Here is a 56121-nt window from a genome sequence, read left to right as displayed (position 1 = left end):
GCCACGCGCTCCGGGGTGCCGAACAGGTTGCCCAGCACCGGAATGTCGTAACCGGTAGGGTTCTCGAACAGCAACGCCGGGCCCTTGGCACGCAGGGTGCGGTCGCAGACCTCGGTCATTTCCAGGATCGGGGAGATGGGGACCTGAATGCGCTTGAGTTCGCCGCGCTGTTCCAGGCCGCGGATAAAGTCGCGCAAATCGCGATACTGCATGCGGGAGCCTCGTGTTCGCCGTAGCGGTCGGGGTGCAAAGTGTAGCGCCGAACCCCGCCCGCCAGAATAGACAATGTACAGATAGCAAAAAGCCGGGTTTCCCCGGCTCTTGCGTACCGCCCGTGTTACTTGCGCTTCATCGACAGGAAGAACTCGTCGTTGGTCTTGGTCTGCTTGAGCTTGTCGACCAGGAACTCGATGGCAGCGATCTCGTCCATCGGGTGCAGCAGCTTGCGCAGGATCCACATGCGCTGCAGCTCGTCGTCGGCGGTCAGCAGCTCTTCGCGACGGGTACCCGAACGGTTGATGTTGATGGCCGGGAACACGCGCTTCTCGGCAATGCGACGGTCCAGGGGCAGTTCCATGTTGCCGGTACCCTTGAACTCTTCGTAGATCACTTCGTCCATCTTCGAGCCGGTCTCGACCAGCGCGGTGGCGATGATGGTCAGCGAACCGCCTTCCTCGATGTTACGTGCAGCACCGAAGAAACGCTTCGGCTTCTCCAGGGCGTGGGCGTCGACACCACCGGTCAGCACCTTGCCGGAGCTCGGGATCACGGTGTTGTAGGCACGGGCCAGACGAGTGATCGAGTCGAGCAGGATGACCACGTCCTTCTTGTGCTCGACCAGGCGCTTGGCCTTCTCGATGACCATCTCGGCCACTTGCACGTGACGGGTTGGCGGCTCGTCGAAGGTGGAGGCGACCACTTCGCCGCGCACGGTGCGCTGCATCTCGGTCACTTCTTCCGGGCGCTCGTCGATCAGCAGCACGATCAGGTGGCACTCGGGGTTGTTGCGGGTGATGTTGGCCGCGATGTTCTGCAGCATGATGGTCTTGCCCGCTTTCGGCGGGGCGACGATCAGGCCGCGCTGGCCCTTGCCGATCGGCGCGCACAGGTCGATGACGCGACCGGTGAGGTCTTCGGTGGAACCGTTGCCGGCTTCCATCTTCAGGCGCTTGTTCGGGAACAACGGCGTCAGGTTTTCGAAGAGGATCTTGTTCTTCGCGTTTTCCGGACGGTCGTAGTTGATGGTGTCGACCTTGAGCAGCGCGAAGTAGCGCTCGCCTTCTTTGGGCGGGCGGATCTTGCCGACGATGGTGTCACCGGTACGCAGGTTGAAGCGACGAATCTGGCTGGGCGAGACATAGATGTCGTCCGGGCCGGCCAGGTACGAAGCGTCAGCCGAACGCAGGAAGCCGAAACCGTCCTGGAGAATCTCCAGCACGCCGTCACCGGAGATTTCCTCGCCGCTTTTCGCGTGCTTTTTCAACAGGGAGAAAATCACGTCCTGCTTGCGCGAACGGGCCATATTTTCTATGCCCATCTGTTCGGCCAATTCGAGCAGATCGGTAATCGGCTTTTGCTTGAGTTCAGTCAGATTCATAAGGGGAATGACGTAATCATGTAAGAAGGGGGAATTAAGCTTCTGGCTTAATGAAGCCGCGCCGCAGAGAAGGCGACAGGATCGCGTACTAATTCGAATTGAGGTGCGTCGGCGACGGCGTGCAGGGGGCACTGAAAGAAACAGTGCGAGGCCGAATGTATCACTTGCATTTTCTGGCGTCTAGTCACCAGACAGAGAAAAGCCCCGACGAATGCGGGGCTTTTTTCGACTCAGATATTGGCGTCGAGGAACGCCTGCAGCTGAGACTTGGACAATGCGCCGACCTTGGTCGCCTCGACATTGCCGTTCTTGAACAGCATCAGCGTCGGGATGCCACGCACGCCGTGCTTGGCTGGGGTTTCCTGGTTTTCGTCGATGTTCAGCTTGGCGACGGTCAGTTTGCCCTCGTAGGTAGCGGCGATGTCGTCCAGAACCGGAGCGATCATTTTGCATGGGCCGCACCATTCAGCCCAGTAGTCGACCAGCACCGGACCTTCAGCCTTGAGCACGTCGGCTTCGAAGGTGGCGTCGGTGACGTGTTTGATAAGATCGCTGCTCATGGAAGTCTCCAAGGTCGTAAGCAAAAAAACGTGGCCCATCATAGCCGCCATCGCCGTAGACAGGAAGCCACGCGCGATTGACTGTAACTATAGTTGTGCGAGACGTTGCATATCGACTGTCACACAAAAGTCATAAAAAAGACTCGCAACTGCGTCAGGTCAAGCCTTGCCACACTGCGCGTTGGCGTCGGCGGCGGATCGTGGCACGATTGCCGGGTTATCGACCGAGAACCCATCACCATGCCGCAAAACCCAGCCAAGAATCTGTCCCTGATAGCCGCCATCGACCTGGGCTCCAACAGTTTTCACATGGTCGTGGCCAAGGCCCACCACAACGACATTCGCATCCTGGAGCGGTTGGGGGAAAAGGTTCAGCTGGCCGCCGGCATCGACGAAGAGCGCCAGCTCAGCGAAGAGTCCATGCAACGCGGGCTCGACTGTCTCAAGCGCTTCGCCCAGCTGATCAACGGCATGCCTGACGGCGCGGTGCGCATCGTCGGCACCAACGCCTTGCGCGAAGCGCGCAACCGCGGCGAATTCATCCGCCGCGCCGAAGCCATTCTCGGACACCCGGTGGAGGTGATTTCCGGCCGTGAAGAAGCACGCCTGATCTACCTGGGCGTCTCCCACACCCTGGCCGACACCCCCGGCAAGCGCCTGGTGGCCGACATCGGCGGCGGCAGTACCGAATTCATCATCGGCCAGCGCTTCGAGCCCCTGCTACGCGAAAGCCTGCAGATGGGCTGCGTGAGCTTCACCCAGCGTTACTTTCGCGACGGCAAGATCACCCCGGCGCGCTATGCCCAGGCCTACACCGCCGCGCGCCTGGAGCTGATGAGCATCGAGAACGCCCTGCACCGCCTGACCTGGGATGAAGCCATCGGCTCCTCGGGCACCATCCGCGCCATCGGCCTGGCCCTGAAGGCCGGCGGCATGGGCAACGGTGAGGTCAACGCCGAAGGTCTGGCCTGGCTCAAGCGCAAACTGTTCAAGCTGGGCGATACCGACAAGATCGACTTCGAAGGGGTCAAGCCCGACCGGCGCACCATCTTCCCGGCGGGCCTGGCGATCCTGGAGGCGATCTTCGACGCGCTGGAACTGCAACGCATGGACCACTGCGAAGGTGCCCTGCGCGAAGGCGTGCTGTACGACCTGCTGGGCCGCCACCACCACGAAGACGTGCGCGAACGCACCCTGACCTCGCTGATGGAGCGCTACCACGTCGACCAGGGGCAGGCGGCACGGGTCGAGCGCAAGGCGCTGCATGCCTTCGACCAGGTGGCCAAGGCGTGGGATCTTGAAGACGGGATCTGGCGCGAACTGCTGGGCTGGGCGGCCAAGGTGCACGAAGTGGGGCTGGACATCGCCCACTATCATTACCACAAGCACGGCGCCTACCTGATCGAGCACTCCGACCTGGCCGGCTTCTCCCGTGAAGACCAGCAGATGCTGGCACTGCTGGTGCGCGGGCACCGGCGCAACATCCCCAAGGACAAGTTCGCCGAATTCGGCGACGACGGCGTGAAGCTGATTCGTCTGTGCGTGCTGCTGCGCTTCGCGATCCTGTTCCACCACATCCGCGGCACCCAGCAGATGCCGACGGTCAAGCTGCATGCCGCCGGCCAGAGCCTGGATGTGGAGTTCCCGGCCGGCTGGCTGGAACAGAACCAGCTGACCCAGGCCGATTTCGGCCTGGAAGCCGAATGGCTGGCCCGGGTCGGCTTTACCCTCAGCGTACGATAAGCACCGGGTTGCTCAGGCGCTCGAGCAGAGTGGCCTGGGCACTGCGCGGGTTCTGGTTGCCGGTCGGCGTGCTGCGCACATAGCGGCCGTCCGACTGCAGCAGCCACGCGTGGGTGTTGTCGGTCAGGTACCCCTCCAGCTCCTTCTTCACCCGCAGGATCAGCTTCTTGCCCTCCACCGGGAAGCAGGTCTCGACACGCTTGTCGAGGTTGCGCTCCATCCAGTCGGCACTGGAAAGGAACATCTGCTCTTCCCCGCCATTGAGGAAGTAGAACGCCCGGGTGTGTTCCAGGAAGCGCCCGATGATCGAGCGCACGTGGATGTTGTGCGAAACGCCCGGAATGCCCGGACGCAGGCAGCACATGCCACGCACCACCAGGTCGATGCGCACGCCCGACTGGCTGGCCTTGTACAACGCCTTGATGATCTTGGGGTCGGTCAGCGAGTTGAACTTGGCGATGATGTGCGCCGGCTTGCCTTCCAGGGCGAACTGGGTCTCGCGCGCGATCATGTCGAGCATGCCCTTCTTGAGGGTGAACGGCGCGTGCAGCAGCTTCTTCATGCGCAGGGTCTTGCCCATGCCGATCAGCTGGCTGAACAGCTTGCCGACGTCCTCGCACAAGGCGTCGTCGGAGGTCAGCAGGCTGTAGTCGGTGTACAGGCGGGCGTTGCCGGCGTGGTAGTTGCCGGTACCCAGGTGCGCATAACGCACGATCTCGCCGGCCTCGCGCCGCAGAATCAGCATCATCTTGGCGTGGGTCTTGAACCCGACCACGCCATAGATCACCACTGCACCCGCCGCTTGCAGGCGGCTGGCCATCTGCAGGTTGGACTCTTCGTCGAAACGCGCGCGCAATTCGATCACCGCGGTGACCTCCTTGCCGTTACGCGCCGCGTCCACCAGCGCGTCGACGATCTCGGAGTTGGCGCCGCTGCGGTACAGGGTCTGGCGCACGGCCAGCACGTGCGGGTCTTTCGCCGCCTGACGCAGCAGGTCGACCACCGGGGTGAACGACTCGAAGGGGTGCATCAGCAGGATGTCCTGCTTGCTGATGACACTGAAAATGTTCTCGCTGTTCTGCAACAGCTTGGGAATTGCCGGGGTGAACGGCGTGTACTGCAGCTCCGGGTGGCTGTCCAGGCTGGTGATGCTGAACAGGCGCGTGAGGTTGACCGGGCCATTGACCTGGTACACCTCGTGCTCGCTCAGGCTGAACTGCTTGAGCAGGTAGTCGGACAGGTGCTTGGGACAGGTATCGGCCACTTCCAGGCGCACCGCATCGCCATAGCGACGCGAGAACAGCTCGCCACGCAGGGCGCGGGCCAGGTCTTCGACGTCCTCGGAGTCCAGCGCCAGGTCGGCGTTGCGGGTCAGACGGAACTGGTAGCAGCCCTTGACCTTCATGCCCTGGAACAGGTCGTCGGCGTGCGCATGGATCATCGACGACAGGAACACGTAGTTGTCGCCGGGGCCACCGACGTCTTCCGGCACCTTGATCACCCGCGGTAGCAGACGCGGCGCCGGAATGATCGCCAGGCCCGAATCACGGCCGAACGCATCGATGCCTTCGAGCTCGACGATGAAGTTCAGGCTCTTGTTCACCAGCAGCGGGAACGGGTGGGTCGGGTCCAGGCCGATCGGGGTAATGATCGGCGCGATCTCGTCGCGGAAGTAGCGGCGCACCCAGGTCTTGAGCTTGGTGGTCCAGTGACGCCGGCGGATGAAGCGAATCTGGTGCTTTTCCAGCTCCGGCAGCAGCACGTCGTTGAGGATCGCGTACTGGCGGTCCACTTCGCTGTGCACCAGCTCGCTGATGCGCGCCAGCGCCTGGTGCGGCTGCAGGCCGTCGGCGCCGGCCTGCTCGCGAGCGAAGGTGATCTGCTTCTTCAGGCCCGCTACACGAATTTCGAAGAACTCATCCAGGTTGCTGGAAAAGATCAGCAGGAACTTCAGTCGCTCCAGCAGCGGGTAGGACTCGTCCAGCGCCTGCTCCAGCACGCGGATGTTGAACTGCAGCTGGGACAATTCGCGATGGATGTACAGGCTGCTGTCGTCCAGGCCCGGCACGGCAATCGCCGGCACCGCCGGGGCCGGAGCCACCACGGGCGCCTCGGCTTCGACCACCGGCGCGGGCTCGAGGTCCGGCGGGGTTTCGACCAGTTGCTCGGGCACCGGCTGGGCATCCTTCACTTCGACTTCGGTAAGTGCTTCGTTATTCATCTAGCGTTCCTGAAGGGCGTTACTGCCCTCTCATCAATTGTGCGGCGCGAACAGCGAAATAGGTCAGGATGCCGTCGGCGCCCGCCCGTTTGAAAGCGGTGAGGGATTCGAGGATAACCCCTTCCGAGAGCCAGCCGTTCTGGATCGCGGCCATGTGCATCGCGTACTCGCCACTGACCTGGTAGACGAAGGTCGGCACCTTGAACTCGTCCTTGACCCGCGCAAGGATATCCAGATACGGCATGCCTGGCTTGACCATTACCATGTCGGCGCCTTCGGACAGGTCGGCGGCCACTTCGTGCAGGGCCTCGTTGGTGTTGGCCGGGTCCATCTGGTACGAGGCCTTGTTGGCCTTGCCCAGGTTCAGCGCCGAGCCGACCGCGTCGCGGAACGGGCCGTAGTAGGCGCTGGCATACTTGGCCGAGTAGGCCATGATGCGCACGTTGACATGACCGGCCAGCTCCAGGGCTTCACGGATCGCCTGGATCCGCCCGTCCATCATGTCCGACGGGGCCACCACCTGGGCGCCGGCCTCGGCATGCGACAGCGCCTGGCGCACCAGGGCGTCGACGGTGATGTCGTTCTGGACGTAGCCTTCCTCGTCGAGGATACCGTCCTGGCCGTGGGTGGTGAACGGGTCCAGTGCCACGTCGGTGATCACCCCCAGCTCCGGGAAGCGGTCGCGCAGGGCGCGGGTGGCGCGCTGGGCAATACCGTCCGGGTTGTAGGCTTCGGCGCCATCCAGCGACTTCCTGTCCAGCGGGGTCACCGGGAACAGGGCCAGCGCCGGAATACCCAGCTTCACCCACTCCTCGGCGGCCTGCAGCAGCAGGTCGATGCTCAGGCGCTCCACGCCCGGCATCGAGGCGACTTCCTCGCGACGGTTTTCGCCGTCCAGCACGAACACCGGCAGGATCAGGTCGTCAACAGTCAGTGTGGTTTCGCGCACCAGGCGACGGGAAAAGTCGTCACGGCGGTTGCGACGCAGGCGAGTGGCAGGAAACAAACGGTTAGCGGGGGTAAAGCTCACGGCAGACTCCTGAGCCCGCGCAGGCGGGCGAGCGCGACAGTTATAAGCAGCCATTATGACGCCCGTATGACGACCTGAGGCAACCCTGCGACTTATGGACGCATTCATTCTCCTTGTAGGAAATGTTCACGTCGAGACACATTTGGACACTTTCCCTAAAGCCTCCCAGGGGGTAGGCTGCGCGTTCATTTCGCCAGCACCCAGAAAATGCTTGAACAATTCCTGCAGGATTTCGGCTATTTTGCCCTTTTTCTAGGCACCTTTTTTGAAGGTGAGACCATACTGGTTCTCGCCGGATTTCTTGCGTTCCGTGGCTACATGGATATCAACATGGTGGTGCTGGTTGCCTTCTTCGGCAGCTATGCCGGCGACCAGCTGTGGTACTTCATGGGGCGTCGTCACGGGCGCAAGCTGCTGGCGCGCAAGCCGCGCTGGCAGATGATGGGGGACCGTGCGCTGGAGCACATCCGCCGCCACCCCGACATCTGGGTGCTGAGTTTCCGTTTCGTCTACGGCCTGCGCACGGTGATGCCCGTGGCCATCGGCCTGTCCGGCTACCCGCCGCGCCGCTACCTGCTGCTCAACGGCATCGGTGCCGCAGTATGGGCACTGGCCCTGGGCGCGGCCGCCTACCACTTCGGCGCCATCCTCGAAGGGCTGCTGGGCAACGTGAAGAAGTACGAGCTGTGGGTACTCGGTGCCCTGGTGGTACTGGGCGCCCTGCTGTGGCTGCGCCGGCGCTTCAAGGCCGCGCGCATTGCCCGCCAGGAAGCCGCCGAGGCCCAGGCCGAACAGGCGCGGGCCCAGGCCCGGGAGCAGCACCCTGGCGAAGGTGGCGACCGGCCATAGGCCTGGCTGCTCGCTCTCACGACTGAACACTCCCCCTGCATTGCGATCTATGTAGAGAGCCTGGCGAGAATGGCCAAATCAGGGGACATTTAGCGCCTTGAACGGGAGTAGTGAGCATGACCAAGAAAAAAGTTGCGGTGATCCTTTCCGGTTGCGGTGTGTACGACGGTGCCGAAATTCACGAGAGCGTCATCACCCTGCTGCGCCTTGACCAGCGTGGCGCCCAGGTGCAGTGCTTTGCGCCGAACATCGCGCAGATGCATGTGATCAACCACCTTACCGGCGAAGAGATGCCCGAAACGCGCAACGTGCTGGTGGAGTCGGCGCGCATTGCGCGCGGCGAGGTCAAGGACCTGCGTGAAGCGAATGCGGACGACTTCGACGCACTGATCGTGCCCGGTGGCTTCGGCGCTGCGAAAAACCTCTCCAACTTCGCCGTGGAAGGCGACAAATGCTCGGTCAACCCCGATGTGCTCGCACTGGCCGAAGCCTTCGCCGAAGCGGGCAAGCCGGTGGGCCTGATCTGCATTTCGCCGGCCCTGGCGGCCAAGATCTACGGGCCAGGCGTGGTCTGCACCATCGGCAACGATGCCGACACCAGCGCGGCCGTGGTCAAGATGGGCGGCACCCATGAAGAATGCGATGTGCACGACATCGTCGAAGACACTCAGCGCAAGCTGGTCAGCACCCCCGCCTACATGCTGGCGCAGAGCATCGGCGAGGCGGCGGGCGGGATCTACAAGCTGGTCGACCGGGTGCTGGAACTGACCCACGAGGCCGACTGAGGCATCACTGCGGGTAGGCGCGTGCCAACCGCGTGAGAATGCGGTCCAGCGCATTGGCGAAGGCCTGTTTCTCACGCTCGCCGTAGGGCGCCTGCCCACCACCGACCTGGCCCTGCTCGCGCAGGTCGGTGAACAGGTTGCGCACCGCCAGCCGCTCGCCCATGTTGCGCTCGTCGAATTCGCGACCACGCGGATCGAGCGCGGCCACCCCCTTCTTGACCAGCCGATCGGCCAGCGGCACATCGCTGCAGATCACCAACTCGCCGGGCACGGCGTGTTCCACCAGGTAGTCGTCGGCAGCATCCGGCCCACTGGGCACCACGATGAGCCTGACGCAGGCAAAGGCCGGCTTGATCTGGCCCTGACCGGCGACCAGCACCACCTCGAATTGGCGCTTGAGGGCAAATTTGACCAGTTGGTCCTTGGCCGCCTTGGGGCAGGCATCGGCGTCGATCCAGACACGCATGGTTGGGTTATCCACCGCAAAGAGAACAAGGGGCACAGTATCCCTGCATTGGCGCGGCGTTGCAGCATTCGCCGACAAGCCAGCGCAGGGGCCCTCGATCAGTGCACCGAAACCCGCCGCCCTGCCAGCCAGCTGCGCCCGTACAACACCGCAATGGCCACCAGCGCCAATGCCTGCGCGGCCAGCGAATACGCATCGGCATGAATCCCCAGCCAGTCGAAGTCGAAGAACGGCACTGGCCGCGTACCGAACACCCCCGCCTCCTGCAACGCCTTCACCCCATGCCCGGCGAACACCACCGACAACGCGCACAGCAGCGCCGCGTTGATGCTGAAGAACAACGACAGCGGCAATTTCGCCGACCCGCGCAGAATCACCCACGCCAGCCCCACCAGCAGCACCAGCGCCGTCGCCCCGCCGGCCAGCACCGCATCGTGCGCCGCAGGCCCGGCCTGCAGCCACAGGGTTTCGTAGAAAAGGATCACCTCGAACAGTTCGCGGTAAACCGAAAAGAACGCCAGCACGGCAAAGCCGAAGCGGCCGCCGCCCCCCACCAGGCTGCTTTTGATGTAGTCCTGCCAGGCCGCCGCATGGCGCCGGTCGTGCATCCACACCCCCAGCCACAGCACCATCACGCAGGCGAACAGGGCGGTGCAGCCCTCCAGCAGTTCACGCTGTGCGCCCCCCACGTCGATCACGTAGGCAGCCAGCGCCCAGGTGGCAAAGCCCGCCACCAGGGCCAGCGCCCACCCCACGTTGACGCTGCGCACTGCCGACTGCTGCCCGGTATTGCGCAGGAAGGCCAGAATCGCCGCCAGCACCAGGATTGCCTCCAGCCCCTCGCGCAGCAGAATCAGCAGGCCGGAGATGAAGCTCAGCGACCAGCTCAGGCCATCGCCACCCAGCAGCTTGGCCGATGCTTCGAGCTTGGCCTTGGCCGCCGCCAGGCGTTGCGTCACCTGCTCCACCGGCAAGCCGTCCTGCAACCCCTGGCGGTAGGCCATCAGGGCCTTTTCGGTGTTCTTGCGCAGGTTGGCATCGACGTTGTCCAGGGCGCTTTCCACCAGCTCGAAGCCCTCCAGGTACGCCGCCACCGACAGGTCGTAGGCCTGCTCGTGGTCGCCGGCACGATAGGCGGCCAGGCTCTGTTCGAGGGTGGTGGCGGTGTAGTCGATCAGTTGGCCAGGGCCGCGTTGCGCTGCTGGCGGCTTGGCGCGCTGGGCACGAAAGGCGGCCGCCGCCTCGCCACCCTGGGTGTCACGCACCTGCGCCGGGGTGAGCTGCGCCAGCTCGGCCAGGCTGAAGCGCCGGTCGGCCTGCACAGCACCAGGCTCGGCGCTGAAGCCGGCAATGTAGCTGGCCACATCCCAGCGCTGGCGCTCGTCGAGCTGGTCGGCGAACGCCGGCATGTCGCTGCCCTCGATGCCCTGCTCCATCACCCGGTACAGCTCGGCCAGGCTCAGGGTGTCGAGCCGCGCCGCCTGGCGCAGATCGCCCGGAGGTGGTTCCAGCCCCAACCCCGCCGGCCCATCGCCGGCGCCGCCGTCACCGTGGCACACCGAACAGTGCTGGGCGTACAGCGGTGCACCGCGGGCCGGGTCCGGGGTAATCAGCGGCGCTTGCGGCGCGGCACTGCTCAAGGCACTGCCCAGGGCCAGCAGCGGCCCTAGCAGCCAGGCGAACACACGGAGGCGGGGCATCATGGGAGCCAATCTCGAACAGGAATGAGGAGGATTGCATTGTTCACTTCCACTTGCGCCGGCTCAAGCACCACCCGGAAGTTTCATGAAAAATTTTGAAACAAGTTTATCTCCTACCCCGGGAATCGACTTATTCCTACACCACACGGGAAATGTGACTACTGGCACATCCAAGAAAAAATGAAGCACAAGGCCATTAATTAGCCAGTCATTGCGTCTATAATGCCGCGCCTTTCGTTATAGCGAATGGAAATACAGGCTCCTCTGCTAAGAGGATTTGGAACTAGCGTCCAAAGGGATCACCGCCACTCGCCGGCGCCTAACGTCACTTTTTCAGGGAAGAGATTCAAGATGGCCTCCCGTGTCCTCACCGTCGCCACGCTGTGCGCGATCGTCCAACTGACGGGCTGCGCAGCGTTTCGCAGCTACGACAGCGAACTCCAGGAAACCAACCAGCAGCTGGCCAGCGGCAACGTCGACGCGGCCCTGGCCCTGCTGGAAAAGAACAACAAGGGTGAGGACAAGGACCTTCTCTACTACTTCGAGAAAGGCGAACTGCTGCGCTCCAAGGGCGACCTGAGCGGCAGCCAGGATGCCTGGCGCGAAGCCGATAGCGTGGTGTTCAAGTGGGAAGAGTCGGTGAAGCTGGACACCGCCAAGTACCTGAGCCAGTTCGGCAGCTACCTGGTCAACGACAAGGTGCGCCGCTACGAAGGCTACGACTACGAAAAAGTCATGCTGACCACCCAGATGGCCCTGAACCTGCTGGCACAGAATGATTTCGACGGTGCCCGCACCGAAATCAAGAAAACCCACGAACGTGAGGCCGTGATCGCCGAGCTGCGTGACAAGGAATACCTCAAGCGCGAAGAAGAGGCCGAGAAGGAAGGCGTCAAGACCGAGTACAAGGACCTGCAGGGCTACCCGGTGGCCGCCCTGGACGCGCCTGAAGTGGTCGGTCTGAAGAACAGCTACCAGAGTGCGTTCAGCCACTACCTGTCCGGCTACGTATACGAAGCACTGGGCGAAAAAGGCCTGGCTGCACCGGGCTACCGCAAGGCGGCCGAACTGCGCCCGAACACCGCGCTGCTCGAGCGTGCGCTGCTCGACCTCGACAAGCCTGCCGCCAAGGGCGCCGACAGCGACGTGCTGATCGTGGTGCAGAGCGGCCTGGCGCCGGCCCGCGACTCGGTGCGCATCCCCCTGCCCCTGCCAATCAGCGGCAATCTGGTGATCACCCCGCTGTCGTTCCCGATCATCAAGGAAGACACCTCCACCGCGCACTTCAGCGAGATCTACCTGAACGACAAGACGCTCTCGCTGACCGCGCTCAACAGCACCACCGCCATGTCGCGCCGCGCGCTGCGTGACGACATGCCAGGCATCATCCTGCGCACCAGCGTGCGCGCCATCACCCGTGGCGTGGCGCAAAAGCAGCTCAACGACGTCAACCCGCTGGCTGGTCTGGCCGTGGGCATCGCCTCGGCCGTCACCGAAGGCGCCGACACCCGCACCTGGCGCACCCTGCCGGACGACACCCTGGTTGCCCGCGTGCGCCTGGCCCAGGGCGAGCACCAACTGAGCCTGCCGTCGAACCTGGGCGGCAGCAAGATCGCCGTGAAGATCGATCGCCCCTATCAGGTCGTGGCCCTGCGCGTCGTGGGCAACCGCGTCTACGCCGGTGGCCCGGCCCTGCAAGTCACCCAGCCTGCGCCGGCCGCCGCCGTCGCCAGCCTCAAGTAAGCCAAGGAATCGCCATGCGCCTCAAGCTTCTCGCCGCGCTCGCCACCGCCACCCTGCTGGCCGGCTGCGCCACCCCACCACCGCCCGCACCGGGCAGCGCCGCCAGCAAGGTGGTCGTGATGGGCAAACTGAGCAACATCGATATCGGCCCGATGCGGGTTGCCCGCGAAAACGGCTTCATGACCGTCAAGGTCTCGCTGACCAACACCAGCCGCAGCAACAAGACGATGTTCTATCGCTTTGCCTGGCTGGGCAACGACGGCTTCCCGGTCGCCAGCGAAGAAAGCTGGAAGACCCTGAGCCTGTACGGCTCGCAGTCCACCGTACTGCCAGCGATTGCCCCGGTCCCCCAGGCCACTGACTTCCGCATTGAAGTCCAGGCCCAGTAATTTTCAATTTTCAGGAGATGCTCAACATGATGTTCGCTCGTTTTTCCCTGCTGGCCGTAGTGGTCGCGCTGGCCAGCGGCTGCGCCAACAACTCCCCTGTACTGGGCGGCAAGAACATTGGCTACGGCGACAGCAAGGCCGTTGAACTGGTCACCAACGAGTTCGGTTCCACCGACCTGCAGATGATCGCCGAAAGCATGACCCGCTCGCTGGCCCAGTCCGGCATCCTGCAGGGCCGTCCGGTGGTTCAGGTCTACGACGTGAAGAACAAGACCAGCGAGTACATCGATACCCGCGAGATCACCACCTCGATCAAGACCCAGCTGATGAAGACCGGCACCGCCCGCTTCGCCAGCGACAACAACCAGATGCAGAGCCAGGTCGACCAGCTCAAGCTGCAGAACCAGAGCGGCCTGTACAAGAAGAACACCGTGGCCAAGACCGGCAACATGATCGCTGCCAAATACCGCCTGGAAGGGTCGATCAGCTCGATCGTCAAGCGCAGCAGCGACTACAAGGACGTGTTCTACAAGTTCAGCCTGCAGCTGATCGACGTGGAAAGCGGCCTGGCCGAGTGGATGGACGAAAAAGAAATCCGCAAGACCACGGAGCGCTAAGCAATGCGTGCATGGATGGGCATCATCGGCCTGGCTTGCGCGTTCGGCGTGCAAGCGGCCCCCAAGGTAGCGGTCACCGACCTGGCTTATCAGGAGCGCGTGGAGCAGTACATCCACATGGTCTCGGCGAGCAGCAACTCGAATGCGAGCATGTACCACGCCAACGCGTCGTCCAGCTACAGCGAGTTCGAAAGCAGCCAGAGCTACATCGAGCAGACCGAGCTGCGCAAGTTCAGCGGTGACATCAAGGGCGAGATCCTCAAGTCCGGCATGTTCCAGCTGGTGCAGGGCACGCCGTACACGGCCAAGGCCAAGCAGGACGTGTATGACGTGATCGCGCGGATCAAGGCGGGCAACTACAAGGGCGCCGACTACGTACTGTTCGGCACCCTGTCGGATATCGACTTCCAGCGCGATATCACCTCGATCGACAACACCAACAGCTACTCGGCGATCCTGGGCCTGACCCTGGTGGCCGATTTCAGCCTGATCAACACCCGTACCTACGAGATCACCTCGGCGTTCACCGCCATGGGTGAAGGCCAGGACACCAAGCTGGTGAACAGCCAGGACGTGCGGGTCAGCCTGAACCGTCCGCGGGTGGTGCGTGAAGTGTCCAAGGAACTGGGCATGGATGTGGCCAGACAGCTCAAGGAGCAGCTGGTGGGTGTGATGCCGGATCAGGAACGTGCGCCGATGCGCAACAACCTGCCGCCGGATGAACCGGCGCAGATCTTGCGCTGAGCATGCAAAAGGCGACCTTCGGGTCGCCTTTTTTATTGGGTGTCTGTGCTGGCCTCTTCGCCGGCAACGCCGGCTCCCACAAGAACAGTGGTGACCCGCGATGGAAGGCGCAGCCTTCCGGTCTTAGACCGGCGCCCGGCGAATGGTCGCCAGCAATGTCGCCGCACCCAGGAACAACCCGGCAAACGTGCGGTTCATGCGCCGCTGCTGCCGGGGCGTGCGCAACAGGCGCAGCACCCGCGCCGCCAACCCGGTATAACCCGCCATCACCAGCAGGTCCACCGCCACCATGGTGCCGGCGATCGTCAGGTACTGCGGCAGCAGCTCGGCATGCGGATTGATGAACTGCGGCAGCACCGCAAGCATGAAGATCAGCGCCTTGGGGTTGCTGACGTTGACCAGAAAACCACGGAACACCAGGCTCAGCGGCTTGCCGATGGGGCGTACCGTCGAGTCGTCGGCCAGGTCTGCCGGCAGCGCTCGCCACTGTTTCACGGCCAGGTAGATCAGGTAGGCAACGCCAAACCATTTGATGACCTGGAACGCGGTAGCCGAGGCAGTGAGTACCGCGCCCACGCCGGCGGCAATGATCGCGATCTGCATCACCAGCCCCAGCTGCAGGCCCAGCGCGTTCCAGTAGCCGCGCCAGAAGCCGTACTGCAGACCGCAGGACATGGACGCAATGGCCCCCGCCCCCGGCGAAAGACTGATTACCCAACAGGCAGCAAAAAAAGCCAACCACGTTTCCAGCGACATCACACACCTCGGCCCGGACCCTTGTTCAAGGGTTCCACGCTAATGCGCCGCTGAAAAAATCACCACATTTTTTTGCAGCCGGTGTTCAGGCCCCGGGTTTCGGGCTTTCGCTTACCACGGCCAGGCCGTCCGAACCGCGCCAGCGGCGCACGCTCTTCTGGAAGAACTGGCTGTTGGGCACCTGCACCAGTGCGCCGCCCGCCTCGGGCAGTTCGACCAGGGTGGTGAACAGCAGGTTGATCGCGGTCACGCGGCCCTTGACCCCCGGCTTGTCGAGGGTCTCGACCAGCTCGACAACGTCGCCGATGCGAAACGGCCCCACGGTGAAGATCAGCACCGCGCAGAGCAGGTTGGACAGTACGCTCCACATCGCGAAGAAGGCCACCGCCGCCACCGCGACAAAGCCCGACAGGGCCGTCCACAGCACCGTGGCCGAAACACCCAGGCGCTCCAGCACGAAGATCAGCGCGCTGCCCATGATCAGCCAGCGCAAGCCGCCGCGCAGCGGCACCATCAGCTCCGGCGGCAACGGGTAACGCTCGCTCAGGCGAGTCAGGCAGCGCGCCACCAGGCGTTGCAGCAGGTACGCCGCGACCAGGATCAGCAGTATCTGCAGGCCCATCCAGAAGGGGCCGATCCACTCGACCGGCAGCAATCCCTGCATCGACTCCATCAGGACAACGCCTCCAGCTCGGCCTGCATGCTTTCAAGCACTTCGAGCGCTTGCATCCAGGCTTCTTCCAGCTCGCCTTCGCGCACCTTCAGCTTGGCCTGGCGGGCCAGCAGCTCGCGCAGCTCGTCCTTGCGCGCCGCTTCATACAGCGCGCTGTCGCTCAGGCTGGCATCGACCCCGGCCAGCTCTTCATGCAACTTGGCCAGCTCGGCTTCGAGCTTGTCGGCCTGGCGCTTGTGCGGGGCCAGTTGCTGGCGCAACGCCGCCGCAGCCTGGCGCTGGGCCTTCTTGTCGGTCTTGTCGGGGTTGACCGGTGTGGTGCTGACCGGGGCATTGCGCTGACGATACTCGACCAGCCAGCGGGTGTAGTCGTCGAGGTCGCCATCGAAGGTCTCGACCTTGCCGTCTGCCACCAGCAGGAAGTCGTCGGTGGTGCTCTTGAGCAGGTGACGGTCGTGGGACACCACCAGTACCGCGCCACTGAACTCCTGCAGGGCCATGGTCAGTGCCAGGCGCATCTCCAGGTCCAGGTGGTTGGTCGGTTCGTCGAGCAGCAGCAGGTTGGGCCGCTCCCAGGCAATCAGCGCCAGGGCCAGGCGGGCCTTTTCGCCGCCGGAGAAGTTCAGCACCGGCTCGTCGATGCGCGCACCGCGAAAATCGAAACCGCCGAGGAAGTCGCGCAGGGTCTGCTCGCGCTCGGTGGGGGCCAGGCGCTGCAGGTGCAGCAGGGGGCTGGCCTTGCTGTCCAGCGAATCGAGCTGGTGCTGGGCAAAGTAGCCCACCACCAGGTTCTCGCCGCGCACCAGGCGTCCGGCCAGCGGCTCCAGCTCGCCGGCCAGGTTCTTGATCAGGGTCGACTTGCCGGCGCCGTTGGGGCCCAGCAGGCCGATGCGCGCACCCGGGGTGAGCTGCAGCTTGACCTTCTCCAGCACGGTCTTTTCGCCATAGCCCAGGCGGGCTTCGGCAAGGTCGAGCAGCGGGCTGGAGATCTTCTCGGACTCGCGGAAGGTGAAGTCGAACGGCGAGTCGACATGCGCCGCCGAAAGCTCCTCCATGCGCTCCAGTGCCTTGATGCGGCTTTGTGCCTGGCGCGCCTTGGTGGCCTGGGCCTTGAACCGGGCGATGTACTTTTCCATGTGGGCGCGTTGCGCCTGCTGCTTCTCGTACGCCTGCTGCTGTTGCGCCAGGCGTTCGGCACGGGCGCGCTCGAAGGCGCTGTAGCCGCCGCGGTAGAGGGTCAGCTTGCACTGTTCCACGTGTGCCACGTGGTCGACCACGGCATCCAGGAAATCGCGGTCGTGGGAAATCAGCAGCAGCGTGCCGGGGTAGCTCTTGAGCCAGTCTTCAAGCCACAGGATCGCATCCAGGTCCAGGTGGTTGGTGGGCTCGTCGAGCAGCAGCAGGTCGCTGGGGCACATCAGTGCCTGGGCCAGGTTCAGGCGCATGCGCCAGCCGCCGGAGAAGTCGCCGACGCGCCGGTCCATCTGTTCGTTGCTGAAGCCCAGGCCGGCCAGCAGCTTGCGGGCACGGGCGTCGGCGGTATAACCGTCGGCGCTGTCGAGCTCCACATGCAGGCGGGCCAGGGCATTGTTGTCGTGCGCGGCCTCGGCGGCTGCGAGCGCAGCCTGTACCTCGCGCAGGCGCACGTCGCCATCGAGCACGTAGTCCACCGCCAGGCGATCGAGGGTATCGACCTCCTGGCGCATGTGCGCGATGCGCCAGTCGCCGGGCAGCTGGCATTCGCCCGAATCGGGCGTGAGCTCACCGCGCAGCAAGGCGAACAGGCTGGATTTGCCGGCGCCGTTGGCACCGATCAGGCCGGCTTTCTGGCCGGCGTGCAGGGTCAACTCGGCGCCTTCTAGCAGGCGCTGGGGACCACGCTGTAAAGTGAGGTTCGAAAGTCTGATCATAATGGCCGCGGAGTCTACCAGCTTCGATGGCAACTGGCGCGAGTAGGACCATGCACACCGACCTGTGGAATTTCGCTCTGCACCTGTACGCCCGGCCGGGCGTGGAGGCTGCCTGCCTGGCCTTGCAGGACGAAGGGGCCGATGTGTGCCTTCTACTGTGCGGGGCGTGGCTTGAAGCCGGCAGGGCCGGGGTGACCCCCGAGCGCGTACAGCACCTGCAACAGCTGGCCGCTGCCTGGCAGCAGCATGTGGTGACACCGCTGCGTCAACTGCGCCGGCAATGGCGTGCAGACGCGCAGCACGACCCGCAGCTGGCGCACTTGCGCGGGCAGGTCAAGGCACTGGAACTGGAGGCGGAGCGAACATTGCTGGCGCGTCTGCAACAGGCTAGCGAAGGCTGGATGAATCAGGGTGTGGCAGGTGACTGGCTGGCCGTGCTGGCCCCCCAGGGCACCCGGCACCACGACGCGCTGCAGGTGCTGCGCGTCGTGGCGGTGGCGGTGGCGGATCAGGAAGCAGTCGAGGGCGACTGAGTCACTGGGGTCGTCACGGGTGCAGCGGCAGGCGAAGCAGCCGGTGCGGCCGTGGTGGCCGCAGCAGGTGCCGAAGTCGCCGGTTTGGCAGCTGCGGGTTTGGCGGCCGGCTTGGCGGGTGCGCGGGTAGCGGCGGGCTTGGCAGGGGCCTTGGCAGCAGCAGGCTTGGCAGCTGGCTTGGCCGGAGCCTTGGCAGCGGCGGGTTTGGCAGCTGGCTTGGCGGCTGCAGGTTTGGCAGGCGCCTTGGCCGCAGCAGGTTTGGCAGCTGGCTTGGCGGGCGCCTTGGCAGCGGCAGGTTTGGCAGCTGGCTTGGCGGGGGCCTTGGCGGCTGCGGGTTTGGCAGCAGACCTTGCCGGAGCCTTGGCGGCTGCAGGTTTGGCAGCTGGCTTGGCCGGAGCCTTGGCAGCGGCTGGCTTGGCCGCGGCAGTTTTGGCCGCTGGCTTGGCGGCGGCTTTGGTAGCGGCTGGCTTGGCTGCAGCCTTGCGGGCCGGGGCCTTGGTGGCCGACTTGGACGCTACCGGAGCAGCCTTGGCCGAACGCGAGGTCAGGGCCTTGGACGCTGCTTCCTGCACCTTGCCGACGCCTTGGGCGAGCTTCAGGCTTTCCTGCGCATCACGCTTGAGCTGCACGATGTACAGGCGGGTTTGCGACTGGCGATCCTTGAGCGAATCGAGCAGGGTTTCCAGTTCGCCTACGGCGCCCTTGGCCTTGTTCTGCGCCTTGTTCTTGCCGGCGACCGCAGCGTCCTGAAGTTTGAGACGCGACTTGTGAAGTTTTTCCTGCGCCTTGCCCCGTTGTTTTTCCAACTTGGCCAACAGTTTTTCAGCATCAGCCAGTGCTTGCGAGCAGGCACTTTCCAGATGCTCGAGCAAACTGCCCGAGAGTTGATGTAGCAGGTGTAATGGCGTACTGACTGGCTTCTTACTGGCCGACATGGCTTACCTCCTGGCTGACGAGAATGCGGCTCATACTAGACCTTCTGCTGCTACCGCCGCTAGGGCATGTTGACAGTAAGTAGGACGCCGCGTTGCATGCCTGGGCAAAGTTGTTATGGCTGCAGCTGCGCACAAGTGTAGATGCTGTTAAAAAGGCTGTCGGAATTTGCTCTATGCAAAGATTCATCCGACCCTCACCATGCACTCAAACCACCTGGAGTGAGCCTGTGCCACGCTACCTGTTATTGCCCTTGCTGCTCGCCCTGCCCTGCGCATTCGCAGACACCACCGAGCCACCGGCAAGTGCTCACGACCTGTCCTATAGCGTCGGCGCCAGCCTGGGTGAACGGTTGCGCAACGAGATGCCCGAGCTGGAGCTCGATGCCTTGATCCAGGGGTTGCAACAGGCCTACGCGAACAAGCCCCTGGCAATCAGCCAGGCACGGCGCGAAGCGATTCTCAGCCAGCACGAGGCCCAGGCCAGCGAGGCCGCCGAGCAGTCGCAGGTGGAAATGCTGATGGCGGTGGAAACCCGTTTCATGGCCACCGAACGCGCCCGTGCCGGAGTACGAGAACTACCCGAAGGCGTACTGGTGACCGAACTGGTCAAGGGCAATGGTGCCTCACCCAGGGCCGATGGCCGGGTGCAGGTACGCTACGTCGGCAAGCTGCCCGATGGCAGCGTGTTCGACCAGAGCGAACAACCGCAGTGGTTCAGCCTCAAGAGTGTGATCGAGGGCTGGCAGGTGGCGTTGCCACAGATGGCTGTCGGGGCGAAATGGCGTGTGGTGATTCCGTCGGCCAAGTCCTACGGAGCCGATGGCGCAGGCGATCTGATTCCGCCATTCACGCCACTGATCTTCGAGATCGAACTACTGGGGGTTGCCGACTGAATGTCGGCAACGGAGGAGACAGGAATCAGGCCTGAACGGCCTCTTCTTCCTTGTGCGCGTTGTGCAGCACTTCGATCAGGCAATCCTCAAGCTCGAAGCGCTCGTGGAGCAGGCTGCCCAGCTCGCTGAGCTTCTTGGCGAAGCGCTCCTGGTCGGTACAGTTGCCCTTGTCGCAGTGATCGTTGAAAGCCGACGCGATATCGGTAATGGCACTGATACGAGGGCTGATCTGCTTCGCCAGTTCCAGGCCCTTGTCATCTCCGAACGCCTTGGCTTCAGCCACCAACTGCTCACTGACCTCGAAGTGCCAGGCGGAGACGTAATCGACCAGTATCGCGCAGAAGCCGAGGTTCTTGTCCTTGTCCGCAAAGGCCGGTTTGGCATCGCGCAATGCGCGAAAGGCCGTGACCAGTTCGGCCCGCTCGTCCAGCCAGCGGTCAATCAGCTTGTGAACCCCACCCCAGCGTTCCTGAGCATTCTGACAACTATCTAACATGGCGGTGTCTTCCCTTCTGGGTCATGCCGCTGCGCCCCGTCGTGCGAGGTATGCACAACAAAGGGAGAAAGCAGCAGAACGGCATCGAGCAGCAGTGTTTTGGGTATGCGTGCAAGGGAGATTATTCCCGCGCGCCCTTGCCTTCAAGGTACGCAGGCGACAAGTTTCATACAAGTGTTTAATCGCCGCACCCGCGGCCATCGGTCGATTGCCTGGCCCCCGCCGGCAAGCGTCAGGGTTTCAATGACTTGCCCGTGGCCGCTGGCTGCACGTACAGCAGCCGCGCCAACGCCAGCGCCGCCAGCAGCAGGAAGGCCAGGAGGCTCCACTCCGGCAGGCTCAGGTCCAGAAAGCTCCAGGTGATCGAAGCGCAATCGGCCGAACCGAGCAGCATGGCGTGCAGCACGTCGGCAAGGCTGCCTTGCTCGATGAGCGCACCGAGGGGCATCGAGCAGGCCTCACCCGCCGCCACCCCGCTGCCCTGCAACCAGATCTGGCGCACCGCCAGCAAGCCGCCCCCCAGCGCCAGGCCCAACGCCGCAGCCGCATAGCGACGCGCACCCGGCTGACCCGGTGCATGCAGGCGCGCGGCCAGGCAGACACCGGCAAACACAACCAGCAATACACGCTGGCTCTGGCACAGCGGGCAAGGCACCAGCCCTTTGGTGAATTCGAGGTAAAACGCACCGGCGAGAATCAGTAACGACGCGACGAAAGCCAGGGAGAACAATGAGCGCAAACAGGCCAATGGCATGGCAAGTCCAGGTGCGGGAAAGACATGTAACAACGGTAGAGGAAAATCGAGCCTTGTTTCAAGGCACGACAGGCGCGATAAATCGCTGAAACATAAGGGAAGTGTCGAAGAGTTGAGGTGGATATTTCCTCTGTAACTCAGCGAAAAGTTACCCACCCCCGCAACCAGCCAAACAGTACGGGTTTAACCTGGGGCTAAACCCGTACGACGTCAGGCCCGGACGGCTTCAGGCAGAGGCAAGGCCAGCAGGCGCTCATCCAACAGGCCCAGGCCCTCCTGAAACAGCTGGTTGCTGCGCTCGGTGTCGCCCAGGCCGGCCAGCAGACGGGCCAGCTCGGCGCAGGCCTCAGGGTTGCGCTGCCGGCGCAGGCTGTCTTCGAAGTAGTCGCGCGCCTTGCCCCACAGACGATTCTGCAGGCTCAGACGACCCAGGGTCAGCAACAGGCTGGGATCGTCCGGGTGCTGCTTGAGCCAGCCCTCGGCCGTCTGCAACTGACGCGCCGGGTCGCCGCCTCGCACCAGCCCGTACAGCCGGGCCAGGTGGCTTTCGTATTCGCGCTGCAGGGCCGTACGCAGGACCTTCTCGGCGTCGCTTTCGGCGCCCAGCTGGCGCAGTTGCTCGGCATACGCCAGCACCAGTTGCGGCTCCTGGCGTTGTGCCGAGGTCAGTTGCTGCCAGGCACGTTCAAGGGACTGCTGTGCGGTCTGGTCGTCCTGCTCGCGGCGTGCGGCCAGGCTCAGGTTTTCGCCCCAGGCCCGCCGCTCCAGCTCGGCCAGTTCCGCGGCAGACAACACCTTGTCCTTGCGCAGCTCCGGCAGCAGGCGGATCACCGCGCTCCAGTCGCCACGCTGCTGGTACAGACGCTGCAACTGGCGCAGCACCTGCACGTTGTGCGGGTGGCGCTCGTGCATCGCCTGCAGGGTCACCAACGCTGCCTCGGTGTCACCGCGGTCGACCTGCAACTGCGCGTGGGTCAGGGCGATGGCCAGCTCGGCTTGCGGCTGGCGTTCCAGGGCACGTTCCAGCAGGTTGTCGCTGTCCTCGGTGCGCCCCAGTTCGTTGGCAGCGCGGGCCGCCCCGAGGTAATAGAGCAGCGGCTGGCGTTCGGCCTCGGCAGCGCGATGCAGATGGCGCTGGGCACTGGCCCAGCGGCCCTCGGCCAGGTCCAGTTGCCCCTGCTCGATGGCCAGGCGTGTACGCCGGCTGCGGTTGCGCCGCGACCATGGGTTGACCACCCCGCCCGAGGTGAACACCAGGCCCAGCACGAAGCGCACCATCAGCACCACGAGCACCACGGCCAGCAGCAGGGCCAGGGTCGCCCACAGGCTCGACTCGTAGCGGAAGCTGTCGTAGGCGATCAGCACGTATCCGCTATGCCGGGCCACGGCGATACCCAGCAGGGTCGCGGCGACGATCGCCACCACCACCCACAGGTAGGCACGTTTCATGGGGTGCCCTCCTCATGACCTTGTGCCGCCGGCTGGCGCGTGATCGATTCTTCGGCGGGCAGGTGGCGACGCTCGAGGTAGGCCTGGACCGCACCGAGGCTGTCGGCCAGGTCCGGCGTCACTACCGACACCGGCTCGTTCGCCACCGCGTTGAGCTGTTCGAGCATCGACTGGCTCTGCTCGTTGTCGTGGTTGAAGTTGGCCAGCAGCACGCTGCGCGCTTCATCCAGCGCCTGGGCATAGACCTTCGGCTCGCCGTTGAGCGCGGCCCACTGCGCCTGCTCCAGGGTCAGGCTCAGGGCCAGGCGCACCTGGTTCAGGGCCTGGCCGGCCAGCAACGGCTTGACGTTCTTGTCGGCATTGAAATCGATACGGAAGTAGCGCGACAGCTGCGCCCACCACTGTGACCAGCGGCTGGCACCGTCGCCGTCGGCAGCCAGGCCGAACAGCGGTTCGCCGCCTTCTTCGAATTCGGGGGCCATGGCGGTGAGCTGCACTACCTGCTCGCGCAGCGCGGCCAGCTTGAGGAACAGCCCGGTGCGGTCTGGTTGCTTGACGCTGTTCAGGGTGGCCAGGCTGCGTGCCAGCTGTTCGCGGGCAGCGAACGAGGCCGGGTCGCTCTGCTCGCGCAGGATCTGGTCGGCGCCTTCGACCAGCGCCCGAGCGCTGGTGATGTCCTGCAATGCCGACAGGCGCAGGCTGGCCAGGCGCAGCAGGTGCTCGGCCTCGGCCAGGCGCCAGTCCTTGCGGCTGGCACCGAGCACGGTCTCCAGACGCTGGCTCAGACGTTGCTGGTCGCCCTGCAATTGCGCCACCAGGCGCCGGCGCTCTTCGAGCTCGGCGGCCGGTGGCAGGTCGGCCAGGCGTGACGACAGTCGCTGCTCGCCCTGCTGCAAGGCCTGGGCCTGGGCATTCAAGGCCTGCAATTGTTCGCTCTGGAGCTGGTTGGCGCCCTGCAGGTGGCGCACCTGCCAGACACCCCAGCCACCGATTGCGACACCTGCCGCACCCAGCAGCAGGGCGAACAGTGCCAGACCGGTGCCGGCCCGCTTGGCAGGGGCGGCGGGCGTTTGCGCGGGCGCTTCTGGCGCCGGCTGCAGATCATCGTTGGGCAAGGCAGTTTCGCTCACGTATCCATCCTTTGCATTGGGGCACCTCGCCAGACAGCTTAGCGCCTTAGGAGGCGGGCGCAGGGGTTTCCTGCAACGCCGCCAGCAAAGCCGTGGCACTGGCACCACGGCAATCCACTACATTCTGTGCGCCAGCGGCGCGGGCCTGCTCGGCAACACGCGGGCTCGGCACGAACAGCGGCCACGCGGCCAGTCGCGACCAGTCGCTGCCAGCCAGCTGGCGCAGGTGTTCAAGACCCTGCCCACTGCTGACCACCACGCCGTTCAGGCGTTCCGCATCGATGCGTCGCATCAGCGTGCCGACCGGGTACTCGGGCAGGCAGCGGCGGTACAGGGGCAGATAATCGACACTAGCACCCTGCGCGGTCAATCGCTCGGCCAACAGCTCGCGACCGTCTTCGCCGCGCATGATCAGAAAGCGCGGCTGGGGCTGTGCGAAAACTTCCTGCAGCCGGGTCAGTTGCAGCAGGGCTTCGCTGTCATCCCCCAGTGGCGGGAAGTGCACTTCGCAGCCATGGGCCTGCAGGATCGCGGCGGTAGCCGCCCCCACCGTGAACCACGGCAGGGCCGGCGTGCGGGGCCAGTACTGGTCGAGCAGGGCCAGGCCGAGCCGGGCTGCCGGCTTGCTGACCACGATGACCGCAGCATAGTCGGCCAGGCCGAGCACGGTGCTGCGCTGCGCATCGGTCACCGGCAGCGCTTCGATCTCGAGCAGCGGCAGGCTGCTGCCGAACACCCCGGCCTGGGCCAGGGTCGCGGCCAGTGCCGCGCAGTCGTCGGCCGGCCGGGTCAGCAGCAGGCGCCAGCCGTTCACGGGTGGCCGGCCTCGCCATACACCGCCTTGAGAATGTCTTCGGCGCCCTGGTTCAGCAGGTCTTCGGCGACGCGTACACCCAGTGCATCCGCGTCTGCGCGCGGTGCACGTGCCTCGGCGCTGAGCAACAGGCCGCCGGCCGGTTCGCCCACCAGGCCGCGCAACCACAGCTGCTCGCCCTCGAGCACGGCGTAACAGGCGATCGGTACCTGGCAGCCGCCGTTGAGGTGCTTGTTCATGGCTCGTTCGGCCACCACGCGGTCAGCCGTATCGGCGTGGTGCAGCGGCGCGAGCAAGGCATGGATTTCGGCGTCGGTGGTGCGGCACTCGATGCCTACCGCGCCCTGGCCACCGGCTGGCAGGCTGTCGTCGACGCTGATGCTGGCGGTGATGCGGTCTTCGAAACCGAGGCGGATCAAACCGGCAGCCGCCAGGATGATCGCGTCGTACTCGCCGGCATCGAGCTTGGCCAGGCGGGTGTTGACGTTGCCGCGCAGGAAGCGGATCTCGAGGTCGGGGCGGCGGGTCAGCAACTGCGCCTGGCGACGCAGGCTGGAGGTGCCGACAATGGCGCCTGCCGGCAGTGCATCGAGGCTGGCATAGGTGTTGGAGACAAAGGCATCGCGCGGGTCTTCGCGTTCGCAGATGCAGAACAGGCCCAGGCCTTCGGGGAAGTCCATCGGCACGTCTTTCATCGAGTGCACGGCGATGTCGGCTTCCTGCTCCAGCAGCGCGGTTTCCAGCTCCTTGACGAACAGGCCCTTGCCGCCGATCTTCGACAGTGGCGAGTCGAGCAGCTTGTCGCCGCGGCTGACCATCGGCACCAGGGTCACCACCAGGCCGGGGTGTGCCTGTTCGAGGCGGGCTTTTACATAGTCGGCCTGCCACAGGGCAAGGGCACTTTTGCGCGTGGCAATGCGGATTTCACGAGTGGACATGGATCGATCCGTACGAGATAGATGCGCGGGATGATAACAGCTCAATCCGGGCTGCTAGCAGATCTATGTCAGTGGAGGGGTCGACCGTCCCTGGTCAAGCAGTGCTCCCGCCCCGCCCTAAAGCTGCTGCATCATCTTGCGTACGCCGGCCACATGGCGGCGGCTGACAATCAGGGCATCGCCATTGAGGCCCTTGAGAAAAAGCTGGAAATGCCCCAGCGGCGTGCGCTGCAGGCGTTCGATACGGTCGCGGGCCACCAGCGCGTTGCGGTGGATACGCACGAAGCGCTCGCCGAACTCGTCTTCCAGAGCCTTGAGCGGTTCGTCCAGCAGCACCTCGCCGCCCTCATGACGCAAGGTCACGTACTTGTGATCGGCGATGAAGTAGATCACCTGGTCGATGGGAATCAGCTCGATGCCCTTGCGGGTCCTGGCGCTGATGTGGCTGCGCGGCCCGTTGCCGCTTTCGGCGCCGGGGCGGGTCAACGCCGCCAGCTGCACGCGGTTCGGGCGCTCGGCCTTGCGCAGCGCGTCGCGCAGGGCATCGGCCTGAACCGGCTTGAGCAGATGGCCCAGGGTGCTGTCCTTGAACGCCTGCACGGTGAATTCGTCATCCCCCGTACAGAACACCACGGCCGGTGGCGCTTCGCGCTCGCACAACCGGGCCGCCACCTGCAGCCCGTCCATGCCGGGCATGCGGATGTCGAGCAGGACCACCTCGGGCTTGAGGCTGTCGATCAATGCCAGGGCCTCTTCGCCATTGGTGGCGCTGGGCTCCAGCACGGTATAGCCCTCCAGCTCGCCGAGCATTCGGCTCAGGCGTTCCCGGGCTTGGGGTTCGTCATCAACGATCAGGACATTCATATAGCGCTGGATTCCTGCGTGAGTCTCGCACAAGGATAGCGTAGACAGGTGAAGTGACGACCGTCACGGCGATCCACGCTCAGACTCGCACGAGGGCTAAAGATTCACTGGGAGGGCGAAACCTGCCAATCCTCTGTCCAACTGTAGACGGTTGCAGGCACGCTGCCGTTCAATCGATAAATATCCTTTTGCATCGCCCCTGTCGTGGCCCCCGGCTGCGACACAAACCCGCAGTTGCGCCGACCGCCGAGCCCCGTGAGCCCCGGCAACCCTGCTATCATCTGCGCCACTTTTTCCGTTCACGCCTTACACGAGTGAATCCATGAGCACCGACAAGACCAACCAGTCCTGGGGCGGCCGTTTCAGCGAGCCGGTCGACGCCTTCGTCGCCCGCTTCACCGCCTCCGTCACCTTCGACCAGCGCCTGTACCGCCACGACATCATGGGTTCGATCGCCCACGCCACCATGCTGGCCAAGGTCGGCGTGCTCACCGATGCCGAGCGCGACAGCATCATCGACGGCCTGACCACCATCCAGGGCGAAATCGAGGCCGGCAACTTCGACTGGCGCATCGACCTCGAAGACGTGCACATGAACATCGAGGCACGCCTGACCGACCGCATCGGCATCACCGGCAAGAAGCTGCACACCGGGCGCAGCCGCAACGACCAGGTGGCCACCGACATCCGCCTGTGGCTGCGCGACGAGATCGACCTGATCCTGGCCGAGATCACCCGCCTGCAAAAAGGCCTGCTGGAGCAGGCCGAGCGCGAAGCCGACACCATCATGCCGGGCTTCACCCACCTGCAGACCGCCCAGCCGGTGACCTTCGGGCATCATCTGCTGGCCTGGTTCGAAATGCTCAGCCGCGACTACGAGCGCCTGGTGGACTGCCGCAAGCGCACCAACCGCATGCCGTTGGGCAGCGCCGCACTGGCCGGTACCACCTACCCGATCGACCGTGAACTGACCTGCTCGCTGCTGGGCTTCGAAGCGGTGGGCGGCAACTCGCTGGACGGCGTGTCCGACCGTGACTTCGCCATCGAATTCTGCGCGGCGGCCAGCATCGCGATGATGCACCTGTCGCGCTTTTCCGAAGAGCTGGTGCTGTGGACCAGCGCGCAGTTCCAGTTCATCGACCTGCCGGACCGCTTCTGCACCGGCAGCTCGATCATGCCGCAGAAAAAGAACCCCGACGTCCCCGAGCTGGTACGCGGCAAGACCGGCCGCGTGTTCGGCGCCCTGACCGGCCTGCTGACCCTGATGAAGGGCCAGCCGCTGGCCTACAACAAGGACAACCAGGAAGACAAGGAACCGCTGTTCGATGCCGCCGATACCCTGCGCGATTCGCTGCGGGCATTTGCCGACATGATCCCGGCGATCAAGCCAAAGCACGCGATCATGCGCGAAGCCGCGCTGCGCGGGTTCTCCACCGCCACCGACCTGGCTGATTACCTGGTACGCCGCGGCCTGCCGTTCCGTGATTGCCACGAGATCGTCGGCCACGCGGTGAAGTACGGCGTGGACACCGGCAAGGACCTGGCCGAGATGAGCCTGGATGAACTGCGCCAGTTCAGCGACCAGATCGAGCAGGACGTGTTTGCCGTGCTGACCCTGGAAGGCTCGGTGAACGCGCGCAACCACATCGGCGGCACCGCACCGGCCCAGGTACGTGCAGCCGTGGCCCGCGGCCAGGCGCTGCTGGCCAGCCGCTGAGGCATTCGCCAGGCCCGCCTGGCGGGCCTGGCTGCGCTGAAGTCAGCGCTTGCCGGTACGCACCATCTCGAGGAAGGCCGGCATCTGGGCTTCCTTGTCTGCGGCGTTTCTCTGCACGTTGGGGTTCTGCTTGAAGTGTTCGAGCAGGGCCTTGGCCTGCGGGAAGTCCGCCAGCACATCCATGTCGAACACCTTCTTGCCCACCGCATACGCCAGGTCGACGCTGTAGCAGAACAGGATGTCCGCCAGGGTCATCTGCTCGCCCGCCACATAGGGAGCGAAGGCACCGTTGCGCTTGAGGGCGGCAAGACCCGCCAGCAGCTCGGCCTTGGCCTTTTGCTTGATGGCCGGGTCCACCTGGGCACCGAAGAACGCCTCGGGGTAGCAGGCTCGGGCCGGCAGCTCGATGTACAGCTCGATCTCCTTGGCCAGTTCGCGCACCTTGGCCTGGGCGAACACGCCCTCGGGCAGCAGCGCCTTGCCGGGCTGGGTCTGCTCGATATAGTCAAGGATCAGGTTGGTCTCACTGAGAAAGCCGTGCTCGGTCTCCAGCACCGGCACCTTGCCGCAGGGGCTGATCTTCAGTGATGCGGGGCCGGGGCCGCCGAAAAACAGCACCTCTTCGAAGGGCACGCCCTTTTCCAGCAGCGCCAGTTTGACCATGTTGTAGTAGTTGCTGACTGCAAAACCGTGAAGCTTGAGCATGAAACATGCCTCCAGGCCGAAAGGGGTTGGCCTGGCCTTTATAGACGCTACCGCAGGCACTGACCAGCATCATGCAGTTGCTCGATAGCCAGGCATTGGCGTGCACTGCATGGCAAACTGGATGCCCATTCCGAGGAGAGCGCCCATGAGCGAGCCCACCGATATCGACAATGACGAAGAAGCGTTCGCCGAATCGACCCTGATCCAGGCCATCGAGAACCAGATCGAGAACGACAACCCGCCAGCGGCCAAGGCCACGTTCAACAAGCTGACGCTGGTGGGCTATGAGCGCGAGGACATCCTCAACCTGATGGCCCACGTGCTGGCCTGCGAGATCGACGCCATGCTCGAGGACGACCGAGCGTTCGATACGCAGTGGTACGAAACCGCCCTGCGTGCGTTGCCTGAGTTGCCACCCGAAAAGGACTGAAGCAATTACCGGCTGGCGTGGCTACACTGCAACTTCATGTACCCCTGCAAGGGTGCTGCCCTCCACTTCAGGAAAGTCCGGAGTATCTATGTCGTTTACCCCCGAGCTGATTGCCGAACTGGAAATACTCGCGCTGTTCAACCTGGACAGCACGCAGGAAGGACTGAAAGTCCATGCCACCGCAGCACCCCAGGCGATTGCCGCCGCCAAGCGCCTGTTCTCCAAGGAACTGATCACCCAGGAAGACGGCGGCTACCTGACCCCGCTGGGCCGCGATGCGGCGCAGAACGTACAGCAGTTGCTGATCATCCTGAACACGGTCGCCGAGCCGGCTTGAGAGCTTCGCTGAAGCCTTCGCCGGCAAGGCCGGCTCCTGCAGATCGGTACAGGAACCGGCCTTGCCGGCGAAGGCCACAACCGGTCAATACGTCAGGCGCTGACAAAATGGCGCCAGAAATCAAATAGATTTCAGCCCCTCGCCCCGTAGCGGCTAAACTCGCCATTGCTCCCGTGATGGCCAGTTAGAGCCCTGCAATGAACCACCCCCACGAAATTCGACCCGACCTCGACGAAGGCATCGATCGCAAGGTGCTCAGCCAGTTGCGCAAGCGCTTCCTGGCCATCAACCAGGGTCGACTGGCACGCGCCATGGAAGGGTTGTCGAGCCGCCAGCAGCAGGTGCTCAACCTGCTGGCGCTGTTCTTCCACGTCAATCACCCGCTGCTGCCCGGCTACGTATCGGGCACCACTCCGGCGGGCATCTCGTGCTACGAGCCCGACGACGAGGCGCTGGCCGAGGCCCAGCGCCTGACCCGCTCGTTCACCTACCGCAAGCGCCACGGCCAGCCACCGCGCCCGCTGCTGGGGCTGTACCTGATGGGCAGCCTGGGCACCCTGGCCCAGGCCGATGAAAGCGACATGGACGTGTGGCTGTGCCACGCCCCCGGGCTCAGCGAGGCCGAGCTGAGCGAGCTGCGCAGAAAGTGCGTGTTGCTGGAGGTCTGGGCCGCATCCCAGGGCGCCGAACTGCACCTGTTCCTGATCGAGCCGGAGCGCTTCGTCACCGGCGAGCGCAATACCGCACTGAGTTCCGACGACTGCGGCACCACCCAGCACTACCTGCTGCTGGACGAGTTCTACCGCACCGCGCTGTGGCTGGCCGGGCGCACGCCGCTGTGGTGGCTGGTGCCGGTCTACGAGGAAGGCAGCTACGCGCATTACACCAAGACCCTGCTGTCCAAGCGCTTCATCCGCGCCGACGAGAACCTGGACCTCGGCCACCTGGCCCACATCCCGCCCGGCGAGTTCGTGGGCGCCGGGTTGTGGCAGCTGTTCAAGGGCATCGAGTCACCCTACAAGTCGCTGCTCAAGCTGCTGCTGACCGAGGTGTATGCCAGCGAACATCCGCACGTGCAGTGCCTGAGCCTGCAGTTCAAGCAAGCGGTGTTCGCCAACCGCCTCGACCTCGACGAGCTGGACCCGTACATGATGGTGTACCGGCGTATCGAGCAGTACCTGCAGCACCGCGGCGAGGCCCAGCGCCTGGAACTGGTGCGACGCAGCCTGTACCTGAAGGTGAACAAGAAGATCAGCCTGCTGGCGCGCCAGCGCAGCGGCGGCTGGCAGCGCGATCTGCTCGAGCGCCTGACCCGCGAGTGGGGCTGGGACGAGCGCAAACTGATGCTGCTGGACAGCCGCAGCCAGTGGAAGGTGCGCCAGGTGGAAGCCGAACGGCGCATCCTGGTGGCCGAACTCAACCACAGCTACCGTTTTCTCGGCCAGTTCGCACGTAACCCGCAAGCTGCCACGCGCCTCGACCAGCGCGACCTCAACGTGCTGGGCCGACGCCTCTACGCCGCCTTCGAGCGGCGCGCCGGCAAGGTCGAGTTCATCAACCCGGGCATCGCCCCGGACCTGGCCGAAGACACCCTGACCCTGGTCCAGGCACCCAATCGCCAGGAGCCTGGGCAAACCCACTGGAGCCTGTACAGCGGCAACCTGAACGCCCATGAGTGGGAGCAGTTCGTGCCGTTCAAGCGCTGCCGCGAACTGCTCGAACTGCTGGCCTGGGCGCACCGCAACGGGGTGATCGACAGCACCACGCGCCTGGCGCTCAACCCCGGCAGCAGCGACCTGAGCGAGTACGAGCTGTTCAACCTGCTGGGCAGCCTGCAGCAGAGCGTGGCCCTGCCGTTCAAGGAAGTCAGCGAGGCGCGCCTGCTGCAACCGAGCGTGGCGGACGAGATCCTGCTGCTGGTCAACGTCGGCATCGACCCGCTGCAGCATCACCGCGACCTCAACATCCTGATGACCACCGAGCGCACCGACTCGCTGAGCTACGCCGGGGTGCGCGAGAACCTGGTGCTGACCCTGGACCAGGTGACCCTCAACAGCTGGAACGAAGTGCTGGTGCAGCGGTATGACGGCGAGCACGCCCTGATGCGCAACCTGCGCGACTACCTCAACAGCCTGGGCAGCAAGGGCCACCTGCCTACGCTGAACGTGCGCTGCTTCTGCCACAACCGCGCCCAGGCCATCGCCCAGCGGGTCGAAGAGGTGTTCGCCACCGCTCAGGCGCTGCTTGCCGAAGGCCTGGGGCATCGCTACCTGATACAGGTGCAGCAGCACACCCATGTACTGGAATTGCACCACGGGGCGGTCAACCTGGTCAGCCTGGACAGTCAGGATGCACTGTTGGCGTACCTGGGCGAGGAACGTGCCGAGTACACCCCGCTGCACCTGGACGCCAACGTGCTGGAAGACCACGACCTTGCGCTGGTGCTGCCCCAGGGCCAGCCGCAGTGCCTGCAGGTGTTCTACCGGGTGCAGGAGAACTGGGCCGACGTCTACGTGCTGGATGAATTCAATGCGCTGTGGCAGCAACGCCTGCCCTACCACGACGACAGCAGCCTGTTGCTGCCGCTGCAGCGCTTTCTGCAATCGGTGGTGTTCCGGCACAACGCACGGCTGCCGCTGGAAGAGCTGCCGGCACAGGGCGCGCTGGACATCCTCTACTATCAGCTGTCGCCCCCCGGTATCGGCCGGGCACGCCAGCTGGAGCCGCGCCAGGCACCGCCCACCACGCTGGGCAGCACCGCCTACGAAGTGCAGGCGATCATCCAGGCAGGCGTCGAAGACGCCCTGCAGGTGACGTTGTACTGCAACCAGAAGGAGTTTTCGGAGCTCGAGTATGGCGACCAGCTGTATGCGGTGGTCGCCCGCGAGATCGTCGGCCAGCGCCGTGACGCCCAGCGCTACCGCTGCTACATCACCGACCTGGACCTGTCCGACCTGCTTGCCGAAGGCCAGGGCTCGAGCATCCTGTACCTGCGCTACAAGCAGGAACTGGAGCGGGTGCTGAACCAGGCGCTGGAAGCGGCCTGATCAGAGGTCGAAGTCGCCTGCGGCTTCGGGCTGGTACTCGACTTCGAGCAGCTTGAGCTTGAGGGTCTTGCCGCCGGGCACCGGCCAGTCGATCTGCTCGCCCACCGACAGGCCGAGCAATGCGCTGCCCATCGGCGCCAGGATCGAGACCGTGCCTTCGGCGCCGGCGTCCTTCGGGTACACCAGGGTCAGGTGGTAGTCCTTGCCGCTGACTTCATCGCGGCAATGCACGCGCGAGTTCATGGTCACGACACCGGCCGGAACCTCCTCGTGGCTCACTACCTGCTCGGCGCGGTCCAGCTCGTCCTGCAGGGCGAGCACACCCGGCGAGTCCTGCGTCTTTTCATCGAGGCCATCGATCAGACGCTCGAGACGCTGTACGTCCAATCGGGTGAGGATAAGGGAAGGCTTGGTGCTCATGATCCAGTCAGACTCCTTGTTCATGGGTAAAAGTGCTGGGCGTTATAAAGCAAAACCCCGCCCAAGGGCGGGGTTTGCATGTTTTTCGGCCAGGCCGATCAACCTCGACACTACCACAGCACAATAAATACACAAGAGGCTCGCCGTCGCAGCCTAGCCGGCCGCCTGGCGTCGTGCCTGTGCCTGGGCGCAGATCTCGCGGCGGCGCTGGTCGTCGGCGCTGCGCCACTGGCGAATGTCCTCGACATGGCGAAAGCAGCCCAGGCACACCTTGGCCTCGTCCAGCCGGCAGAGGCTGATGCAGGGCGACGGCACCGCCGGGCTGACATTGCTGTACAGCGGCTTGGCCGGTTTGGCAGCAGTGCTCATCTCAGATCTCGTCGAAGTCGAGCTTTTCGCCGACCCGCTCCCAGACGATGCGCTCGAGCATCTCGCCGAGCAGTTCCTCGGTCTTCTCACAGGTCCATTTGCCGCTGGCTTCGTCATAGTCGAAATGGAAACCACCCGACTTGTCGGCCAGCCACAGCTGGCGCAGCGGCTCCTGGCGGCTGAAGATCAACTGGCTGCCGTTGTCGAACTTGATGGTAAGAACGCCCGCGGAGTTCTCCATGTCCAGGTCCAGGTCGGTTTCATCGAACAGGTCTTCCAGGGCCTGTTGGGTCGCGTCGACCAGGTCGTGAAAACGCGCTTCGCTCAAACTCATTGCAAGAACCTCGAAAATGTCTGCACACACGCAAGCCGGGCAAGATACGAGCGCCGCGCCACGAATGCAAAGGTTAACGCCCGCAGCCGACACCCTGCACGGGCGCCTGTCCGACGGCGCAGCGGCTACATAGGCAAGGCGCCGGGCGCTCGGTATACTCGGGCGCAATACTGCTTAAATTCAAAGGATTTCGCCATGAAGCGCCTGATTTCCTCCCTCGCGGCGCTAGTCGCGATTGCCTGCCTCGTCTCCGCTTGCGGTCAGAAAGGCCCACTGTACCTGCCTGAAGACGGCAAAGACGGCAAAAAGTCGCAATCGCACCAGCACTGATTAAGGGATCCCCATGGACGCTTTCAACTACCGCGACGGCGAGCTGTTCGCGGAAGGCGTGGCGCTGTCGGCGATTGCCGAACGCTTCGGCACGCCTACCTACGTGTACTCGCGGGCGCATATCGAAGCCCAGTACCGTAGCTACGCCGATGCATTGCAGGGTGTTTCGCACCTCGTGTGCTTCGCCGTAAAAGCCAACTCCAACCTCGGCGTGCTGAACGTGCTGGCACGCCTGGGCGCAGGTTTCGACATCGTCTCGGGCGGTGAACTGGAGCGTGTGCTGGCCGCCGGCGGGCGCGCCGACCGTGTGGTGTTCTCCGGCGTGGGCAAGACCCGCGACGACATGCGCCGCGCCCTCGAAGTGGGCGTGCACTGCTTCAACGTCGAGTCCACCGACGAGCTGGAGCGCCTGCAGGTGGTTGCCGCCGAAATGGGCGTACGCGCGCCGATCTCGCTGCGGGTCAACCCGGATGTCGATGCCGGCACCCACCCGTACATTTCCACCGGCCTCAAAGAGAACAAGTTCGGTATCGCCATTGCCGATGCCGAAGAAGTCTACGTGCGCGCCGCGCAGCTGCCGAACCTGGAAATCGTCGGCGTCGACTGCCACATCGGTTCGCAGCTGACAACGCTGGAGCCCTTCCTCGATGCCCTCGACCGCCTGCTGGCGCTGATCGACCGCCTCGGCGAGTGCGGCATCTACCTGCGCCACCTGGACCTGGGCGGCGGCGTGGGCGTGCGCTATCGCGACGAAGAGCCGCCACTGGCCGGCGACTACATCAAGGCCATCCGCGAGCGCGTGGGCGACCGCGACCTGGCGCTGGTATTCGAACCGGGCCGCTACATCGTGGCCAATGCCGGCGTGCTGCTGACCCGCGTCGAGTACCTCAAGCACACCGAGCACAAGGACTTCGCCATCGTCGACGCGGCGATGAACGACCTGATCCGCCCGGCGCTGTACCAGGCCTGGATGGACGTGACCGCCGTGCAGCCCCGTGATGGCGAGCCGCGCAGCTATGACGTGGTCGGCCCGATCTGCGAGACCGGCGACTTCCTGGCCAAGGACCGTGCGCTGAACCTGGCCGAAGGCGACCTGCTGGCCGTGCATTCGGCCGGTGCCTACGGTTTCGTCATGAGTTCGAACTACAACACCCGTGGTCGCTGCGCCGAAGTACTGGTGGATGCCGATCAGGCCTTCGAAGTGCGCCGTCGCGAAACCGTGGCCGAGCTGTTTGCCGGCGAAAGCCTGCTGCCGGAGTGACCCCATGCTGCTGCGTTTTACCAAGATGCACGGCCTGGGCAACGACTTCATGGTCCTCGACCTGGTCAGCCAGCACGCGCACATCCTGCCCAAGCACGCCAAGCAATGGGGTGACCGGCACACCGGCATCGGTTTCGACCAACTGCTGATCGTCGAGGCGCCGAGCAATCCGGACGTGGACTTTCGCTACCGGATCTTCAACGCCGACGGGTCCGAGGTCGAGCAGTGCGGCAACGGTGCGCGCTGCTTCGCGCGCTTCGTGCTGGACAAGCGCCTGACGGCGAAAAAGCGCATCCGCGTCGAGACCAAGAGCGGCATCATCGAACTCGATGTGCGCGGCGACGGGCAGATCAGCGTCGACATGGGCCCACCGCGCCTGGTGCCGTCCGAGATCCCCTTCGACGCCCCTGCCCAGGCCCTGAGCTACCCGCTGGAAGTGGCCGGTCGCACGGTCAACCTGGCTGCCGTGTCGATGGGCAACCCCCATGCGGTGCTGCGCGTCGACGACATCAACAGCGCCCCGGTGCACGACCTCGGCCCGCAGATCGAGAACCACCCGCGCTTCCCGCAGCGGGTCAACGTCGGCTTCCTCCAGGTCATCGACCGCCACCGCGCCCAGTTGCGCGTGTGGGAGCGCGGCGCCGGGGAAACCCAGGCCTGCGGCACCGGTGCCTGCGCCGCGGCGGTGGCTGCCATCAGCCAGGGCTGGATGGATTCGCCGCTGCTGATCGACCTGCCCGGAGGGCGCCTGTCCATCGAGTGGGGCGGCCCGGGCCGGCCTGTAGTGATGACAGGCCCTGCCGTACGCGTGTATGAAGGACAGGTTCGCCTATGAGTGAGTACCAGCCATGACCGACCAGCCCCACACGCCCACCGCAGAGCCCGAAGCCTCCGACGCCCAGGGCTCGACGCCCAGCGTCGGGGCCCAGGACGTGGTGGCTTACCTGCGTGCCAACCCGGCGTTCTTCGCCGAGCATGACGACCTGCTGCTGGAGCTGCAGGTCCCTCACCAGCGCGGCGACAGCGTGTCGCTGGTGGAGCGCCAGCTCAAGCTGCTGCGCGACCGCAACATCGAGATGCGCCACCGCCTCTCGCACCTGATGGACGTGGCCCGCGACAACGACCGGCTGTTCGAGAAGACCCGCCGGTTGATCCTCGACCTGCTCGACGCCGATAGCCTCGAGGCCGTGGTGATGGCCGTCGAGGACAGCCTGCGCCAGGAGTTCAAGGTGCCGTTCGTGAGCCTGATCCTGTTCGGCGATACCGTGGCGCCCGTGGGCCGCTGGGTCAACCCGACCGAAGCACAACAGGCCATCGGCGGCCTGCTGTGCGCGGGCAAGACGGTCAGCGGCACCCTGCGCGACCACGAGCTGGACTTCCTGTTCGGCGAGGCCCAGCGCCCCGAAGTCGGCTCCAGTGCCGTCGCCGCGCTCGACTATCAGGGCCTGCATGGCGTGCTCGCCATCGCCAGCCACGACCCGCAGCACTACAAAAGCAGCGTCGGCACCCTGTTCCTGAGCTACATCGCCGAAGTGCTCGGCCGCGTGCTACCGCGCTTTACCCAGACCCTGCGCCCGGTACGCTGATGGAGCGCCAGCTGGACGCGTTCATCGCGCACCTGCGCAACGAGCGCCAGGTGTCGGAGCATACCCAGCTGGCCTACCGGCGTGACCTGGCCAACGTGCTGGCCTACTGCGAGAAAACCGGCATCGCCAGCTGGAGCGCCCTGCAGATCCAGCACCTGCGCCAGTTCGTGGCGCGCCAGCACCATGCCGGGCAGTCGTCGCGCAGCCTGGCGCGCATGCTTTCGGCGGTGCGCGGCCTGTACCGCTACCTGAACCGCGAAGGCCTGTGCGACCACGACCCGGCCAACGGCCTGGCCGCGCCCAAGGGCGAGCGCCGGCTGCCCAAGACCCTCGATACCGACCGCGCGCTGCAATTGCTCGAAGGCGCGGTGGACGACGACTTTCTCGCCCGCCGCGACCAGGCCATGCTCGAGCTGTTCTACTCCTCGGGCCTGCGCCTGTCGGAGCTGACCAGCCTCGATCTCGATCAGCTCGACCTGCCAGCCGGCCTGGTGCAGGTGCATGGCAAGGGCAGCAAGACCCGCGTGCTGCCGGTAGGCCGCAAAGCCCGAGAGGCATTGGAAAAGTGGCTGGCGCTGCGCGGCATCAGCGCCCCGCAGGACAACGCGGTGTTCGTCAGCCAGCAAGGCCGGCGCCTGGGCCCGCGGGCGATCCAGCTGCGGGTCCAGGCGGCGGGCAGCCGCGAGCTGGGGCAGAACCTGCACCCGCACATGCTGCGCCACTCCTTCGCCAGCCACCTGCTCGAATCGTCCCAGGACCTGCGTGCGGTGCAGGAAATGCTCGGGCATGCCGACATCGCCACCACGCAGATCTACACTCACCTGGACTTCCAGCACCTGGCGAGCGTCTATGACAGCGCCCACCCAAGGGCCAAACGCAGCAAGGACAGTGACTCATGAGCATTCAGCTGATCACCTTCGACCTGGACGACACCCTGTGGGACACCGCCCCGGTCATTGTCAGTGCCGAGGCCGTGCTGCGCGACTGGCTGGCGGCGAATGCACCCGACCTGGGCGCGGTGCCGGTGGAGCACCTGTATGCCATTCGCGAGCGCCTGGTGCAGGCCGAGCCGGGCCTGCGGCATCGCATCAGCGCCTTGCGGCGCAAGGTGCTGTTCCATGCCATGAGCGACGTCGGCTACAGCGAAGCCAGGGCCCACGCCCTGGCCAACGAGGGCTTTGAAGTGTTCCTGCATGCGCGCCACCAAGTGGATATCTTCCCCGAGGTGCAGCCAGTGCTGGAGGTGCTGCGCCATCGCTACACCCTGGGCGTGGTCACCAATGGCAATGCCGACGTGAGGCGCCTGGGGCTGGCCGACTATTTCAGGTTCGCCCTGTGCGCCGAGGACCTGGGCATCGGCAAGCCCGACCCGCAACCGTTTCTCGAAGCATTGCGCCAGGGCCAGGCCGAGGCCGGCAATGCCGTGCATATCGGCGACCACCCGGGCGACGACATCGCCGGGGCCCAGCAGGCCGGCCTGCGCGCGATATGGTTCAACCCGCAGGGCAAGGCGTGGACGGCCGAGGGGCAGCCGGATGCCGAGATCCAGCGCCTGTCGCAGTTGCCTGAGCTGTTGCTCAGTTGGCGTTAGCCCCGCTGGCCCCATCGCGGGTCAAGCCCGCTCCCACAAGGGTTGCGGTGATCGTTGTAGGAGCGGGCCTGCCCCACCATAGCGTCAGCAGCGGCAACCGATAACGCCACCCACAAAAAAGCCCGCAGCGACGGCGGGCTCTTCTGTTCGACGGCACCCCTCAGATAGGACGGCTACCGTACTTGTTGTCTGGCTTCTTGGGCGGATCGGCGACCACGTTGGCCTCCACTTCCTGCACCTTGCCGCCACGCGACAGGAACTCTTCCATCGCCTTGGCGAGCGCGTCGCGCTCCTTCTGCTTGGCTTCCATGCTGGGCATTTCGTCGACCGAGACCGCAGCCTTGGACTTGCCCTTGGCTACCGGTGCGGGGCTGTCGTCACCGCTGTCATCGGCAACGTCGTCGGCAGCCGCTTCCAGGCCTTCATCGGTATCGTCTTCGTCGCCCACTTCGAGGTCGTCGTTTTCCAGATCATCGTCGCTCATGTTCTACCTCATGACTTGCGAAAAGCAGATAAGTTATAGACCAACAGCGCCAGGTGCGGCCACTGCCGGAAAAATCCAGGGCCACGGGTAGCCCGCGGCCAGCGGCGCCCGCCCTACCGCCTGGCGAGCACCGTGCGGGCCCGTGCAGGGCCCGACAAAAAGAAAGAGCTGCCGGCATTGCTTCACCAGCTGACCCCGCCGTGATCGGCCTGTTCAATGCCAAGCCTAGCAAAGGGTATCGAAGTGCGCGGACAGGTCATCCGCACCCTACGGCGCGCATTCTAGCGTGATGTGTGAAAAAGCAAAGTGCCTAAATATCCTTGTTCGCTGTAAGTTTTATGCTTGATGGCCATTACAGCGTCAAGCGCCTGCAAATGCCCCCGTGGAAACCGTTTGCGTGCCCTTGGATGGACAAAATCCAGGCAAAAAAATGCCCGGCAAGCCGGGCATGTTTTTTCGAGCATGTTACAGGTTGTAGCCACGCTCGTTGTGCTGCGCGAGGTCGAGGCCGACCGCTTCTTCCTCTTCGTTGACCCGCAGGCCCATCACCAGGTCCAGCACCTTCAGAATCACGTAGGTGACGATAGCGGTGTAGATCACCGTGAAGCCCACGCCCTTGGCCTGCACCCAGACCTGTGCGCCGATATCTTCGACGGTACCGAAGCCGCCCAGTGCAGGGGCCGCGAACACGCCGGTGAGAATCGCGCCGACGATGCCGCCGATGCCATGCACGCCGAAGGCGTCCAGGGAGTCGTCATAGCCCATCTTGCGCTTGAGGCTGGTGGCGCAGAAGAAGCACACCACACCCGATACCAGGCCGATCACCAGTGCGCCCATCGGGCCTACGGTGCCCGCAGCCGGGGTGATCGCCACCAGGCCTGCCACCACACCGGAGGCGATGCCCAGGGCGCTGGGTTTGCCGTGGGTGATCCACTCGGCGAACATCCAGCCCAGCGCAGCGGCGGCCGTGGCGATCTGGGTCACCAGCATGGCCATGCCGGCGGTGCCGTTGGCAGCGGCTGCGGAGCCGGCGTTGAAGCCGAACCAGCCGATCCACAGCATGGCCGCGCCCATCAGGGTGTAGCCCAGGTTGTGCGGGGCCATCGGGGTGGTCGGGAAACCCTTGCGCTTGCCCAGCACCAGGCACGCCACCAGGCCCGCGATACCCGCATTGATATGCACCACGGTGCCACCGGCAAAGTCCAGTACGCCCCAGTCCCACATCAGGCCGCCGGCACCGGACCAGACCATGTGCGCGATCGGTGCGTAGACCAGGGTGAACCACACGGCCATGAAGATCAGCATGGCCGAGAACTTCATGCGCTCGGCAAAGGCACCGACGATCAGGGCCGGAGTGATGATGGCGAAGGTCATCTGGAAGGTGATGAACACCGCCTCGGGGAACAACGAGGTCAGGCTTGCGGGGGTGACGCCGGCCAGGAAGGCCTTGGAGAACCCGCCGACGAAGGAATTGAAGTTGACCACGCCCTCTTCCATACCCGTGGTATCGAACGCCAGGCTGTAGCCGTAGACCATCCACAGAATGCTGATCAGGCCGGTGATGGCGAAACACTGCATCATCACCGAAAGCACGTTCTTGGAACGCACCATGCCGCCGTAGAACAACGCCAGGCCCGGGATGGTCATGAACAGCACCAGCGCGGTGGCGGTCAACATCCAGGCGGTGTCGCCGGAGTTGAGCACGGGGGCGGCTGCCTCCTCTGCCATGGCCATGCCAGGCATTACGAGGGACAAAAGGGCTCCTAGCCCTGCGAACTGACGCAGAGTCATATTGTTATCTCCTGGGGCGTTGGGGTTTGGGGCGGCGTTACTTAGATCGCGTCGGTATCGGTTTCACCGGTACGGATGCGGATGGCCTGTTCCAGATTGACCACGAAAATCTTGCCGTCACCGATCTTGCCGGTGTTGGCCGCCTTGGTGATCGCCTCGATGACCCGGTCCAGGTCCTTGTCGTCGATGGCGACATCGATCTTCACCTTGGGCAGGAAATCGACTACGTATTCAGCACCGCGATACAGCTCGGTGTGGCCTTTCTGCCGTCCGAAGCCTTTGACTTCCGTGACGGTAATGCCCTGCACGCCGATTTCGGACAGCGACTCGCGCACGTCGTCCAACTTGAATGGCTTGATGATGGCAGTGACTAGCTTCATGAAACTCTCTCCCGAATTGGTGGACTTGCCCCAGGAAAACAAACCCGTCTCAAGTCTAAGCGCAGTGCCTGGCTTTGTAACGCTTCGTCGGCCTCAATCCCAAGGCCCGACACCAGTGCATGAGTCACTTGGCTCTAAGCAGAAACCTTGCCATGTCTGCCAAAGCCACCAATTACAAGGGCTTGCGTGCCTTGCTTGGAATTGGCCAGTCGCCAGCAGGGCAAACACGCACAAAAACGGTGCGCTACCGATCGGGGGAATGCGCGAAAAGCGTGCGGGGCGAGCGGGCGTGGGGTGCGTGTTACACTGGCCGCCTCTTTGCATTTACCGGACGGACCAACATGCTCGCGCCCAAAGCCTTTCTCGATGCCCTGAGCGACCAGGCATCGCGCCTGTTCAGCGGTGACACCGCGCAGCCGCGCAGCGAACTGGAAAGCCAGTTCAAGGCGCTGCTGCAAAGTGGTTTCAGCAAGCTGGAACTGGTCAGCCGTGAGGAGTTCGACAGCCAGATGGTAGTGCTGGCCCGCACCCGCGCACGCCTGGAGGCGCTGGAGGCCAAGGTCGAAGAGATGGAAGCGCGGCTGAACCCGGCGGCTGCCGAGTAGAGCGCAGCGCAGCCTTCGTCGGCGGGGCCGGCGCCTGCAGGGTCATGCAGGGGCCTGCCTCACCTTCTCATACCGCACATCCCCCTCCTCCAACTGCGCCACCACCTCCCACCCCCAAGCGGCGATAGAAGCCATTGGCACGCACGCCGTCGCGGCCCGAAGGCTGCACCGGGGCGCCGTGATCTTGACCAGCGCTCCTGGCCCCGTCAACCGCTGCAAAACCTCGACTCACTCTCCCCCGCGCACCCTGCGCGCGCACCACTATCCTTGCCCCAGCCGCAGGACGCGGCATTGTCCCGATCATGGAGTGTGCATGTCCCTCGCCCTTGTCCACAGCCGCGCCCAGGTGGGCGTACTGGCCCCTGCGGTCACCATCGAAGCGCACCTGGCCAACGGCCTGCCCAACCTGACCCTGGTCGGCCTGCCCGAAGCCACGGTAAAGGAAAGCAAGGACCGTGTGCGCAGCGCCATCCTCAACTCCGGCCTGGAGTTCCCCGCGCGGCGCATCACCCTCAACCTCGCCCCCGCCGACCTGCCCAAGGATGGCGGACGCTTCGACCTGGCCATAGCCCTGGGCATCCTGGCCGCCAACGGGCAGATGCCGATCGCCTCGCTGCACGCAGTGGAATGCCTGGGCGAGCTGGCGCTGTCGGGGGCGGTGCGCTGCGTGCAGGGCGTGCTGCCGGCCGCCCTTGCGGCCCGCGAAGCCGGGCGCGCGCTGGTGGTGCCACGGGAGAATGCCGAGGAGGCCTGCCTGGCTTCGGGCCTGGTGGTGTACGCCGTAGACCACCTGCTGGAGCTGGTCGCGCACCTCAACGGCCAGCAGCCCCTCGAACCCTACAAGGCCAACGGCCTGGTCCTGCACAGCCAGCCCTACCCCGACCTCAACGAGGTGCAGGGCCAGCTCGCCGCCAAGCGTGCCCTGCTGGTCGCGGCGGCCGGGGCCCACAACCTGCTGTTCAGCGGGCCACCCGGCACCGGCAAGACCCTGCTCGCCAGCCGCCTGCCCGGCCTGCTGCCACCGCTGAACGAGCGCGAAGCGCTGGAAGTGGCGGCCATCCAGTCGGTCGCCAGCCCGCTGCCGCTCAACAGCTGGCCGCAGCGTCCGTTTCGCCACCCGCATCACTCGGCGTCGGGGGCCGCACTGGTCGGCGGTGGCAGCCGCCCGCAACCCGGCGAGATCACCCTGGCCCACCATGGCGTGCTGTTTCTGGATGAGTTGCCGGAGTTCGAGCGGCGCGTGCTGGAAGTGCTGCGCGAGCCCCTGGAATCGGGCGAAATCGTGATCGCCCGGGCCAAGGACAAGATCCGCTTCCCGGCCCGCTTCCAACTGGTGGCGGCGATGAACCCCTGCCCCTGCGGCTACCATGGCGACCCCACCGGTCGCTGTCGATGCAGCAGCGACCAGATCCAGCGCTACCGCAACAAGCTCTCCGGCCCGTTGCTTGATCGCATCGACCTGCACCTGACCGTCGCCCGTGAAGCCACGGCGCTCTCGCACTGCACCGACAACGGCCCCGCCAGTGCCCACATCGCAGGGCAGGTGGCTGCCGCACGCGAACGACAACAACAGCGCCAGGGCTGTGCCAACGCCTTTCTCGAGCTGCCCGGCCTGCGCCAGCACTGCGCACTGTCCGCTGACGATCAGCACTGGCTGGAAACCGCGTGCGAACGACTAACCTTGTCGCTACGGGCCGCGCACCGCCTGCTCAAGGTGGCGCGTACGCTGGCCGATCTGGAACAGGCCGCACACATTGCGCGCGTGCACCTGGCCGAGGCCCTGCAGTACCGCCCCGGGCCTTAGGTGCCTTGACGCCCATCGGTTTGTGCAATGCCGGGCGCAGCCTCATCATGCGCCCTCACTGTTCAACGCTGCCGCCGTAGCAGCCCCCTGGAGCCGAGCGATGCCACACGAAGGCAGCCTTTTGCAAACAGCCGTCATCTTCCTGCTTGCCGCGGTCATTGCGGTGCCCCTGGCCAAGCGTTTGCAACTGGGCGCCGTGATCGGCTACCTGCTCGCAGGCGTCGCCATCGGCCCCCAGGTACTGGGGCTGATCCGCGACACCGAAAGCGTCGCGCACATTTCCGAGCTGGGTGTGGTGCTGTTGCTGTTCATCATCGGCCTGGAGCTTTCGCCGCGCCGCCTGTGGCTGATGCGCAAATCGGTGTTCGGCGTGGGGCTGGCGCAGGTGCTGCTGACGGGCGCCGTGATCGGCGCCATTGCCCTGTTCGGCTTCGGCCAGCCAATGCCCGCCGCCGTGGTCGTCGGCCTGGGCCTGGCGTTATCGTCCACCGCCCTTGGCCTGCAAAGCCTGGCCGAAAGCAAGCAGCTCAACGCCCCCCATGGACGCCTGGCCTTCGCCGTGCTGCTGTTCCAGGATATCGCGGCCATTCCGCTGATCGCCCTGGTGCCCCTGTTGGCCGCCAGCGGCCCGGACACCAGCCACGGCGACAGCCTGGCACATGGCCTGAAGGTGTTCGCCAGCATCGCGGTGGTGATCGTCGGCGGCCGCTATCTGCTGCGCCCGGTGTTTCGCATCGTCGCCCGTACCGGGCTGCCGGAAGTCTCCACCGCCACCGCGCTGCTGGTGGTGATCGGTACTGCCTGGCTGATGGAAGAAGCCGGCATCTCCATGGCACTGGGCGCCTTCCTCGCCGGCCTGCTGCTGGCTGACTCCGAGTACCGCCATGAGCTCGAATCGCAGATCGAGCCCTTCAAGGGCCTGCTGCTCGGGCTGTTCTTCATCAGCGTGGGCATGGGGGCCAACCTGGGCATGCTGCTGCAGAGCCCGGGCCTGCTGTTGGGCCTGACCCTGTTGCTGGTGGCAGTCAAGTTGCCACTGTTGATGCTGGTCGGCCGCATCGGGGGGCTGAACGCGGGCAATGCGTTGCGCCTGGGGGTGGTACTGGCGGCAGGCGGCGAATTTGCCTTCGTGGTATTCAAGCTGGGCAAGGATCAGGGCCTGTTCGACACCTACACCTATGACCTGCTACTGATGACCATCACCCTGTCGATGGCCGTCACGCCTCTGTTGCTGCTGGCCTGCACGCGCCTGCTCAAGCACCGCCAGGCACCCCGTGAAGTGCCCGAGCAGTACCGGCAGATCCAGACCGATGCGCCGCGCGTGGTAATCGTCGGCATGGGGCGCATGGGCCAGATCGTCTCGCGCATATTGCGTGCCCAGAAGATTCCCTTCGTTGCCCTGGACACCTCGGTGGACGCCATCGAGCTGACCCGCACCTTCGAGCAGGCGCCGGTATTCTACGGCGACCCGCTGCGCGCAGAAGTGCTGCATGCCGCCAAGGTGGGCGAGGCCGAGTACTTCGTGATCACCACCGATGACCCCGAAGTAACGACTCGCACCGCTGAACGGGTCAAGCGCCTGTACCCGCACCTCAAGGTGCTCGCCCGTGCGCGTAACCGCCAGCATGTGCACAAGCTGACCGATGTGGGCGCGGTGCCGATCCGCGAGACGTTCTACTCAAGCCTGGAAATGACCCGCCGCGCCCTGGTGGGGCTGGGGCTTTCCGAAGCGCAGGCAGCAGACCGTATCCAGCGCTTCACCGAACATGACGAGCAGGTGCTGGAAACCCAGGGCCTGGTGCGCAATGACCGCGCCAAGGTCATGCAGAACGCCAAGGAAGCACGGGCGGAGTTGGCGCGGCTGTTCGAGTCGGATGCAGAATGAGCGCTACAGCAACGCGCTCAAGCGCAGCTGCGACGCCTGCGAGCAGAACACCAGCCGCGCATCCCCGGCCGACATCACCACGGGCACCAGGTCCAGGCGAATGCGCGGCAGCAGGCGGTTGAGCATCTGCTGGCAATCCCGGCGCAGGTAGCTGTCTTCGCCGGTCAGGCGACTGACCAGGCGGAAAGTCAGCGAGTCCCGCGCCAGTACCAGCAAAATGTAGCGCCGTGTGCCGGTCTCGCGCAGCAACCACACGCCGGTCGCCAGTTTCAGCAGCGGCGTGAGCGTCTCGATCAGCTTGTTGCGCTCCACGGGCACCAGGTCGTGGGGCACCCACTCGCCGTCTTCACCGTCATCGTCGCTATCGGCACGCTGCAGGGCATCGGCCTCGCGCCGATAGTGCTCGGCCGCGCCGCGGTCATCGCCGCGCAGGGCCAGCACGCTGAGCTTGCGCAGGCTGTACAGCTGCAACGGCCCGCGCTGCTCGGCCACCTGCCGCCACAGTGCTGCGGCGGCGTCCGGGCGCCCGGCCTGGGCATGACACTCGGCCAGCTGATAGCGCACCGCCGCGTCCGGCGCCTGCTGCAGTGCATCTTCCAGCAAACGCAGCGCCTCATCGCCCGCCTCGCCAAGGGTGCGGTACAGCCAGGCCAGCCGGGCAATCTCGTGGCCCGACAGCGCACGGATACGCCGTTTGCGCTGCAGGTCGTGCTGCTCGGCCACCAATGCCTCGCGCTCGTCACGGGCGCGCTGGCAATGCCGGGCATTGTCATCGGCCTGCTGTTCGTCCAGGCGCTGCGCCAATGGCAGGTGCTGCTCGCCCAGCCAGGCCTGCGCCGCGCTGGGCTGGCTGCGCTGCCATACCAGTGCCGCATCGGGCTGATCGGGTGCCCCCCCCCAGCGCCGCCAGGCGGTCGGCCAGCGCCGGGTGGGTATCGCTGTCGTCGGTCTCGTTGCACAGTGCGCCATGCAGCCAGCTGCGGGCCTCGGCAATGTCCTGCGGCAGGCTCGGCGCACCGCTGCGGGCCAGGTCGGTCAATGGCGTGGCGCTGCCGTCAAGAAACACCTTGGGCCAGAACGCCTGCTCCAGCGCCCGCCCCTGCAAGGCCAAGCCGACCAGCGCCTCGCGCATCGCCTCGACCCCGCCTACCCGCGCCGCCTCGGCGTCGGCCTGGTACTCGCAGCGCCGCGCAAAATCCATGCTCACGGCCAGAAAACGCGGCACGTACCAGCCCACGAACAGACGCAGCGGCGCGCTCGACAACGAGCGATGGCGCTCCAGCCGCTCGCTCGCCGCCTGCCATTGCAGCCGTGCGAAATACACGCGGCTGGCATAGCGGCCATGACGCTGGGCGATGTGCGCGCACTCATGCGCCAGGATCGCCGCACAGGCCCGCGGCGACAGCGTGTCGAGCAAGGGCAGGCCCAGCCACATCACGTTGCGCGTCCTGCGAAACAGTACGTGGTGCTGGCGGATACTGGCGTTGAAGTCGTCGTTCAGGTACACCGCATCCAGCGCAGGCGCGCCGAGTGCCAGGCGCAACCGCTCGATTTCCTCGAACAGCTGCGGCGCGTCCACTGCCTGCAGGGCGATGCCGTCCTCGCTGGAATCGGCACGCGTCGCAAAGGGCAGCTTGAGCATGCTGTAGCCGAACATGCCCGCTGGCAGGGTCACGAACCCGGCCAGCAGCCCCGCAGCACCGGGCAGCCACATGCACATCGCCAGCGGCAGCGCGCACAGGGCCAGCCCGCCCACCAGCAGAAAGCCGTTGCCCAGCAGCAGCCAGGCACGAAGTCGCAACCGTTGCAGTGCGGCCATGGGCGTTACTGCGCCGGCTTGGGCGGCAGGTCGTCGGCGCCGACCCTGCCACGCCCCAGGAACGCACCGAACACGCTGGTGACACTCTTGAGCAGGCTGTGGGAGTTGAGCACCTCGTACTGGACTTCTTGGATGCCTTCGTTGTCGGGCAACTGGGTCACGGCATGCTGCGCCCACTCGATGGCAGCGAAGCGGCTTTGCTGAACGCCCTGCCCGCGCAGGTAGGCCAGTGCGATCTCGGCACTGGTACGCGCCGAGACCCAGTCATCGTCACAGTCGACCAGCGAACGCAGGTACTTCACGCCGGTTTGCTGTTCTTCGGCAGTGCCGAAGTCGCGCAGCAGGATGCCGATGCGGATGCGCGCGCGCTGTTCTGCCCGCGACGATTGGCGGGCGCCTTCGAACAGGCGCAGCACCTCGTCGAGGTTGGCACGCACACGCATGTCCAGCTCGTCGTCGAAAAGCTTTTTCCAGGCCAGGTTGAACATGCTCTGCGGGCAGCCGTCCTGGGCACCGCGCTCCAGCCAGCGCAGGCTTTCGCTCTCGTCCACATAGCGTTGCGGGGCCTCTTCACGGGCACCGGTGTGTACCTCGTGCAGGAAATAGGCCGCGCCCGGCAGGCCACGCTCGCCCCATTGCACCGCCAGGAAGTAACCCTCGTCGTGGCGCCCACCGTCCCACAGGAATGACGGCAGGCTGACGATGTCCAGGCCCGAGTCACCCAGGTCGTGTTCGCCCAGCACCCGCGCGCGGTCCAGCAAGGCCGGTACACACTGCGGGTCCTTGTCGAAACCCCACAGGCCGAACTGGTGACCGACAGCCTTGATCGCCACCGGCACGCCCAACTCGTTCATCGCGCACATGCGCTCGACCGCCACCTTGAAGGCACCGGTTTCGTCGGCCATGTTGGCCACCATGGTGAGGTAGACGAAGCTGTGGAACGGCCCCTCGACATGGCGGAAGTACTCGCCTTCGGGGAAGGCCTGCACGCTCGCGACCTGCATCGCCATCGCACGTGGCTGGTTGTCCAGCGAATAGCTGCAGAACTGGCCGAAGTAACCCAGCGCATAACCGCGGTAGGCTGGCAGCAGGTCGCGCTGCAGCCAGGCCTCGAAGTGCTCGAGGTACTCGCGTGCAGCGTTGAATTCCTCCTTGGCGGGGTAATCCTCGTGGATGTCGTAGAACGCCAGCCAGCGGATCGCATTGCGCTGCGCCTCGCTCAGCGCGGCGCACAGCGGCCCGCTGGCAAAGCCTTCGATGTCTTCGTAGCTGCCGCCCCAGCGCGGCAACAGGTAGTTGGCATAGTTGAGCAGCGCTTCCAGGCAGTCCGGGCGCCACTCCATCACGCGGTGCAGCCAGTAATCCTGCCCCTGGTCCATCTCGTGCGCCTGGCGTTGCGGCAAGCCGGCCGGCAGCGCCGTGGGGGCCTGTTGCAATGGCGTCAGGCCGTAGTGGGCCAGGTGTTCGACCGCCATCTCCAGTGTTTCGGGGTCCTGGTTGTCGCTGGCCATGCCCTTGGCAGGCTCGCCACCGAACAGCGCGTTCAGCCACGCTGGCTCATGGAAATGCGCGCACAGCTCCATCAGGGTGACGCCTGCAGCCACCGGCTGCGGCGAACGTTCGAGCGCCGCCAGCAGGTGCACCGCCGACAGTTCACAGGCCAGCGCCGCGCCCAGCCAGCAGTCGTCGGTCACGCTGTTGGCCCAGCCGTTGCCGCGGATATTGCCGGCGCGGCCATAGCAGTAGTTGCCCAGGAACAGGCGCGGATGGAAGGCATCCGGGCAGGCGGCGACCCACGCCTGCAGAAAGCGTGCGATCTCCGGCGCCGGGGTCACACTGAAGTCGAACAGCGTGCCGGTGCGGGCGGTGTCCAGATAATGGTGGGTGCCAGGCTCGGCGCTGCTCCACTCGGCCTGCAGGGCATCGAAGTAGCTGTTCAGCTCGGCGAAGGACTCGGTACGAACCAGGTCACGCAGGTGGAGGCGAATATGGGGAATGTTGTGCAAGTGGCACCCTTCAAGTCCGTTTTAGCGAGCGCGTTCAGCGCAAAGGCGCTCATGATGGCGGCGAAGGCTAAACGACACTACCGATTGGATCCAGTCCAATTGAAAAAATCGCGGGTGTTAATGATTCTCGACCGGGCGCGAGCGGTACGGGGCGTTGAAAATGCGGGCAGGTGGACGGCATGCGGGCAATGCCGAAGGCCATCGACCAGGGCATCCCTGTCGATGGCCGCGCACTGGAGCGGGGGTTACAGCAGCACGCGCAGGCACTGCCCGGCGTGGTACAGCGAAAAGCCGGTTTCGTAGAAGCCGGTGCGCAGCAACGGGGCCGATACCGGTTTCATCGGGGCGAACGGGATCGGCAGTGCATCCGGATCGTCCTGCAGCAGGTACTGTGCGAAGGCCTTGCCGATCACAGTACCGGTGGTATTGCCACGGCCGTTGTAACCGGTGACCGCAACGATGCCCGGGGCCGGTTCGAACAGGCGCATCAGGTGGTCCGGGGTGAAGTCGATACAGCCGGTCCAGTGCATTTCCCAGTCGACCTTGCCCAGTTGCGGGAAGTAGTGCCCCTGGATGCGGTCGGCCCAGCTGCGCACGAACCACGCCGGCTTGTTGTCGACCCGGCCCATGCTGCCCAGCAGCAGGCGGCCCTGGTCGTCGCGACGGATGCTGCTGAGCACCGTGCGCGTGTCCCACGAGCCCTGGCCGTGCTTGAGCACGTTGTCGGCCGCAGCGCCCTGCAGGGGCTTGGAAGCCACCTGGTAGTAGTAGCCGCGAAAGTACTGCTTCTGCAACGCGGTCCAGTCGCCCTCGGTGTAGGCACCGGTGGAGATCACCACCTTGTCGGCGCTGACCGCGCCATGGGCAGTCTTCACCAGCCAGGCGCTGCCTTCGCGGGTGAGCCCGGTGACAGCGGACTGTTCGAACACCTGCCCACCCAGACGGCGTACCGCGGCGGCCAGGCCACGGGTGTAGCCCATGGGGTTGATGGTGCCGGCGCGGCGGTCGAGCAACGCGGCGGAAATTTTGTCGGTACCGCAGTATTCCTGGCACTGCGCACCGGTCAGCAGTTCGACGTCGGCACCGCGTCGGCTCCATTGCTGGTGACGCGACTGCAGGTCGGCTACGCCGTTGGCGTTGTGCGCCATGTGCAGGGTGCCTTCGTTGCGTGCCTGGCAGTCGATGCCCAGGCGTTCGATCATGGCGAACACCTCGGCCGGGGCTTCACCCAGTACCTTGTTCAGGCGGCTGCCCTGTTGCTGGCCCAGGGTGGCCTCGACATCGTCGGGGCGGATCCAGGTGCCGGCATTGACCAGCCCGACGTTGCGCCCCGAGCCACCATGGCCGATGACACGGGCTTCGAGCAGCGCGACGGACTTGCCCTGCTCGAGCAGGTTGATGGCCGTGCACAGACCGGTGATACCCCCGCCGATCACGCACACATCGGTCTTGATCTGTGCCGTCAGTGCGGCGGCAGGCGCCGCAGGCGGAGTGACGAACTCCCACAGACATTCTTGACGCAGGTCGGTCATGGCCGCCTCCGTTGGTTGGCCTTGGAACGGGAAGCACCCTTCACCGGCAAGGCCGGCCCCTACACGGTTGCGGTAGGAGCCGGCCTTGCCGGCGAAGGGGCCGACGCGGTTATCAGTCGAACACGATGCCCTGCGCCAGCGGTAGCTCGCGCGAGTAGTTCACGGTGTTGGTCTGACGACGCATGTAGGCCTTCCACGAATCGGAACCCGACTCACGGCCACCGCCGGTCTCTTTCTCGCCACCGAACGCGCCACCGATCTCGGCACCGCTGGTGCCGATGTTGACGTTGGCGATGCCGCAGTCGCTGCCCGCCGCGCTCTGGAAGCGCTCGGCCTCACGCAGGTCGGTGGTGAAGATGCACGAGCTCAGGCCCTGTGGCACTTCGTTGTTCAGGCGCAGCGCTTCATCGAATTCGTCATAGGCCAGCACGTAGAGAATCGGCGCGAAGGTTTCATGGCGCACCACCTCGCTCTGACCAGGCATCTCGACGATCGCCGGGCTCACGTAGTAGGCATCCGGGTACTGCTGCTGCAACTGGCGCTCGCCGCCGAACACGCTGCCGCCTTCATCACGGGCACGGGCCAGGGAGTCCTGCATGGCGGTGAACGAACCCTTGTCGATCAGCGGGCCGACCAGGTTGTCCTGGCGCGGGTCGCCGATACGTACCTTGGCGTAGGCGGCTTTGACGCGGGCCACCACTTCGTCCTTGATGGAGCGGTGCACGATCAGGCGACGCAGGGTGGTGCAGCGCTGCCCGGCGGTACCCACGGCGCTGAACAGAATGCCGCGCACGGCCAGGTCCAGGTCGGCGCTCGGGGCCAGGATCATTGCGTTGTTGCCACCCAGCTCGAGGATGCTGCGACCGAAGCGTGCCGCCACGCGTGGGCCGACTTCGCGCCCCATGCGGGTGCTGCCGGTGGCGCTTACCAGCGGTACGCGCGGGTCGTCGACCAGTGCCTGGCCGGCGTCGCGGTCGCCGATGATCAGCTGCGCCAGGCCTTGCGGCGCTTCGCCAAAGGCTTTCAGGGCTTTTTCGAACAGCGCCTGGCAGGCCAGTGCGGTCAGCGGGGTCTTTTCCGATGGCTTCCAGATCACGGCATTGCCGCATACCAGCGCCAGGGTGGTGTTCCACGCCCACACGGCCACCGGGAAGTTGAAGGCGCTGATCACGCCAACCACGCCCAGCGGGTGCCAGGTTTCACGCATGTGGTGGCCCGGGCGCTCGGAGGCGATGGTCAGGCCGTACAGTTGGCGCGACAGGCCGACGGCGAAGTCGCAGATGTCGATCATTTCCTGCACTTCGCCCAGGCCTTCCTGGGTGATCTTGCCGGCTTCGATGGATACCAGTTCGCCCAGTTGCGCCTTGTGCTCACGCAGCACTTCACCAAACAGGCGGATCAGCTCACCGCGACGCGGCGCCGGCACGTTGCGCCAGGCCAGGAAGGCCTGTTCGGCCTGTTCGATCTTGCCCAGTACCTGAGCCTTGGACTCCAGGTGCACCGAGGCAATCGCGCTGCCGTCGATCGGGGTGTGAACGGGATGGTTGCCATGGGTGTAGGCAGAGGCCGGTACACCCAGGCGGTCGAGCAATCCATCAACCATTATTCTTCTCCTGCAAGGCGGTGAGTGGTTGTAATTGGTGATGGGATCAGTATTAATCCGATCACTCTGGCGCTACAAACGACCTTTATTCTGCACATCATTCCGCCAGGTAATGATTCGACGGGTGAGTGATACCGCTATGTCCAAACGTCTGGTGCCGTCGATGGCCGCCCTGCAATGCTTCGAGGCGGCCGCCCGACACCTGAGCTTCACCCGCGCTGCGCAAGAGCTGCACCTGACCCAGAGCGCGGTGAGCAAGCAGGTGGCGCAGCTCGAAGACATGCTGCGCCATCACCTGTTCCTGCGGATCCGCCGACGCCTGCAGCTGACCCCGGCGGGCGCGCTGTACCTGGCCGAGGTGAACAAGATCCTCACCCAGGTCGACATGTCCAGCCGCTACATCCTGTCCTACGGTCAGCAGACCGAAGTGCTCAAGGTGGCCACCCAGCCGAGCTTCGGCGTGCGCTGGCTGATCCCGCACCTGAAGGGCTTCGGCAAGCGCTACCCGAATATACACCTGGATATCTGCAACGAGATGGAGCCTTTCGCCCTGCTGCAGAACACCGCCGACGTGGTGTTCTTCTATGGCCAGGGCACCTGGCCGGGGGCCACGTGCATCGAGCTGTTCGGCGACGAGGTGGTGCCGGTGTGCGCCCCGGAACTGCTGCAGGGGCATACCCTGACCGAGGCCGGCGAGCTGGCCGAGCGCGTGTTGCTGCAAAGCACCTCGCGCCCGGAGGCCTGGCACGAGTGGTTTCTGGAACAGGGCCTGCACTCGGCCAACAGCTACCACGGCCCGCGCTTCGATACCTTCTATATGTGCGTGGGCGCCGCGTTGTCGGGCTGCGGCGTGGCGCTGGTGCCGCGCTATCTGGTGGAGCAGGAACTGGCCGAGGGCAAGCTGGTGATACCGTGGCCCTACGCGATGCGCAGCAGCGGCGCGTACTTTGTGGCGTTCGCCGAGCATGCCGCCGAGGTACCCAAGGTGCGCAGCCTGGTGGAATGGATCCGTGAACAGGCGACCGCGCCGAGGTCCTGAATTACAGGAATGATCCCTCGAATTTTTTTCGCTTGTGCCCGGCCTGCATTCCTCGCTTTCATGTAAGGGTGACTTTTACCACCAGGAAGCTTTCGATGCCCGCTCAAGATTTCGTCAGCCCGGACAGCATTCGCGCGCAGTTTTCCGCGGCCATGTCGCTCATGTACAAGCAGGAGGTGCCGCTCTACGGCACCCTGCTGGAACTGGTGAGCGAGATCAATCAACAGGTGATGACCCAGCAGCCCAAGGTGGCCGAGGCGCTACGCTGGACCGGCGAGATCGAACGCCTGGACCAGGAACGCCACGGCGCCATCCGCGTCGGCACCGCCCAGGAACTGGCGACCATCGGCCGCCTGTTCGCGGTGATGGGCATGTACCCGGTGGGCTACTACGACCTCAGCTCGGCCGGCGTACCGGTGCACTCCACCGCGTTTCGCGCGGTGCACGAGCAGTCGCTGCACATCAGCCCGTTCCGCGTGTTCACCTCGCTGCTGCGCCTGGAGCTGATCGACAACCCGGCCCTGCGCGAGCTGGCCGCATCGATCCTGGCCAAGCGGCAGATCTTCACCCCGCGTGCCTTGCAGCTGATTGCCCAGTTCGAAGCCGACGCAGGCCTGAATGCCGCCGACGCCGAGGCGTTCGTCAATGAAGCACTGCACACCTTCCGCTGGCACCACGACGCGACGGTCACGGCCGAGCAGTACCAGCAACTGCACGACCAGCACCGCCTGATCGCCGATGTGGTGGCCTTCAAGGGCCCGCACATCAACCACCTGACGCCGCGCACCCTGGACATCGATGCGATCCAGGTCGGCATGCCGGCCAAGGGCATTCCGCCCAAGGCCGTGATCGAGGGCCCGCCACCGCGTCGTTGCCCGATCCTGTTGCGTCAGACCAGCTTCAAGGCCTTGCAGGAGCGCGTGGCATTCACCGACCAGCAGGGCAGCGAAGGGGGCAGCCATACCGCACGCTTCGGCGAGATCGAGCAACGCGGCGCGGCGCTGACCCCCAAGGGTCGCGTGCTGTATGACCAGTTGCTGGACGCAGCGCGGGCCGACCTGGGCGGCGTGCCGGCCGAGGCCAATGCCGAGCGCTACATGAGCCTGCTGGGCAAGCGTTTCGAAGCCTTCCCGGACGACCTGGCGCAGATGCGCGAGCAGGGGCTGGCGTACTTCCGCTACTTCCCGACCGAAGCCGGCCTGAGTGCCCGCGACCAGGCGCAGCGGCCGACCTCGCTGAGCGCGTTGATCGAAGCCGGGCATGTGCACTTCGAAGCCCTGGTATACGAGGACTTCCTGCCGGTGAGTGCGGCGGGGATCTTCCAGTCCAACCTGGGCGAAGGCGCGCAGAGCGAGTACGGCAGCAATGCCAACCGCGACGCGTTCGAGCAGGCGCTGGGCAAGTCGGTGCAGGATGAGCTGGCGCTGTATGCCGAGAGCGAGCGGCGCTCGCTGGCAGCGTGTGCGCAGGCGTTGAACCTGCCTGGGCTGATTTAACAGCTTCGCCGGCAAGGTCGGCTCCTACACTGCAGGAGCCGGCCTTGCCGACGAAGGGGCCCTCAATGCCCCACCTCAAACCGCCCCACTTCTGCCCGCAGCTGCCCCGCCAAGCCCTCCAGCTCCCGCGCCGTAGCCGCCAGGTTGGCTGCCACCTCGCGCTGCTCGCTGTTGGCCAGCGCAATACTCTGCAAGTTGCTGCTCAGCAACGTCGCCGTGCTGCTCTGCTCCTGAGTCGCGGTGGTGATCGCGGCAAACTGCTGCCCCGCCGCCCGGCTCTGCTCGTCGATGCGCGCCAAGGCCTCGGCGACCTTGGCATTGCGTTGCAAGCCGTCCTCCATCAAGCGGTTGCCCTGCTCCATGGTGCTGATGGCGTTGCCGGTCTCCTGCTGAATGCTGGCGATCATGCCGGAGATCTCGTCGGTGGCTTCGCGGGTGCGCGCCGCCAGGTTGCGCACCTCGTCCGCCACCACGGCGAACCCGCGCCCCTGCTCGCCCGCCCGTGCCGCCTCGATGGCCGCGTTCAGCGCCAGCAGGTTGGTCCGCTCGGCAATTGAGGTGATGGTGCCGACAATGCCGCCAATCTCCTTCGAGCGCACCCCAAGGGTATCGATCACTGTCGCGGTGCTGCCCAGCGCCTGCGCGATCTGCTGCAACGAGGTGGACGCTTCGTCCATCGATGCACGGCCAATGCGCGTCTGCTGCGCGTTGTCCTGGGCCATGCGTTCGGTGCTGCCCATGTTGTCAGCGATGTTCAGGGAGGTGGCGCTGAACTCCTCGACTGCACCGGCCATGCTGGTGATTTCGCCCGACTGCTGCTCCATGCCCTCGCAAGCACCCGACGACAGCCCCGCCAGCGCCTGAGCACGCTGGCTGACCTGCTGCGAGGCATCACGAATGTGCAGCACAGTGCTCGCCAGCGCTTCGCTCATCTGATTGAAACTGCGCGCCAGTTGGCCGA

Annotated in this window: 53 protein-coding genes and 3 pseudogenes (2 of these 56 running past the window's edge); 24 read left to right on the top strand and 32 right to left on the bottom strand. The window is 65.1% G+C overall.

Annotation, left to right across the window (positions count from 1 at the left end):
• From ubiD to trxA, 3 genes are all read right to left on the bottom strand, one after another.
• Positions 1–212, bottom strand: partial view of a 4-hydroxy-3-polyprenylbenzoate decarboxylase gene (ubiD, locus tag V9K84_RS22900; protein WP_054915496.1) — the start only. The gene continues 1255 nt to the left of window position 1, outside the view; the window shows 212 of its 1467 coding nt (coding positions 1–212); the start codon lies at positions 210–212; its stop codon lies off the left edge, out of view.
• 125 nt (positions 213–337) lie between these two features.
• Positions 338–1597 carry a transcription termination factor Rho gene (gene rho / locus V9K84_RS22895; protein WP_043863391.1) on the bottom strand — a complete coding sequence of 420 codons (1260 nt, stop codon included), beginning with the start codon at positions 1595–1597 and terminating at the stop codon, positions 338–340.
• Positions 1598–1827: 230 nt separating this feature from the next.
• The gene (trxA, locus tag V9K84_RS22890; protein ID WP_043863390.1) at positions 1828–2157 is read right to left on the bottom strand and encodes a thioredoxin TrxA; all 330 of its coding nucleotides are present in this window, start codon (positions 2155–2157) and stop codon (positions 1828–1830) included.
• Positions 2158–2397: 240 nt separating this feature from the next.
• Here trxA and ppx point away from each other — a divergent pair, with 240 nt between their 5' ends.
• Positions 2398–3900: an exopolyphosphatase gene (gene ppx / locus V9K84_RS22885; protein ID WP_043863389.1), complete on the top strand. Its 1503-nt coding sequence runs from the start codon at positions 2398–2400 to the stop codon at positions 3898–3900.
• On the opposite strand, the gene ppk1 is transcribed toward ppx, so the two are convergent.
• Complete coding sequence (ppk1, locus tag V9K84_RS22880) at positions 3887–6121, bottom strand: polyphosphate kinase 1 (protein WP_043863388.1); 2235 nt, start codon at positions 6119–6121, stop codon at positions 3887–3889. The genes ppx and ppk1 overlap by 14 nt on opposite strands.
• 19 nt (positions 6122–6140) lie before the next feature.
• Positions 6141–7151, bottom strand: a complete 1011-nt coding sequence (gene hemB / locus V9K84_RS22875; protein ID WP_043863387.1) for a porphobilinogen synthase — start codon at positions 7149–7151, stop codon at positions 6141–6143.
• 207 nt (positions 7152–7358) lie between these two features.
• Between hemB and V9K84_RS22870 the strand changes: the two genes are divergently transcribed.
• Together V9K84_RS22870 and elbB are read left to right on the top strand one after the other, a co-directional pair.
• Entirely contained in the window at positions 7359–8000 is a 642-nt protein-coding gene (locus V9K84_RS22870) for a DedA family protein (protein WP_088514618.1), read from the top strand.
• A 116-nt stretch (positions 8001–8116) separates the two neighbouring features.
• On the top strand, positions 8117–8785 hold the full coding sequence (elbB, locus tag V9K84_RS22865; protein WP_043863385.1) for an isoprenoid biosynthesis glyoxalase ElbB: 669 nt from the start codon (positions 8117–8119) through the stop codon (positions 8783–8785).
• A 4-nt stretch (positions 8786–8789) separates the two neighbouring features.
• Here elbB and V9K84_RS22860 read toward each other — a convergent pair whose 3' ends face one another.
• Both V9K84_RS22860 and V9K84_RS22855 read right to left on the bottom strand, forming a co-directional pair.
• A complete protein-coding gene (locus tag V9K84_RS22860) occupies positions 8790–9251 on the bottom strand; it encodes a YaiI/YqxD family protein (protein WP_043863384.1) in 462 nt (153 codons plus the stop codon).
• Positions 9252–9349: 98 nt separating this feature from the next.
• Positions 9350–10873: pseudogene (locus tag V9K84_RS22855) on the bottom strand (FTR1 family protein); the annotation flags it as partial.
• 429 nt (positions 10874–11302) lie between these two features.
• Between V9K84_RS22855 and V9K84_RS22850 the strand changes: the two are divergent.
• The 4 genes from V9K84_RS22850 to V9K84_RS22835 are packed head-to-tail and all read left to right on the top strand — an operon-like array spanning position 11303 to position 14444.
• Positions 11303–12694, top strand: a complete 1392-nt coding sequence (locus tag V9K84_RS22850) for a hypothetical protein (RefSeq protein WP_054915494.1) — start codon at positions 11303–11305, stop codon at positions 12692–12694.
• A 14-nt stretch (positions 12695–12708) separates the two neighbouring features.
• Positions 12709–13083, top strand: coding sequence for a YcfL family protein (locus V9K84_RS22845; RefSeq protein ID WP_043863382.1), 375 nt, complete (start codon positions 12709–12711; stop codon positions 13081–13083).
• A 29-nt stretch (positions 13084–13112) separates the two neighbouring features.
• A complete protein-coding gene (gene lpoB, locus V9K84_RS22840; protein WP_043863467.1) occupies positions 13113–13700 on the top strand; it encodes a penicillin-binding protein activator LpoB in 588 nt (195 codons plus the stop codon).
• 3 nt (positions 13701–13703) lie between these two features.
• The gene (locus V9K84_RS22835; RefSeq protein WP_043863381.1) at positions 13704–14444 is read left to right on the top strand and encodes a hypothetical protein; all 741 of its coding nucleotides are present in this window, start codon (positions 13704–13706) and stop codon (positions 14442–14444) included.
• A gap of 123 nt (positions 14445–14567) precedes the next feature.
• Here the strand turns inward: V9K84_RS22835 and V9K84_RS22830 are convergent, their stop codons facing one another.
• The 3 genes from V9K84_RS22830 to V9K84_RS22820 form a co-directional block, all read right to left on the bottom strand.
• Positions 14568–15200 (bottom strand): LysE family transporter, encoded by a 633-nt coding sequence (locus tag V9K84_RS22830; protein ID WP_088514617.1) that lies wholly within the window; start codon positions 15198–15200, stop codon positions 14568–14570.
• An 85-nt stretch (positions 15201–15285) separates the two neighbouring features.
• Positions 15286–15873, bottom strand: coding sequence for a mechanosensitive ion channel family protein (locus V9K84_RS22825; protein WP_043863379.1), 588 nt, complete (start codon positions 15871–15873; stop codon positions 15286–15288).
• Positions 15873–17783 carry an ATP-binding cassette domain-containing protein gene (locus tag V9K84_RS22820; protein WP_043863378.1) on the bottom strand — a complete coding sequence of 637 codons (1911 nt, stop codon included), beginning with the start codon at positions 17781–17783 and terminating at the stop codon, positions 15873–15875. Before V9K84_RS22820 ends, V9K84_RS22825 begins: the two co-directional genes overlap by 1 nt.
• Positions 17784–17833: 50 nt before the next feature.
• Between V9K84_RS22820 and V9K84_RS22815 the strand changes: the two genes are divergently transcribed.
• Positions 17834–18316 (top strand): TIGR02444 family protein, encoded by a 483-nt coding sequence (locus V9K84_RS22815; protein WP_088514616.1) that lies wholly within the window; start codon positions 17834–17836, stop codon positions 18314–18316.
• On the opposite strand, the gene V9K84_RS22810 is transcribed toward V9K84_RS22815, so the two are convergent.
• Complete coding sequence (locus tag V9K84_RS22810; RefSeq protein WP_088514615.1) at positions 18292–19251, bottom strand: AlgP family protein; 960 nt, start codon at positions 19249–19251, stop codon at positions 18292–18294. The two genes, V9K84_RS22815 and V9K84_RS22810, sit on opposite strands and share 25 nt — an antisense overlap.
• Before the next feature lie 227 nt (positions 19252–19478).
• Here V9K84_RS22810 and V9K84_RS22805 point away from each other — a divergent pair, with 227 nt between their 5' ends.
• Complete coding sequence (locus tag V9K84_RS22805) at positions 19479–20144, top strand: FKBP-type peptidyl-prolyl cis-trans isomerase (protein ID WP_088514614.1); 666 nt, start codon at positions 19479–19481, stop codon at positions 20142–20144.
• A gap of 25 nt (positions 20145–20169) precedes the next feature.
• Here the strand turns inward: V9K84_RS22805 and V9K84_RS22800 are convergent, their stop codons facing one another.
• The 8 genes and pseudogenes from V9K84_RS22800 to V9K84_RS22765 form a co-directional block, all read right to left on the bottom strand.
• The gene (locus tag V9K84_RS22800; RefSeq protein WP_043863375.1) at positions 20170–20640 is read right to left on the bottom strand and encodes an Rsd/AlgQ family anti-sigma factor; all 471 of its coding nucleotides are present in this window, start codon (positions 20638–20640) and stop codon (positions 20170–20172) included.
• A gap of 232 nt (positions 20641–20872) precedes the next feature.
• Positions 20873–21394 (bottom strand): disulfide bond formation protein B, encoded by a 522-nt coding sequence (locus tag V9K84_RS22795; RefSeq protein ID WP_043863374.1) that lies wholly within the window; start codon positions 21392–21394, stop codon positions 20873–20875.
• Positions 21395–21604: 210 nt separating this feature from the next.
• Positions 21605–22843 carry a heme biosynthesis HemY N-terminal domain-containing protein gene (locus V9K84_RS22790; RefSeq protein ID WP_058541740.1) on the bottom strand — a complete coding sequence of 413 codons (1239 nt, stop codon included), beginning with the start codon at positions 22841–22843 and terminating at the stop codon, positions 21605–21607.
• Positions 22840–23973, bottom strand: a complete 1134-nt coding sequence (locus V9K84_RS22785; RefSeq protein WP_043863372.1) for a uroporphyrinogen-III C-methyltransferase — start codon at positions 23971–23973, stop codon at positions 22840–22842. The genes V9K84_RS22790 and V9K84_RS22785 overlap by 4 nt, the downstream gene beginning before the upstream one ends.
• 46 nt (positions 23974–24019) lie before the next feature.
• A complete protein-coding gene (locus V9K84_RS22780) occupies positions 24020–24787 on the bottom strand; it encodes a uroporphyrinogen-III synthase (protein ID WP_058541739.1) in 768 nt (255 codons plus the stop codon).
• Positions 24784–25725: a hydroxymethylbilane synthase gene (hemC, locus tag V9K84_RS22775; RefSeq protein WP_043863370.1), complete on the bottom strand. Its 942-nt coding sequence runs from the start codon at positions 25723–25725 to the stop codon at positions 24784–24786. The genes V9K84_RS22780 and hemC overlap by 4 nt, the downstream gene beginning before the upstream one ends.
• A 117-nt stretch (positions 25726–25842) precedes the next feature.
• Positions 25843–26589 carry a LytTR family DNA-binding domain-containing protein gene (locus tag V9K84_RS22770; RefSeq protein WP_043863369.1) on the bottom strand — a complete coding sequence of 249 codons (747 nt, stop codon included), beginning with the start codon at positions 26587–26589 and terminating at the stop codon, positions 25843–25845.
• Positions 26586–26693, bottom strand: a pseudogene (locus V9K84_RS22765) (sensor histidine kinase); the annotation flags it as partial. The gene V9K84_RS22770 and the pseudogene V9K84_RS22765, both read right to left, overlap by 4 nt.
• A gap of 218 nt (positions 26694–26911) precedes the next feature.
• Between V9K84_RS22765 and argH the strand changes: the two are divergent.
• Entirely contained in the window at positions 26912–28306 is a 1395-nt protein-coding gene (gene argH / locus V9K84_RS22760) for an argininosuccinate lyase (protein ID WP_043863368.1), read from the top strand.
• 42 nt (positions 28307–28348) lie between these two features.
• Here argH and V9K84_RS22755 read toward each other — a convergent pair whose 3' ends face one another.
• On the bottom strand, positions 28349–29011 hold the full coding sequence (locus tag V9K84_RS22755; RefSeq protein ID WP_043863367.1) for a glutathione S-transferase: 663 nt from the start codon (positions 29009–29011) through the stop codon (positions 28349–28351).
• 145 nt (positions 29012–29156) lie between these two features.
• Here V9K84_RS22755 and V9K84_RS22750 point away from each other — a divergent pair, with 145 nt between their 5' ends.
• The 3 genes from V9K84_RS22750 (at position 29157) to V9K84_RS22740 (ending at position 32825) form a co-directional block, all read left to right on the top strand.
• Positions 29157–29441, top strand: a complete 285-nt coding sequence (locus V9K84_RS22750) for a hypothetical protein (protein WP_043863366.1) — start codon at positions 29157–29159, stop codon at positions 29439–29441.
• An 88-nt stretch (positions 29442–29529) separates the two neighbouring features.
• Positions 29530–29778, top strand: a complete 249-nt coding sequence (locus V9K84_RS22745) for a TIGR02647 family protein (RefSeq protein ID WP_043863365.1) — start codon at positions 29530–29532, stop codon at positions 29776–29778.
• 197 nt (positions 29779–29975) lie between these two features.
• Positions 29976–32825 carry a class I adenylate cyclase gene (locus V9K84_RS22740; RefSeq protein WP_088514613.1) on the top strand — a complete coding sequence of 950 codons (2850 nt, stop codon included), beginning with the start codon at positions 29976–29978 and terminating at the stop codon, positions 32823–32825.
• Here the strand turns inward: V9K84_RS22740 and rnk are convergent, their stop codons facing one another.
• From rnk to cyaY, 3 genes are all read right to left on the bottom strand, one after another.
• Entirely contained in the window at positions 32826–33245 is a 420-nt protein-coding gene (gene rnk, locus V9K84_RS22735; RefSeq protein ID WP_043863363.1) for a nucleoside diphosphate kinase regulator, read from the bottom strand.
• Positions 33246–33398: 153 nt separating this feature from the next.
• On the bottom strand, positions 33399–33614 hold the full coding sequence (locus V9K84_RS22730) for a DUF1289 domain-containing protein (protein WP_054915485.1): 216 nt from the start codon (positions 33612–33614) through the stop codon (positions 33399–33401).
• A gap of 1 nt (position 33615) precedes the next feature.
• Positions 33616–33948 (bottom strand): iron donor protein CyaY, encoded by a 333-nt coding sequence (cyaY, locus tag V9K84_RS22725; RefSeq protein WP_043863361.1) that lies wholly within the window; start codon positions 33946–33948, stop codon positions 33616–33618.
• 195 nt (positions 33949–34143) lie between these two features.
• Here cyaY and V9K84_RS22720 point away from each other — a divergent pair.
• From V9K84_RS22720 to V9K84_RS22695, 6 genes and pseudogenes are all read left to right on the top strand, one after another.
• A pseudogene (locus V9K84_RS22720) lies at positions 34144–34275 on the top strand (lipoprotein); the annotation flags it as partial.
• 16 nt (positions 34276–34291) lie between these two features.
• Entirely contained in the window at positions 34292–35539 is a 1248-nt protein-coding gene (gene lysA, locus V9K84_RS22715) for a diaminopimelate decarboxylase (protein WP_043863359.1), read from the top strand.
• Between the two features lie 4 nt (positions 35540–35543).
• On the top strand, positions 35544–36374 hold the full coding sequence (gene dapF / locus V9K84_RS22710) for a diaminopimelate epimerase (RefSeq protein WP_058541735.1): 831 nt from the start codon (positions 35544–35546) through the stop codon (positions 36372–36374).
• Between the two features lie 13 nt (positions 36375–36387).
• Complete coding sequence (locus tag V9K84_RS22705; protein ID WP_088514612.1) at positions 36388–37125, top strand: DUF484 family protein; 738 nt, start codon at positions 36388–36390, stop codon at positions 37123–37125.
• On the top strand, positions 37125–38024 hold the full coding sequence (gene xerC / locus V9K84_RS22700; protein WP_078480655.1) for a tyrosine recombinase XerC: 900 nt from the start codon (positions 37125–37127) through the stop codon (positions 38022–38024). Before V9K84_RS22705 ends, xerC begins: the two co-directional genes overlap by 1 nt.
• The gene (locus V9K84_RS22695; protein ID WP_043863355.1) at positions 38021–38716 is read left to right on the top strand and encodes an HAD-IA family hydrolase; all 696 of its coding nucleotides are present in this window, start codon (positions 38021–38023) and stop codon (positions 38714–38716) included. Before xerC ends, V9K84_RS22695 begins: the two co-directional genes overlap by 4 nt.
• Positions 38717–38876: 160 nt before the next feature.
• Here V9K84_RS22695 and sutA read toward each other — a convergent pair whose 3' ends face one another.
• The 3 genes from sutA to glnK all read right to left on the bottom strand — a co-directional run bounded on the left by sutA (position 38877) and on the right by glnK (position 41371).
• The gene (gene sutA, locus V9K84_RS22690; RefSeq protein WP_043863351.1) at positions 38877–39200 is read right to left on the bottom strand and encodes a transcriptional regulator SutA; all 324 of its coding nucleotides are present in this window, start codon (positions 39198–39200) and stop codon (positions 38877–38879) included.
• Between the two features lie 465 nt (positions 39201–39665).
• A complete protein-coding gene (locus tag V9K84_RS22685) occupies positions 39666–40991 on the bottom strand; it encodes an ammonium transporter (protein ID WP_043863350.1) in 1326 nt (441 codons plus the stop codon).
• 41 nt (positions 40992–41032) lie between these two features.
• The gene (gene glnK, locus V9K84_RS22680) at positions 41033–41371 is read right to left on the bottom strand and encodes a P-II family nitrogen regulator (RefSeq protein ID WP_002555808.1); all 339 of its coding nucleotides are present in this window, start codon (positions 41369–41371) and stop codon (positions 41033–41035) included.
• Between the two features lie 341 nt (positions 41372–41712).
• Here glnK and V9K84_RS22675 point away from each other — a divergent pair, with 341 nt between their 5' ends.
• The 3 genes from V9K84_RS22675 (at position 41713) to V9K84_RS22665 (ending at position 45665) form a co-directional block, all read left to right on the top strand.
• Positions 41713–41976 (top strand): accessory factor UbiK family protein, encoded by a 264-nt coding sequence (locus V9K84_RS22675; protein ID WP_043863349.1) that lies wholly within the window; start codon positions 41713–41715, stop codon positions 41974–41976.
• A gap of 313 nt (positions 41977–42289) precedes the next feature.
• Positions 42290–43780 carry a YifB family Mg chelatase-like AAA ATPase gene (locus V9K84_RS22670; protein ID WP_088514611.1) on the top strand — a complete coding sequence of 497 codons (1491 nt, stop codon included), beginning with the start codon at positions 42290–42292 and terminating at the stop codon, positions 43778–43780.
• A 100-nt stretch (positions 43781–43880) separates the two neighbouring features.
• Positions 43881–45665 (top strand): monovalent cation:proton antiporter-2 (CPA2) family protein, encoded by a 1785-nt coding sequence (locus V9K84_RS22665; protein ID WP_088514610.1) that lies wholly within the window; start codon positions 43881–43883, stop codon positions 45663–45665.
• A gap of 3 nt (positions 45666–45668) precedes the next feature.
• Here V9K84_RS22665 and V9K84_RS22660 read toward each other — a convergent pair whose 3' ends face one another.
• The 5 genes from V9K84_RS22660 to V9K84_RS22640 all read right to left on the bottom strand — a co-directional run bounded on the left by V9K84_RS22660 (position 45669) and on the right by V9K84_RS22640 (position 52625).
• Positions 45669–46469 (bottom strand): tetratricopeptide repeat protein, encoded by an 801-nt coding sequence (locus tag V9K84_RS22660; RefSeq protein WP_338792658.1) that lies wholly within the window; start codon positions 46467–46469, stop codon positions 45669–45671.
• A complete protein-coding gene (locus tag V9K84_RS22655; RefSeq protein ID WP_338792656.1) occupies positions 46435–47484 on the bottom strand; it encodes a M48 family metallopeptidase in 1050 nt (349 codons plus the stop codon). The genes V9K84_RS22660 and V9K84_RS22655 overlap by 35 nt, the downstream gene beginning before the upstream one ends.
• 5 nt (positions 47485–47489) lie before the next feature.
• The gene (locus V9K84_RS22650; protein ID WP_088514608.1) at positions 47490–49490 is read right to left on the bottom strand and encodes a DUF4034 domain-containing protein; all 2001 of its coding nucleotides are present in this window, start codon (positions 49488–49490) and stop codon (positions 47490–47492) included.
• Positions 49491–49735: 245 nt separating this feature from the next.
• Positions 49736–51022 carry an FAD-binding oxidoreductase gene (locus V9K84_RS22645; protein ID WP_088514607.1) on the bottom strand — a complete coding sequence of 429 codons (1287 nt, stop codon included), beginning with the start codon at positions 51020–51022 and terminating at the stop codon, positions 49736–49738.
• 112 nt (positions 51023–51134) lie between these two features.
• Positions 51135–52625 (bottom strand): aldehyde dehydrogenase family protein, encoded by a 1491-nt coding sequence (locus tag V9K84_RS22640; protein ID WP_043863343.1) that lies wholly within the window; start codon positions 52623–52625, stop codon positions 51135–51137.
• A 139-nt stretch (positions 52626–52764) separates the two neighbouring features.
• On the opposite strand from V9K84_RS22640, the gene V9K84_RS22635 reads away from it, so the two are divergent.
• Positions 52765–53664: a LysR family transcriptional regulator gene (locus tag V9K84_RS22635; protein ID WP_043863342.1), complete on the top strand. Its 900-nt coding sequence runs from the start codon at positions 52765–52767 to the stop codon at positions 53662–53664.
• A 95-nt stretch (positions 53665–53759) separates the two neighbouring features.
• On the top strand, positions 53760–55160 hold the full coding sequence (locus V9K84_RS22630) for a VOC family protein (protein WP_088514606.1): 1401 nt from the start codon (positions 53760–53762) through the stop codon (positions 55158–55160).
• A gap of 62 nt (positions 55161–55222) precedes the next feature.
• Here V9K84_RS22630 and V9K84_RS22625 read toward each other — a convergent pair whose 3' ends face one another.
• A protein-coding gene (locus V9K84_RS22625; RefSeq protein WP_058541724.1) for a methyl-accepting chemotaxis protein crosses the window boundary here: on the bottom strand, positions 55223–56121 show its 3' portion. 1087 nt of this gene lie beyond the right edge of the window; only the last 899 of its 1986 coding nucleotides appear in the window; the start codon falls outside the window, past its right edge — the gene reads right to left on this strand; the stop codon is at positions 55223–55225.

Source organism: Pseudomonas sp. AE27 (assembly GCF_037113495.1).
Taxonomy (GTDB): Bacteria; Pseudomonadota; Gammaproteobacteria; order Pseudomonadales; family Pseudomonadaceae; genus Aquipseudomonas; species Aquipseudomonas palmensis.
This window is presented reverse-complemented; position numbering and strand designations above follow the sequence as displayed.

Bases quoted from the DNA above. Each gene is read 5' to 3' on its own strand.
- V9K84_RS22640 (WP_043863343.1), bottom strand. From the start codon at position 52,625: ATGGTTGATGGATTGCTCGACCGCCTGGGTGTACCGGCCTCTGCCTAC.
- V9K84_RS22630 (WP_088514606.1), top strand. From the start codon at position 53,760: ATGCCCGCTCAAGATTTCGTCAGCCCGGACAGCATTCGCGCGCAGTTT.
- V9K84_RS22850 (WP_054915494.1), top strand. From the start codon at position 11,303: ATGGCCTCCCGTGTCCTCACCGTCGCCACGCTGTGCGCGATCGTCCAA.
- V9K84_RS22870 (WP_088514618.1), top strand. From the start codon at position 7,359: ATGCTTGAACAATTCCTGCAGGATTTCGGCTATTTTGCCCTTTTTCTA.
- V9K84_RS22740 (WP_088514613.1), top strand. From the start codon at position 29,976: ATGAACCACCCCCACGAAATTCGACCCGACCTCGACGAAGGCATCGAT.
- V9K84_RS22730 (WP_054915485.1), bottom strand. From the start codon at position 33,614: ATGAGCACTGCTGCCAAACCGGCCAAGCCGCTGTACAGCAATGTCAGC.
- xerC (WP_078480655.1), top strand. From the start codon at position 37,125: ATGGAGCGCCAGCTGGACGCGTTCATCGCGCACCTGCGCAACGAGCGC.
- ppx (WP_043863389.1), top strand. From the start codon at position 2,398: ATGCCGCAAAACCCAGCCAAGAATCTGTCCCTGATAGCCGCCATCGAC.
- V9K84_RS22750 (WP_043863366.1), top strand. From the start codon at position 29,157: ATGAGCGAGCCCACCGATATCGACAATGACGAAGAAGCGTTCGCCGAA.
- lysA (WP_043863359.1), top strand. From the start codon at position 34,292: ATGGACGCTTTCAACTACCGCGACGGCGAGCTGTTCGCGGAAGGCGTG.
- V9K84_RS22835 (WP_043863381.1), top strand. From the start codon at position 13,704: ATGCGTGCATGGATGGGCATCATCGGCCTGGCTTGCGCGTTCGGCGTG.
- V9K84_RS22635 (WP_043863342.1), top strand. From the start codon at position 52,765: ATGTCCAAACGTCTGGTGCCGTCGATGGCCGCCCTGCAATGCTTCGAG.
- V9K84_RS22685 (WP_043863350.1), bottom strand. From the start codon at position 40,991: ATGACTCTGCGTCAGTTCGCAGGGCTAGGAGCCCTTTTGTCCCTCGTA.
- ppk1 (WP_043863388.1), bottom strand. From the start codon at position 6,121: ATGAATAACGAAGCACTTACCGAAGTCGAAGTGAAGGATGCCCAGCCG.
- V9K84_RS22845 (WP_043863382.1), top strand. From the start codon at position 12,709: ATGCGCCTCAAGCTTCTCGCCGCGCTCGCCACCGCCACCCTGCTGGCC.
- V9K84_RS22860 (WP_043863384.1), bottom strand. From the start codon at position 9,251: ATGCGTGTCTGGATCGACGCCGATGCCTGCCCCAAGGCGGCCAAGGAC.
- V9K84_RS22705 (WP_088514612.1), top strand. From the start codon at position 36,388: ATGACCGACCAGCCCCACACGCCCACCGCAGAGCCCGAAGCCTCCGAC.
- V9K84_RS22655 (WP_338792656.1), bottom strand. From the start codon at position 47,484: ATGGCCGCACTGCAACGGTTGCGACTTCGTGCCTGGCTGCTGCTGGGC.
- V9K84_RS22790 (WP_058541740.1), bottom strand. From the start codon at position 22,843: ATGAAACGTGCCTACCTGTGGGTGGTGGTGGCGATCGTCGCCGCGACC.
- V9K84_RS22800 (WP_043863375.1), bottom strand. From the start codon at position 20,640: ATGTTAGATAGTTGTCAGAATGCTCAGGAACGCTGGGGTGGGGTTCAC.
- V9K84_RS22820 (WP_043863378.1), bottom strand. From the start codon at position 17,783: ATGATCAGACTTTCGAACCTCACTTTACAGCGTGGTCCCCAGCGCCTG.
- V9K84_RS22825 (WP_043863379.1), bottom strand. From the start codon at position 15,873: ATGGAGTCGATGCAGGGATTGCTGCCGGTCGAGTGGATCGGCCCCTTC.
- hemC (WP_043863370.1), bottom strand. From the start codon at position 25,725: ATGTCCACTCGTGAAATCCGCATTGCCACGCGCAAAAGTGCCCTTGCC.
- rho (WP_043863391.1), bottom strand. From the start codon at position 1,597: ATGAATCTGACTGAACTCAAGCAAAAGCCGATTACCGATCTGCTCGAA.
- dapF (WP_058541735.1), top strand. From the start codon at position 35,544: ATGCTGCTGCGTTTTACCAAGATGCACGGCCTGGGCAACGACTTCATG.
- V9K84_RS22795 (WP_043863374.1), bottom strand. From the start codon at position 21,394: ATGCCATTGGCCTGTTTGCGCTCATTGTTCTCCCTGGCTTTCGTCGCG.
- argH (WP_043863368.1), top strand. From the start codon at position 26,912: ATGAGCACCGACAAGACCAACCAGTCCTGGGGCGGCCGTTTCAGCGAG.
- V9K84_RS22815 (WP_088514616.1), top strand. From the start codon at position 17,834: ATGCACACCGACCTGTGGAATTTCGCTCTGCACCTGTACGCCCGGCCG.
- cyaY (WP_043863361.1), bottom strand. From the start codon at position 33,948: ATGAGTTTGAGCGAAGCGCGTTTTCACGACCTGGTCGACGCGACCCAA.
- sutA (WP_043863351.1), bottom strand. From the start codon at position 39,200: ATGAGCGACGATGATCTGGAAAACGACGACCTCGAAGTGGGCGACGAA.
- lpoB (WP_043863467.1), top strand. From the start codon at position 13,113: ATGTTCGCTCGTTTTTCCCTGCTGGCCGTAGTGGTCGCGCTGGCCAGC.
- elbB (WP_043863385.1), top strand. From the start codon at position 8,117: ATGACCAAGAAAAAAGTTGCGGTGATCCTTTCCGGTTGCGGTGTGTAC.
- V9K84_RS22830 (WP_088514617.1), bottom strand. From the start codon at position 15,200: ATGTCGCTGGAAACGTGGTTGGCTTTTTTTGCTGCCTGTTGGGTAATC.
- V9K84_RS22645 (WP_088514607.1), bottom strand. From the start codon at position 51,022: ATGACCGACCTGCGTCAAGAATGTCTGTGGGAGTTCGTCACTCCGCCT.
- V9K84_RS22810 (WP_088514615.1), bottom strand. From the start codon at position 19,251: ATGTCGGCCAGTAAGAAGCCAGTCAGTACGCCATTACACCTGCTACAT.
- glnK (WP_002555808.1), bottom strand. From the start codon at position 41,371: ATGAAGCTAGTCACTGCCATCATCAAGCCATTCAAGTTGGACGACGTG.
- V9K84_RS22755 (WP_043863367.1), bottom strand. From the start codon at position 29,011: ATGCTCAAGCTTCACGGTTTTGCAGTCAGCAACTACTACAACATGGTC.
- V9K84_RS22770 (WP_043863369.1), bottom strand. From the start codon at position 26,589: ATGAATGTCCTGATCGTTGATGACGAACCCCAAGCCCGGGAACGCCTG.
- V9K84_RS22695 (WP_043863355.1), top strand. From the start codon at position 38,021: ATGAGCATTCAGCTGATCACCTTCGACCTGGACGACACCCTGTGGGAC.
- V9K84_RS22675 (WP_043863349.1), top strand. From the start codon at position 41,713: ATGCTCGCGCCCAAAGCCTTTCTCGATGCCCTGAGCGACCAGGCATCG.
- trxA (WP_043863390.1), bottom strand. From the start codon at position 2,157: ATGAGCAGCGATCTTATCAAACACGTCACCGACGCCACCTTCGAAGCC.
- V9K84_RS22745 (WP_043863365.1), top strand. From the start codon at position 29,530: ATGTCGTTTACCCCCGAGCTGATTGCCGAACTGGAAATACTCGCGCTG.
- V9K84_RS22670 (WP_088514611.1), top strand. From the start codon at position 42,290: ATGTCCCTCGCCCTTGTCCACAGCCGCGCCCAGGTGGGCGTACTGGCC.
- rnk (WP_043863363.1), bottom strand. From the start codon at position 33,245: ATGAGCACCAAGCCTTCCCTTATCCTCACCCGATTGGACGTACAGCGT.
- V9K84_RS22665 (WP_088514610.1), top strand. From the start codon at position 43,881: ATGCCACACGAAGGCAGCCTTTTGCAAACAGCCGTCATCTTCCTGCTT.